The sequence below is a fragment of the Sphingomonas sanguinis genome (genome assembly GCF_001476905.1).
Classification (GTDB): domain Bacteria; phylum Pseudomonadota; class Alphaproteobacteria; order Sphingomonadales; family Sphingomonadaceae; genus Sphingomonas; species Sphingomonas sanguinis_B.
This window is the reverse complement of the sequence record NZ_LDTE01000033.1, coordinates 1-57,671: the sequence shown is the minus strand read 5'-3', so window position 1 is coordinate 57,671 and position 57,671 is coordinate 1. Positions and strand designations below refer to the sequence as shown.

At 66.9% G+C, this 57,671-nt stretch carries 45 protein-coding genes (1 of these 45 running past the window's edge); 18 read left to right on the top strand and 27 right to left on the bottom strand.

The genetic code is table 11. The features are described from left to right. The 8 genes from SB4_RS06635 to SB4_RS06600 form a co-directional block, all read right to left on the bottom strand. Positions 1–2,780: the 5' portion of an FAD-binding and (Fe-S)-binding domain-containing protein gene (locus SB4_RS06635; protein WP_058751931.1), read on the bottom strand. 103 nt of this gene lie to the left of the window's left edge; only the first 2,780 of its 2,883 coding nucleotides appear in the window; the start codon lies at positions 2,778–2,780; its stop codon lies beyond the left edge, outside the window. Further along, positions 2,780–4,156 carry a 2-oxoadipate dioxygenase/decarboxylase HglS gene (hglS, locus tag SB4_RS06630; RefSeq protein WP_058751930.1) on the bottom strand — a complete coding sequence of 459 codons (1,377 nt, stop codon included), beginning with the start codon at positions 4,154–4,156 and terminating at the stop codon, positions 2,780–2,782. Before hglS ends, SB4_RS06635 begins: the two co-directional genes overlap by 1 nt. 21 nt (positions 4,157–4,177) lie before the next feature. Further along, positions 4,178–5,194, bottom strand: coding sequence for an arginine N-succinyltransferase (locus SB4_RS06625; protein WP_058751929.1), 1,017 nt, complete (start codon positions 5,192–5,194; stop codon positions 4,178–4,180). After that, on the bottom strand, positions 5,191–6,612 hold the full coding sequence (astD, locus tag SB4_RS06620; RefSeq protein ID WP_058751947.1) for a succinylglutamate-semialdehyde dehydrogenase: 1,422 nt from the start codon (positions 6,610–6,612) through the stop codon (positions 5,191–5,193). Before astD ends, SB4_RS06625 begins: the two co-directional genes overlap by 4 nt. Further along, entirely contained in the window at positions 6,609–7,805 is a 1,197-nt protein-coding gene (locus SB4_RS06615) for an aspartate aminotransferase family protein (RefSeq protein WP_058751928.1), read from the bottom strand. Before SB4_RS06615 ends, astD begins: the two co-directional genes overlap by 4 nt. Before the next feature lie 130 nt (positions 7,806–7,935). Continuing rightward, a complete protein-coding gene (locus SB4_RS06610; protein WP_058751927.1) occupies positions 7,936–9,078 on the bottom strand; it encodes a succinylglutamate desuccinylase/aspartoacylase family protein in 1,143 nt (380 codons plus the stop codon). 369 nt (positions 9,079–9,447) lie between these two features. Further along, positions 9,448–9,768 (bottom strand): hypothetical protein, encoded by a 321-nt coding sequence (locus SB4_RS06605; protein ID WP_058751926.1) that lies wholly within the window; start codon positions 9,766–9,768, stop codon positions 9,448–9,450. A 201-nt stretch (positions 9,769–9,969) separates the two neighbouring features. Next, positions 9,970–12,426, bottom strand: coding sequence for a S9 family peptidase (locus SB4_RS06600; protein WP_058751925.1), 2,457 nt, complete (start codon positions 12,424–12,426; stop codon positions 9,970–9,972). A gap of 332 nt (positions 12,427–12,758) precedes the next feature. Here SB4_RS06600 and SB4_RS06595 point away from each other — a divergent pair, with 332 nt between their 5' ends. Beyond that, a complete protein-coding gene (locus SB4_RS06595) occupies positions 12,759–15,860 on the top strand; it encodes an autotransporter outer membrane beta-barrel domain-containing protein (protein ID WP_193753750.1) in 3,102 nt (1,033 codons plus the stop codon). 45 nt (positions 15,861–15,905) lie between these two features. On the opposite strand, the gene SB4_RS06590 is transcribed toward SB4_RS06595, so the two are convergent. The 3 genes from SB4_RS06590 to SB4_RS06580 all read right to left on the bottom strand — a co-directional run bounded on the left by SB4_RS06590 (position 15,906) and on the right by SB4_RS06580 (position 21,707). Further along, positions 15,906–17,951, bottom strand: a complete 2,046-nt coding sequence (locus tag SB4_RS06590) for a M13 family metallopeptidase (RefSeq protein WP_058751923.1) — start codon at positions 17,949–17,951, stop codon at positions 15,906–15,908. A gap of 78 nt (positions 17,952–18,029) precedes the next feature. Further along, a complete protein-coding gene (locus SB4_RS06585; protein ID WP_058751922.1) occupies positions 18,030–19,223 on the bottom strand; it encodes a multidrug effflux MFS transporter in 1,194 nt (397 codons plus the stop codon). 207 nt (positions 19,224–19,430) lie between these two features. Then, on the bottom strand, positions 19,431–21,707 hold the full coding sequence (locus SB4_RS06580; protein WP_058751921.1) for a glycoside hydrolase family 3 N-terminal domain-containing protein: 2,277 nt from the start codon (positions 21,705–21,707) through the stop codon (positions 19,431–19,433). A gap of 165 nt (positions 21,708–21,872) precedes the next feature. On the opposite strand from SB4_RS06580, the gene SB4_RS06575 reads away from it, so the two are divergent. The 7 genes from SB4_RS06575 to SB4_RS06545 all read left to right on the top strand — a co-directional run bounded on the left by SB4_RS06575 (position 21,873) and on the right by SB4_RS06545 (position 32,309). After that, positions 21,873–22,874, top strand: coding sequence for a LacI family DNA-binding transcriptional regulator (locus SB4_RS06575; protein ID WP_058751920.1), 1,002 nt, complete (start codon positions 21,873–21,875; stop codon positions 22,872–22,874). Continuing rightward, positions 22,871–24,406: a tryptophan halogenase family protein gene (locus SB4_RS06570; RefSeq protein ID WP_058751919.1), complete on the top strand. Its 1,536-nt coding sequence runs from the start codon at positions 22,871–22,873 to the stop codon at positions 24,404–24,406. Before SB4_RS06575 ends, SB4_RS06570 begins: the two co-directional genes overlap by 4 nt. 193 nt (positions 24,407–24,599) lie before the next feature. Further along, the gene (locus tag SB4_RS06565) at positions 24,600–27,596 is read left to right on the top strand and encodes a TonB-dependent receptor (protein ID WP_058751918.1); all 2,997 of its coding nucleotides are present in this window, start codon (positions 24,600–24,602) and stop codon (positions 27,594–27,596) included. 213 nt (positions 27,597–27,809) lie between these two features. Next, a complete protein-coding gene (locus SB4_RS06560; protein WP_058751946.1) occupies positions 27,810–28,490 on the top strand; it encodes a DUF6445 family protein in 681 nt (226 codons plus the stop codon). Continuing rightward, positions 28,487–30,280, top strand: a complete 1,794-nt coding sequence (locus SB4_RS06555; RefSeq protein WP_058751917.1) for a family 43 glycosylhydrolase — start codon at positions 28,487–28,489, stop codon at positions 30,278–30,280. Before SB4_RS06560 ends, SB4_RS06555 begins: the two co-directional genes overlap by 4 nt. Before the next feature lie 130 nt (positions 30,281–30,410). After that, positions 30,411–31,940 (top strand): L,D-transpeptidase family protein, encoded by a 1,530-nt coding sequence (locus SB4_RS06550; RefSeq protein WP_058751916.1) that lies wholly within the window; start codon positions 30,411–30,413, stop codon positions 31,938–31,940. Positions 31,941–31,949: 9 nt separating this feature from the next. Further along, positions 31,950–32,309 (top strand): hypothetical protein, encoded by a 360-nt coding sequence (locus tag SB4_RS06545; RefSeq protein ID WP_058751915.1) that lies wholly within the window; start codon positions 31,950–31,952, stop codon positions 32,307–32,309. Between the two features lie 128 nt (positions 32,310–32,437). Here SB4_RS06545 and SB4_RS06540 read toward each other — a convergent pair whose 3' ends face one another. Genes SB4_RS06540 through uxuA form a run of 3 tightly spaced genes read right to left on the bottom strand, consistent with a single transcriptional unit; the run spans position 32,438 to position 36,410 of the window. Next, positions 32,438–33,814, bottom strand: coding sequence for a mannitol dehydrogenase family protein (locus SB4_RS06540; RefSeq protein ID WP_058751914.1), 1,377 nt, complete (start codon positions 33,812–33,814; stop codon positions 32,438–32,440). Next, the gene (uxaC, locus tag SB4_RS06535) at positions 33,811–35,223 is read right to left on the bottom strand and encodes a glucuronate isomerase (RefSeq protein ID WP_058751913.1); all 1,413 of its coding nucleotides are present in this window, start codon (positions 35,221–35,223) and stop codon (positions 33,811–33,813) included. The genes SB4_RS06540 and uxaC overlap by 4 nt, the downstream gene beginning before the upstream one ends. Then, complete coding sequence (gene uxuA, locus SB4_RS06530) at positions 35,220–36,410, bottom strand: mannonate dehydratase (RefSeq protein WP_082670021.1); 1,191 nt, start codon at positions 36,408–36,410, stop codon at positions 35,220–35,222. Before uxuA ends, uxaC begins: the two co-directional genes overlap by 4 nt. A gap of 153 nt (positions 36,411–36,563) precedes the next feature. Here uxuA and SB4_RS06525 point away from each other — a divergent pair, with 153 nt between their 5' ends. Further along, entirely contained in the window at positions 36,564–37,466 is a 903-nt protein-coding gene (locus tag SB4_RS06525; protein WP_058751911.1) for a sugar kinase, read from the top strand. Positions 37,467–37,649: 183 nt separating this feature from the next. Then, positions 37,650–39,323, top strand: coding sequence for an alpha-L-fucosidase (locus SB4_RS06520; RefSeq protein ID WP_058751910.1), 1,674 nt, complete (start codon positions 37,650–37,652; stop codon positions 39,321–39,323). Positions 39,324–39,378: 55 nt separating this feature from the next. On the opposite strand, the gene SB4_RS06515 is transcribed toward SB4_RS06520, so the two are convergent. The 4 genes from SB4_RS06515 to rplK form a co-directional block, all read right to left on the bottom strand. Continuing rightward, positions 39,379–39,906 (bottom strand): GNAT family N-acetyltransferase, encoded by a 528-nt coding sequence (locus SB4_RS06515; RefSeq protein WP_058751909.1) that lies wholly within the window; start codon positions 39,904–39,906, stop codon positions 39,379–39,381. An 11-nt stretch (positions 39,907–39,917) separates the two neighbouring features. After that, complete coding sequence (locus SB4_RS06510) at positions 39,918–40,475, bottom strand: helix-turn-helix domain-containing protein (RefSeq protein WP_058732476.1); 558 nt, start codon at positions 40,473–40,475, stop codon at positions 39,918–39,920. A 129-nt stretch (positions 40,476–40,604) separates the two neighbouring features. Beyond that, on the bottom strand, positions 40,605–41,297 hold the full coding sequence (rplA, locus tag SB4_RS06505; protein WP_058715478.1) for a 50S ribosomal protein L1: 693 nt from the start codon (positions 41,295–41,297) through the stop codon (positions 40,605–40,607). 4 nt (positions 41,298–41,301) lie between these two features. Then, complete coding sequence (rplK, locus tag SB4_RS06500) at positions 41,302–41,733, bottom strand: 50S ribosomal protein L11 (RefSeq protein ID WP_007407063.1); 432 nt, start codon at positions 41,731–41,733, stop codon at positions 41,302–41,304. A gap of 243 nt (positions 41,734–41,976) precedes the next feature. On the opposite strand from rplK, the gene SB4_RS06495 reads away from it, so the two are divergent. The 3 genes from SB4_RS06495 to SB4_RS06485 are packed head-to-tail and all read left to right on the top strand — an operon-like array spanning position 41,977 to position 44,474. Then, the gene (locus SB4_RS06495) at positions 41,977–42,714 is read left to right on the top strand and encodes a hypothetical protein (protein ID WP_241488510.1); all 738 of its coding nucleotides are present in this window, start codon (positions 41,977–41,979) and stop codon (positions 42,712–42,714) included. 12 nt (positions 42,715–42,726) lie between these two features. Then, the gene (locus tag SB4_RS06490) at positions 42,727–43,890 is read left to right on the top strand and encodes a M48 family metallopeptidase (protein WP_058751908.1); all 1,164 of its coding nucleotides are present in this window, start codon (positions 42,727–42,729) and stop codon (positions 43,888–43,890) included. Further along, the gene (locus SB4_RS06485; RefSeq protein ID WP_058751907.1) at positions 43,887–44,474 is read left to right on the top strand and encodes a hypothetical protein; all 588 of its coding nucleotides are present in this window, start codon (positions 43,887–43,889) and stop codon (positions 44,472–44,474) included. The genes SB4_RS06490 and SB4_RS06485 overlap by 4 nt, the downstream gene beginning before the upstream one ends. Positions 44,475–44,541: 67 nt before the next feature. Here SB4_RS06485 and nusG read toward each other — a convergent pair whose 3' ends face one another. The 4 genes from nusG to SB4_RS06465 form a co-directional block, all read right to left on the bottom strand. After that, the gene (gene nusG / locus SB4_RS06480) at positions 44,542–45,078 is read right to left on the bottom strand and encodes a transcription termination/antitermination protein NusG (RefSeq protein ID WP_058715475.1); all 537 of its coding nucleotides are present in this window, start codon (positions 45,076–45,078) and stop codon (positions 44,542–44,544) included. Between the two features lie 10 nt (positions 45,079–45,088). Continuing rightward, positions 45,089–45,286: a preprotein translocase subunit SecE gene (secE, locus tag SB4_RS06475; RefSeq protein WP_058715474.1), complete on the bottom strand. Its 198-nt coding sequence runs from the start codon at positions 45,284–45,286 to the stop codon at positions 45,089–45,091. 382 nt (positions 45,287–45,668) lie between these two features. Next, on the bottom strand, positions 45,669–45,851 hold the full coding sequence (locus SB4_RS06470) for a YbdD/YjiX family protein (protein WP_058751906.1): 183 nt from the start codon (positions 45,849–45,851) through the stop codon (positions 45,669–45,671). Continuing rightward, positions 45,848–47,893 carry a carbon starvation CstA family protein gene (locus SB4_RS06465; RefSeq protein ID WP_058751905.1) on the bottom strand — a complete coding sequence of 682 codons (2,046 nt, stop codon included), beginning with the start codon at positions 47,891–47,893 and terminating at the stop codon, positions 45,848–45,850. Before SB4_RS06465 ends, SB4_RS06470 begins: the two co-directional genes overlap by 4 nt. A 161-nt stretch (positions 47,894–48,054) precedes the next feature. On the opposite strand from SB4_RS06465, the gene SB4_RS06460 reads away from it, so the two are divergent. Next, a complete protein-coding gene (locus SB4_RS06460) occupies positions 48,055–49,008 on the top strand; it encodes a hypothetical protein (protein ID WP_058751904.1) in 954 nt (317 codons plus the stop codon). Here SB4_RS06460 and SB4_RS06455 read toward each other — a convergent pair. Beyond that, positions 48,984–49,823: a MipA/OmpV family protein gene (locus SB4_RS06455; RefSeq protein ID WP_058751903.1), complete on the bottom strand. Its 840-nt coding sequence runs from the start codon at positions 49,821–49,823 to the stop codon at positions 48,984–48,986. The two genes, SB4_RS06460 and SB4_RS06455, sit on opposite strands and share 25 nt — an antisense overlap. Positions 49,824–49,936: 113 nt before the next feature. Here SB4_RS06455 and SB4_RS06450 point away from each other — a divergent pair, with 113 nt between their 5' ends. After that, positions 49,937–50,527 (top strand): NADPH-dependent FMN reductase, encoded by a 591-nt coding sequence (locus SB4_RS06450; protein WP_058751902.1) that lies wholly within the window; start codon positions 49,937–49,939, stop codon positions 50,525–50,527. A gap of 400 nt (positions 50,528–50,927) precedes the next feature. Here the strand turns inward: SB4_RS06450 and SB4_RS06445 are convergent, their stop codons facing one another. Both SB4_RS06445 and SB4_RS06440 read right to left on the bottom strand, forming a co-directional pair. Then, complete coding sequence (locus SB4_RS06445; RefSeq protein ID WP_058751901.1) at positions 50,928–51,599, bottom strand: nucleoside/nucleotide kinase family protein; 672 nt, start codon at positions 51,597–51,599, stop codon at positions 50,928–50,930. Continuing rightward, entirely contained in the window at positions 51,599–51,877 is a 279-nt protein-coding gene (locus SB4_RS06440) for a chorismate mutase (protein WP_058751900.1), read from the bottom strand. Before SB4_RS06440 ends, SB4_RS06445 begins: the two co-directional genes overlap by 1 nt. Before the next feature lie 121 nt (positions 51,878–51,998). Here SB4_RS06440 and SB4_RS06435 point away from each other — a divergent pair, with 121 nt between their 5' ends. The 3 genes from SB4_RS06435 to SB4_RS06425 all read left to right on the top strand — a co-directional run bounded on the left by SB4_RS06435 (position 51,999) and on the right by SB4_RS06425 (position 55,998). Next, complete coding sequence (locus SB4_RS06435) at positions 51,999–53,009, top strand: polyprenyl synthetase family protein (RefSeq protein ID WP_058751899.1); 1,011 nt, start codon at positions 51,999–52,001, stop codon at positions 53,007–53,009. Positions 53,010–53,253: 244 nt separating this feature from the next. Next, complete coding sequence (hrpB, locus tag SB4_RS06430) at positions 53,254–55,704, top strand: ATP-dependent helicase HrpB (protein ID WP_058751898.1); 2,451 nt, start codon at positions 53,254–53,256, stop codon at positions 55,702–55,704. 12 nt (positions 55,705–55,716) lie between these two features. Further along, a complete protein-coding gene (locus SB4_RS06425; protein WP_042491340.1) occupies positions 55,717–55,998 on the top strand; it encodes an ETC complex I subunit in 282 nt (93 codons plus the stop codon). 441 nt (positions 55,999–56,439) lie between these two features. On the opposite strand, the gene SB4_RS06420 is transcribed toward SB4_RS06425, so the two are convergent. Together SB4_RS06420 and SB4_RS06415 are read right to left on the bottom strand one after the other, a co-directional pair. After that, positions 56,440–56,973: an NUDIX hydrolase gene (locus tag SB4_RS06420; protein ID WP_082670020.1), complete on the bottom strand. Its 534-nt coding sequence runs from the start codon at positions 56,971–56,973 to the stop codon at positions 56,440–56,442. Next, a partial coding sequence (locus tag SB4_RS06415; protein WP_420893879.1) for a TPM domain-containing protein occupies positions 56,970–57,671 on the bottom strand: 702 nt, incomplete at its 5' end. The genes SB4_RS06420 and SB4_RS06415, both read right to left, overlap by 4 nt.

The window sequence follows — 57,671 nt, the reverse complement described above, 5'->3', positions numbered from 1 at the left end:
GCATCGTCGCGGGTCACGGCTGCCCAGCTAAGCGCGAAGATATCGCGCGATAGCGTCTGGTTTTGCGCCTCATGCCCGAACAGTCCGGCCATGCCGCAGCAACCGGTCTTGGTCGGCTGGGCGACGATGCCGAACCCGGCCAGCGCCTCCGCCCAGAGCGCCAGCGCCTGCGGGCGAAGCGCCTGTTCGGTGCAATGGCCCAGCAGGCGTTGCGGCGGAGCGGCGCGGGCGGCGGCGGGCATGCGGCCCTGTCGAACCGCCTCGGCTAGCAGGGTCTCCAGCCCGGCGACCTCGACGCCGTTGCCGGTCATCTCGGCAAATTCCTGGGTGAACATCAGCGCGGTGGCGGCATCCAGCCCGACCAGCCGCACGCCCAGATCGGCGAGTGCCTTCGCCTCCGCCATGCGCTTGGCGGCGATGCGGGCGAAGCGGTCGCGCAGTCCCAACAGGTGCAGCACCTTGCCATTGCTGCGCGGCGGCAGGCGCAGCACGGTATATCCGCACACCGCCAGCACCCGCCCGGCGGCAGCGACCAGCGGGCCGTCGAAGCTGGCGGTGAAGCTGTCCTCGACCAGGATGACGATGTTCGCCCGCGCGTCTGCTGGCAGTGCGTCGATCTTCGCCTTCGACACAACAGGCGGAAGGGTGTGCGGGGCCGCCACCGCGAAGGCGGGCAAGTCGACATAACCAAGCGTGCGTTCCAGCGCGGCTTTCGCGCGGTGACTGCTGGCGACGCCATTGGCGATCCTGGGCATTTTCCGCGCGGCGGCGAGCATGGCTTCCATCTGCGCGACGACGCGGTGGCGCAGCGGGCGGGCGCGCTTGGCCCAATAGCGCTCGGCGAAGCGCGACTTCATCGTCGGCACGTCGACCTTCACCGGGCACAAAGTCGTACACGCCTTGCACGACAGACAGGTGGCGAGCGACGCCTGCGTATCGGCGGCCAGCGCATCGCGTTCGGCGACTTCCGCCGGGGTCGGCTCGGCGATCGAATCCAACCGGGCCCAGGCGCGCAACAACGACGCACGGCCCTTGGGCGACTGCGCGCGGTCGCGTGTTGCCTTGTAGGACGGGCACATCACGTCGAGCGAGTCCCACGCAAAGCACGCGCCATTGCCGTTGCACGCCACCGCGCGGTCGAAGTCCTTGGAGCGCGTCGCGTCGATCCGGCGGTCGGCCTCGCCGCGCAAGGATACGCCATCGATCCGGTCGATCGGCTGCCCGGCCGGTGCGGCGAGCTTGCCGGGGTTGAGCCGGTTGTGCGGATCGAACGCCGCTTTCAGCGCCTGGAGTTCGGGGTAGAGGCTACCGAAGAACAGCGGCGAGAACTCACCGCGATAGCCGCGACCATGTTCGCCCCACAGCAACCCGCCATAGGATTTGGTCAGCCGCGCCACTTCGTCCGAAATCGGGCGGATCAGCGCGGCCTGAGCCGGGTCACGCAGGTCGAGGAAGGGGCGGACGTGCAAACAACCGACATCGGCATGGCCGAACATGCCGTAGTTGAGGCCGTGGCCGTCGAGCAGCGCGCGAAACTCGGCGACAAAATCGGCCAGCTTTTCCGGCGGGACGGCGGTGTCCTCGACAAAGGGAATGCCCTGCCGCGCGCCACCCAGTCGGGCGAGCAGGCCCACTGATTTTTCCCGCAAGGTCCAAAGCTGCCCGATGGCGGTATCGTCGCGCACGATGCGCATGTCACCCTGCGGCCCGATATCGGCGAGCGCGGCTAGCCCTGTATCGATGGTCGCATCGTCGTCGGCGGTGAATTCAATGAAGTTCATCGCCGCCACCGGCGCGTCGCTCGCCCCGCCCAGCAGCCCCTCGACGCTGGACCAGATGATATCGCTGCGCGCGACGCCCAGCACCTTGTCGTCGAGGATCTCGATAGCGACCGGATCGGCGGCGATCAGCCGCTGTACGTCGCGCATCGCGGTATCGAAGGCGGCATAGCGGATGACCGCCAGCGCGCGCTTCTTTGGGCGATGCGCGACCCGCAAGCTGATCGAGCGGGTGATCGCCAGCGTCCCCTCCGACCCGGCGAGCAGATAGCCGAGAAAGAACCGGTCGGCCGCGGCATCCCAGGTCTTTTGCAAATTATAGCCGGTCAGGCCGCGGTTCATCTCCGGGAAGATCGACGCGATATCGTCGGCGCGCTCCGTCACGATGCGCAGCGCCTCGCGGTGGATATCGGCGACGATGCCGCTGCCCGCCGCGATCGCCTCCGCCTCGGCGCGGGTCATCGGTTCGGCGCGCCACGGCGTGCCGTCCGACAGGGTCAGGTCGATCGCGGCGATATAGTCCGACGTCTTGCCCCAGCGTCGCGACCCCTTGCCCGACGCATCGGTCGCGACCATCCCGCCGATCGTCGCGCGGCTGGCGGTCGACACCATCGGCGGGAAGAAGCGGCCATGCGGTTTCAGGAAGGCGTTGAGCTGGTCCAGCACGACGCCCGGTTCGACCGTGACGATGTTCGTCTCGGGATCGAACGCGCCGATCCCGCGCATATGACGGGCGAAATCGATGATGATCCCGTCGTTCAGCGACTGGCCGTTGGTGCCGGTATTGCCGCCGCGTGGCGTGAGCGACAGGCCGGTATCGGCAAGGGTGCGGACCAGCAGGGTCACGTCTTCGCCGGTGCGCGGATAGACGATCGCCGCCGGGCGGACCTGATAGATGCTGTTGTCGGTCGATGCGACCTGCCGCGCGCCGATGCCGTCCTCGGCATCACCGGCAAAGCCCGCCTGGTCGAGGCGGCGCAGCAGGTTCGCGACCGCCGCCATCAGGCCGCCGCTGCCCCGCGCAAGGCGTCGCGCACCTGCTGCATCGACCGTGCCTCCGCATCGGCATAGAGCGCCAGTTCGTCCTGCACCTTGTCGCCCAACGCCTCCTCGAACACGGCCTGCGCCGCCGATGCCGCATAGCTGCGCTGTTCGGTGCCGCCCAGATTGGACTGGAAAATGCCCGCCGCGCTGACCGGCAGGAAATCCTCGTACACGATCGGCTGGGCGCGGACATAACCCGCCGCCAGCCATGCATCGATATCGCCCGCCGGCTGCACGCCGGTCGCGACCAGCCGCTGCCCGGCCTCGGTCAGGTCGTAGCGGAACCAGGCCAGCCCCTGTTCGCGCAGAGCCTCCGCCGTGTCGGGAAAGGCGGCGAAGGCGAGGGCCAGCCGCTCGGCATAGCTGTCGCCCTGCGACCCCTGTTCGCCACGGGCGGCCGCCAGCAGTTGGTCATACAGCGCGCGCCCCTTGGCGGTCAGCGCCGCGCCACGCTGTTCGATTTCGCCGAAACGGGCGGTGTGATGGCCCGGTCGGTCGCCGGGGAAAGTCACGCCCTCCTCGATCGCCTTGAAGCTGGTCTGGCGCAGCAGGATCGGGACGACGCGCGGCGGCGGCCCTTCGATCACCGCCTTGGCCGCGATCCCCTTCGCCTGCATCGCCGCCTGCGCCGCGTCGATGTCGAGCGTGCGCGGGGTCAGGTGGTTGATATGCGGCCCGCGGAACGACACGACATCGGCGATCAGCCGGTGCGCATCGTGGAGCCGGTCATAGGTCGCGGCATCGACCCGCGCATCGCCGTGCCAGCGAAAGGTTTCGAGCAGCGCGGCGACGAAGCGGTCGGCCTCGTCCTCGTTCAGTCCACCCTGCGCCTCGGCCCGTTCGATCAGGCGGCTGGCCTCGTCGGTAAATATCTGCCGCGTCGACAGGATCGTCTCCGCCTCGGCGCGCAACGCTTCATCCTCGATCAGTTCGAGGCGCAGCAGCGAGGTGAAGACGCGGAACGGATTGGCGTTGAGCGCGGCATCGTCGACCGGGCGAAAGGCGGTCGAATGGACCGGTACGCCCGCCACCGACAGGTCGTAATAGCCGACCGGATACATCCCCATCACCGCAAAGGCGCGGCGCATCCTGTGCAATTCCGCCGCGCTGCCCAGCCGGATCGCGCCATGGCGTTCGACGTCCAGCCGGTCGAGTTCGCCCGCTGCCGCCATCTCTGCCGCCAATTCGGGGCGGTCGGCCAGCACCTGCGCGTTCACCTCGGCCACGATCGACAGCAGATCGCCGTAGAGCGGCACCTCGGCGCGGTACATGGCCGACATGGCTTCGGAAAAGCGGGTGCGGATCGCGTCGGGGGTTGTGAAGCTGTGGGTCATGGTCACCTCGGACAGATAGGGTCAGCGCGGGGCATGGGTAAGGGTATCGCCGATGCCGACATGCAACGCGCGGGCGGCGTCGGGGTCAAGCAGGATGCCGTCGCCCTGGGGCGCGATGCGCGCGAAACAGGCGCGAAATCCCGCCAGCCGACCGGCGGCGGCGATGGCGGGCGTGGTGCTGTCGCTATGCCCCACCGCGCGGACGATGGCGGTGCGCGCCGATCGGATGGTGGCGATGTCGTCGGTCGCGGCGGTCACGGTCGGGCCGCCATCGAACAAGTCGACATAATGGTCGTGGCGAAATCCCTCCTTCTCCAGCAGCCGTAGCGCGGGGCGGCCGGAGGGGTGGGGGACACCCAGCACGGCACGCGCGCTGTCGGGCAGCATCGCCAGCAGCACCGGCGTGGTCGGCATCAGCCCGGCCAGGACATGGGTGCCATGCTCCGCGTTGAACGCATCGGCCGCGGCAAAGCCCATGCCGAAGAAGCGCGCGGCGATCCCGTCCCAGAAGGGCGCCTCGCCCGCCTCGTCGACCACGCCGCGCAATTCGGCGATGGTCCGGTCGGCAAAACGCGGGCGGTGCATCGCAATGAACAGATAGCGGCTGCGCGCCAGCAAGGTGCCTGCCCCGCCCGCGCGGGCATCGGCGCGCAGGAACAGTCCGCCCACCTCGCTGCACCCGGCATGGTCGGTGCAGATGGTCAGCGTCGTGTGATCGACCGACCGACCCAGCACGGCATGGTCCGCGCCGTGCCGGTCGATGCGATAGCTGTAGAAGGGCGCGTCGGTTCCGATATGCGAGAAAATCTGGCAGGTGCCGTGGATCGCGTGGGTGCCCAAATCCTCCAGCACGAACAGGAACCGGTCGACGCCGAAGCGGTCGGTGTCGCGCGCAAAGGCGGCATCGGCGGCGGCCAGCCGCTCGGCCAGCTTGGCCTTGTCCGGCGGCAGGTTGACGAACCCGCCACCGGTGGTCTGCGCCATGGCATAGAGCGCCGACAGGTCGTGCCCGCCCGCGGCCCGCAGGACGATCGTCACGCCGCGCCGGCTCCCAATACCGGCTTCAGCGCGTCCCAATTGCCCGTCGCGCTACCGGCCTCGAAGCTCGCCATCGGATAGGCGCAGTAATCGGCGGCATAATAGGCGCTGGGGCGGTGATTGCCCGAATCGCCGATCCCGCCAAAGGGCTGCGCCCCCGCCGCACCCGTGGTCGGGCGGTTGCGGTTGACCACGCCCGCGCGCGCATCGAGCACGAAACGCTCCCACAACGCATCGTCGTCGGTCAGCAGTCCGGCGGACAGGCCGAAACGGGTGTCGTTCGCGGCGGCGATGGCGGCATCGAAGTCCGCGACGCGGACGACCTGTAGCACCGGCGCGAAAATCTCCTCGTCGGGCACGACCACGCCGGTTACGTCGAGCAGCGCGGGCATGACGAAGGCGGCGCTGCGCCCTTCGATCCCGCCGAACGGCACGATGGCGCGCGCCCCGGCCGCCTCCAGTGCAGCGACTTGGCGGCGGGCGGTCGCGGCGGCGGCGTCGGAGATCAGCGGGCCGATATAGGGGTTCTCGTCCCAGCGCCCGATGGTCAGGCGCGGGATCAGCGCGGCGATCGCCTCCACCACCGCATCCCCGAACGCGCCGGTCGGCAGGATCAGGCGGCGCGCGCAGGAGCAACGCTGTCCGGTGGTGATATAGGCCGACTGGACGATCAGCGCGGCCACCTCGGTCACGTCGCCGTCCCACGCGATCAGCGGGTTGTTGCCGCCCAGTTCCAGCGCAAGGATCACATCCGGCCGCTCGGCAAAAGCGCGGCGGAAATGCGCGCCGGTGGTCGCCGACCCGGTGAACAGCAGCCCGTCGATATCCGCCGCGACCAGCGCCGCGCCGGTCTCGCGCGCGCCCTGTACGACCTGCAACACGTTTTCGGGCAGACCGGCTTCACTCCAGGCGTCCGCCATCGCCGCGCCGGTCGCCGGGGTCAGTTCTGACGGCTTGAACACCACCGTGTTCCCGGCGAGCAGCGCGGGCACGATATGGCCGTTCGGCAAGTGGCCGGGGAAGTTGTACGGCCCCAGCACCGCCATCACCCCGTGCGGGCGGTGGCGCAGCACCGATTCCCCGAACGGCATCGCGCTGCGCTTTTCGCCCGCGCGTTCGGCCTGGGCGGCGATCGACAGTTCGACCTTGCCGACCATCGTACCGACCTCCTGCGTGGCTTCCCACAGCGGCTTGCCGGTTTCGCGCGCGATCAGCTCGGCGAGTTCGGCGGTGCGCGCCTTCAGCACGGCGGCATAGGCGCGCGCGATGGCGACCCGTTCCGCGACCGGGGTGCGCCGCCAGTCGCGAAACGCCACACGGGCGCGCTCGACCGCTGCATCGACATCCGCGCCGCTGGCGACCGGACCGGTCCAGACGGTGTCGCCCGTCGCCGGGCAGGTCGAGGTCAACACGCTCATGCCGCCTTCGCCATCAGCCCGCGCGCCGCGACGCACGCCGCTTCCAGCCGGGTGACCGCCTCGGCAATCTCCTCGCCCGAGATCAGCAGCGACGGCAGCAGGCGGACGCAATTCTCACCGCCGCCCGCGACCAATATGCCATGGTCGCGCGCGATTCCCATGAACTCGCGATTGTTCGGGATCATCTTGAGGCCGATCAGCAGCCCCTTGCCACGCACTTCGGCGATCACATCGGGGAAGCGGCCACGCAGCGCCTCCAGCCGCTCGAAGAAATCGGCGCTCGCGGCACGGGCATGGGCGAGGGTTTCCTCGTTCGCGATGGTGTCGAACGCGGCGATGCCGACCGCCATGGCCAGCGGATTGCCGCCGAAGGTCGTGCCATGGACGCCGGGTGTCATGCCCTTCGCCGCCTCGGTGGTGGCGAGGCAGGCACCGACCGGGAAACCCGATCCCAGCGCCTTGGCCAGCGCCATGATGTCGGGCGCCGCGCCGTCGAACCACTGGTGCGCGAAGAGCTTGCCGGTGCGGCCCATGCCGCTCTGCACCTCGTCATGGATCAGCAGCACGCCGTGTTGGCGCGTCAGTTCGCGCAGGCGCAGCAGCCATTCGCCGGACAGTGCGCGCGCACCGCCTTCGCCCTGCACCGGCTCGACGATCACCGCCGCCGTGGTCGGGCTGGCGATGGCGGCCTCGATCGCCGCCGCGTCATCGATCGACAACTGGACGAAGCCCGGCAGGCGCGGGCCACAGCCCTCCATATATCCCGCATTGCCCGAGGCGTTGATCGCGGCATAGGTGCGGCCGTGGAACGACCCGGCAAAGCCGACGATGTCGATCCGCTCCGGCTGGCCGTTGACGTGATGATAGCGGCGCGCGGTCTTGATCGCGCATTCGACCGCTTCGGTGCCAGTATTGGCGAAGAACACGCAATCGGCGAAGGACGCATCGACCAGCCGCTGCGCCAGCGCTTCCTGCCCCGGAATGCGGAAGATGTTGGAGACATGCCACAGCTTGCCCGCCTGTTCGGTCAGCGCGGCGACCAAAGCAGGATGGGCATGACCCAGCGCGTCGGTCGCGATGCCCGCCACGCAGTCGAGATAGCGCCGCCCCTCGGTATCGATCAGCCACACGCCCTCGCCACGATCCACCGCGATCGGTGCGCGGTTGTACAGGTTCATCAGCGGATCGGTCATGACGGCTCCTATTACGGATTCGGGAATGCTCTGGCGGGTCAGGCTGCCGCCCTATTTGGCCCCTGGAAGGACCGTGAACAAACGCATTGGCGTCATCTGTTGATGAGCGATGGGAATGAAGACAGCGGCCTCAGCGTGCCTTGATCGGGGTGACGGTCGACGGGCATCCGTCGCGCTTGCACGGCAGGCTGTCGTCCCAGGACAGCAGTCGGACGACCATGTCGCCCGGCTGGGTCCGTGGATCGGTGCCCAAGCCCGCAACCCGCGCGTCGAGCGGCGCGGTCAGGGTGGCGATGGTCCGCCCGAACGGGTCGGTGACGATCGCCAACACATCGCCCTTCTTCACATATTGGTTCAACTTCACGCGCAGCTGCGCCCATCCCCCGCGCGGGCTGTCGACATTGGTCACGACATTGCCGAGAAAGGGTTCCGGATCGCGGATATCGGGCTTGCCCGGCAGCATCCCCCGGTCGATCATCACATTGCGTACGCCGCGCAGGCCCCGCGCGATCATCGCATTGTCGAACACCTCCGCACCGCCCAGCTCATAGGTGACGGCCGGGATGGCATTGGCATTCAGCATGTCCTCCACCGCGCCGTCGATGCCCGCATTCACATAGACACTGTCCGGTCGCAGCATCATCGCGATCCGCTTGGCGACCGGGGTCGCGACAAAGACATAGGCCGGATAGGCACCCCCGCGCGACTGGGTATGCAGGTCGATCGCGAAATCGGTATTGCCGGTAAAGACACGCGACCATAGCCGCCGGGCATAACGCTGCGCCGCATTGCCTTCATCGCCCTGCACATGCGGATCGCGCGGAATCAGGCGGTTGAGATTCTCGCCCGAACCATTGTGGCCGCCGGTAAAAGCGCGCGTCGAATTGCGCAGGCCCGGCGCATTGAGGCCGGGCATGGCGATCAGCGTCCCCTTCATAGTCGCTGGGTCGAGCCCTTCGACCAACTGGTGGATCACGCCAATGCCGTTCAGTTCGTCGCCATGGATGCCGGCGGTCAGCAGGAATCGGGGACCGGGCTGCGCCCCCTTCACCACGATGATCGGCACATAATAGCCCTGACCGATCTCATTATCGTCGACCCGAAGCCACAAGCGCGTCTTGCCGCCAGGCATGGTGGCGACGTCCAGCTTTTCGATGACCGGCGATCCGTCGATCCGGTCCCCCGGCTCGCCCGCCATCACGGCGGTGGGGACGGCGGCGAACAGCGCGACCGCCAGCAGGGGCCGAGCAAGAACGGGAAGCAGACGAGACATGGCGGCTCTCCAGGACGACAAGAGCAAAGCGTGCCATGTCGTTACGGGTGCGGCCAAGCGATAATCCGTCATGTCTTGATGCGTCCCGCTCATCACGGAAGGCGACATGAAGGATTTCGCAATTCTGTCAGGGAGGTAGCAGCTTCAGCCACGGTCCGCGTATCCATTGCTTCCATCCTGGGTGCGCCATTTCTCTATCCGTCCTGTTGACGGATGGGCATTGGGTTCGATTTTCTCGACCGCGACGCGATATCCTTCACGGTCTTTCGCCATCGTCCCGTGCCTGCTTTGCCACGTGCTGGCGCGTCAGGTGTCTGACCCCCGATTGGACGGTGTGATCCCGAACGCCGCAGGGTGGTGGACCTGGGGTCAGTTGCCTTCGGCGTCGACCGTGAATACCACCGGCTTGCCGCGCGACATGGGTTCCCAACCCGCTGCCAGAGCGGCCCGCACGCAACGCGAAATCGTTGCATCATCAAGCTGCAGACGACCGGGCGGCAAACCCCTCAACAGCCGCTTGGGTGCCGGAAACTCGACCCACGCCTCGCGCTTGGTGTTTTGCTGAACCAGGGAAATGGTCATCCCCTTCCAGCCTTCGTCATCGGAAAGATGCGGCTCACGCTGGAGGCGCCAATCATATTGGTCGCCATCGACGTTGACCGTACCGGTGTTGCTTTGGGATTTTGCCATGCGGCGGCCTCTAGCATGCCAGCTCGATCCACGCACAATTTCGCGTTCGCCGCAGCCCGGCGAGCCCGACCATGTGCGGCGATCGTCTCATATCCAGCATCGAAAAAGGCGGCATTGCGTATCGGGGCGGACTGCAAACCAGCGCCACGACCAGCATTTCAGGACTTCTCTTCCATCACGCGTCGCGCGCCGTTGCGGCAATTACCGCGCGGCGGGCGGCGCAGCGGGGACCGGTGGCTTGACGTAGCGGTCGAGCCAGTCGGTCATCTGCCACAGCGTCTCTTCGGTCGACTCCAGCGCGCGATAGCCATGCGGCTCGTTGGGGAGGACGACATAGCGCACCGTCGCGCCATTACCCTTCAGCGCGGCGTACATCCGCTCCGACTGGATGGGGAAGGTGCCGCTATTGTCGTCGGCGCCGCCATGGATCAGCAGGATCGGCGCCTTGATCCGGTCGGCATAGGTGAAGGGGCTCATTTTCGTATAGGTGTCGGTCGCCTGCCAATAGGTGCGCTGTTCGGCCTGGAAGCCGAAGGGGGTGAGGGTGCGGTTGTATGCGCCCGACCGCGCGATGCCAGCGCGGAACAACTTGGTGTGGGCGAGCAGATTGGCGGTCATGAACGCGCCGTAGCTGTGGCCGCCCACCGCCATGCGGGTCCGGTCGGCGACGCCCAGCTTGACGACCGCGTCGACCGCTGCCTGGGCATCGGCCTGAAGCTGCTGGACATAGGTGTCGTTGGCCTCCGCGCCGCCCTCGCCGATGATCGGCATGGCGGGGTTGTCGAGGATGGCATAGCCCTGGGTCAGCAGGAACAGATGGCTGATCCCGCGCGGCCGCACGAAGCGATTGCCCTGATCGACCGTCTGACCGGCGACCTTCGCATCGGTATATTCGGCCGGATAGGCCCAGAGCAGGGTCGGCAGGGGCCCGTCGCGCTTCGCATCATAACCGGCGGGCAGGTAAAGCGAGCCCGACAACGGCAGCCCGTCGGCGCGGGTGTAGGTGATCGTCCGCTGGGTCACGCCCGCAAAGACCGGTGCGGGATCGGTGAAGCGGGTGACCGGCTTCACGCCGCCGCCCTTTACGGAGCGGATCATGTAATTGGGGACCAGCGTCGCACTTTCACGCCGGGTCAGGATGCGCTGTCCCTGATCGTCGAGCATCGCGACGACGCTTTCGTAATAAGGAGCCTTGGCCGTCCACAGCCGGGTCTGCTCACTGCCGCTGAGGGGCATCGTCGCCAGGAAGGGGAAGGCCCCCGCCTTGGTCGCGCCTTCGCCGGTGACATAGACGGCGTCGTGCTTGGGCGTGAAGCGCATCACCGGCTTGCCCGCCGCATTTTCCTCCAGGACCGGGCGGCCGGGGTCGCCATATTGGTCCTGGTAATTGCGGGTCAGCAGCATGCGGGGCTCTCCGGGACGGGCAGGGGACACCGCCAGCCGATGTTCGGTGCGCGTGCGCCATTCGCGGTCGACGACCATCGCAAAGTCGTCATCGCCCCACATCGTCGTGGCATAGCGGGCAGGGGTCTTTGCCAGCTCGACCGGCTCGGCAGTGAAGGGGGCGGCCTGCATCATCACCTTGTCGTGAAAGGCGATCTTGGCCTTGGGGTTGCCGCCATCGAGTGCCTCGGCCCAGACCAGCGTGGCGGGCGCGTCCGAGCGCCATACCGCGTCCCGCGGGCCCTTGACGGTCGCATCGAAATCGACCGGCAGATCGTCTGCGAGCGGCCGGTCGACCAGCGTCTTCACCGGTTGCCCCTCGATCGTGGCGACCGCGATTTCCGTTGGGAAGAAGCGTGCAGGAAGAAGATAGGAATAGGGGCGCTTCAGCCGCTCGGTCAGCAGGTAGCGGCCATCGGGCGAAATGCTGAAGTCCGCGATCAGCCCCGGCGCGCCGATGGCTTGAGCGGCACCGGACAGGTCGACCCGGACGAGTTGGCCTGTGAAATAATAGTCGAACAGCGCCTCGTCATGCGCATCGCCGAGCAGGTCCTCATAGGTTCGCGCCGCCGATGTGCGGCCATGGCTTTCCTGTACGATCGGGCCTGCCGGGGTCGGGTCGGCGGCGGGCGGAGCGCTACGGTTGGGCGCGACCATATAGGCGATCAGTGCGCGGCTGTCGGGCGTCCAGGCGAAGGGCGTGCCGAACGTGCCGTTCAGCCCCTTGGCGATCGCCCGGGCCAATCCGTCGCGATCGGCGACCCAGAGCGAGAGGCCGTTCGGCTCCTGCACGTAAAAGGCCAGGTGGGCGCCGTCGGGCGACCAGTCCGGCGCGGCGAAGCGGGTGCCTTGGGGCAGCTTGACCGCGACCGTCCGGCCGCTCGCCACATCCTGGAAACTGAGCGCATTCAGCCACGCGACGCGCACCTCGGCCTGGCCGTTGGTGGCGGGGTCGATGCGGTATCCGCCCAGCCGTAGGATCGGCTTCGACAGATTGGCGATGGAGGGCAGGTTCTCGCGGCCCAGGATCGCCAGAGTGCGATGATCGGGGCTGAGTGCGACCGCCGGGGTCGGCGGCGTTTCCAGTGCCTTCGCGATGGCGTCGGGCGCGCGGTGATAGGGGGTGCCTGGTGTTTGCGCCTGTGCCAGGCCGGGGGCGGTGACGGCCGCGCTGGTTGCCAGAAAGACCGAGGCCAAACGAGTTCCGACGCGCATTCCCAACCCCTTGTTATGACGTGCAAAGGGGGTGTGGCACGCCCGCGCCGCCCACGCCAGACCCCGGCCGGGGAAATATCGGCTCGACCAAATCCTGCGTCGGAAGTTTTGCGACAGTTCGAGACATTTTGATACAAATATAGCATGGTAATATAGGAAAGAAATTTTACGAAAACTGACATGATGAAGATGTAATCTGTAGATGTTGAATATATAATCCTTTTAATTTGACGCTCGATCGCTGCGATAATTAGGGGCGGGAATTGGTCTGGCTGTGTGGCGGACCTGTATCCTTTCCAGGCGGATCATCCGCCATAATGTTGGGGTTCCGCGTGGCGCAAAGGACGATCCGTTATCTCTCGACCGTGGCCTTTGGTCTGATCGCCACCCCGGCGCTGGCCGATACGACCGTGGGCGGCGCGACCACCACGCCGCTCGCGACCTCGACCGCGGGGAATGTGACGATCGCCAGCGGCGGGTCGGTCACGCCGGGCGGGGCGGGAGCGGCCGTCACCATCGATAGCAACGCCACCGTGTCCAATGCCGGTTCAATCACGTCGAAAGACATCAGCAACAGTATCGGCATCCTGGCCAATCCCGGCGTCGCCAGCGGGATCACCAACAGCGGCTCGATCGCGCTGACCGAAAGCTATACGCGCACCGACACCAATGGCGACAGCGTGCTCGATGGGCCGTATGCGCAAGGGGCGGCCCGGTTCGGCATCCAGACGCTGGGCGCGTTCAACGGCACGATCACGAATAGCGGCACGATCACGGTCAACGGCAACACCAGCGCGGGCATCGCGCTCGGCGGACCATTGAACGGCAGCTTGGTCCATAGCGGCACGACCACGGTATACGGCGATGCCAGCTATGGCATTGTCACCGGCGCGGTGAACGGTGACGTGACGCTGGGCGGTTCGATCTCCACCTATGGCACGGGCAGCAGTGCGACGGTGTTGAACGGGGCGGTGTCCGGCGCGGTGAACGTGACCGCGACGATGGCGACCAGCGGCTATAGCTCGGTGACACTGCCGACCAGCGTGGCCAGCCTGACCGCGCAGAATCTGGCGCTGGGCGGCCCGACACTGTGGGTTGCGGGCAATGTCGGCGGCGGCGTCACCATCGCGGCGGCGACCAGCACGACGACCAACGGAACGACCACGACGACGGCGGGCACGCTGACCAATTATGGCAGTGCGCCCGCGCTTCAGATCGGGTCGGCCGGCAGCGCGACGACGATCGGCGCGATTGCGGGTGACACCGGCGGTTATAGCGTCGCGATCAATGGCACCGCGACCGGCTCGGGCGTCTATGCGGGCAATGCGACCAATGCGGTGCGTATCGGCGGCCTGGGCGGCGCCACCGCCCTGACCGGCGGCATGGTCGTGCGCGGCAGCGTTAGCGCGTTGTCCAATGCCGCCAGCGCGACGGGTATCTGGATCGGCAGCGGCACGACCGCGCCCGCGCTCGACAATAGCGGTATTGTAAATGCCAGCGGGGCGGGCGGCGCGGGCCAGGCATCGACGGCGGTGCTGATCGACACCGGCGCCTCGGTCGGGTCCATGACCAACAGCGGCTCGATCACCGCGCTGTCCGCCACTGGCGCGACCAGCTATGCGGTGCGCGACCTGTCGGGCACGCTGGCGTCGATCACGAACACCGGCACCATCCTTGCCAATGGCCAAGGCACCCCGATCGCGATGGACTTGTCGGCCAATGCGACCGGGACCAGCGTTATCCAGAATTTCCCGACGACCGGCAGCATCGCCCCTTCGATCACCGGCGCGATCCTGTTCGGCAGCGGCCCCGACAGCCTGACGATCAATGCGGGCAAGGTGGTGGGCAATGTCACCTTCGGCGCGGGCAGCAATGCGATGACGCTGGCCGGGGCGGGGACCTATAGCGGCATGGCCGATTTTGGCGGCGGCGCCTCGACGCTGGGCCTGTCGGGCACCTCCTCCTTTACCGGCGGGCTCGCCCATGCGGGCAACACCGCCGTCACGATCAATGGCGGCACGTTGAACCTGAGCGCCACGGGAACGACGACGATCGGCGCGTTGACGCTGAACGGCGGTACGCTGGGCGTGACGGTGAACGGAACGAGCGGCACCGCCAGCCTGCTCGACGTCACCGGCACCGCGACGATCGGCACGGGGGCGCAGGTCGCGGTGCTGGCGACCGCGCTGAACAATGCGGTCGGCAGCTATACCGTGCTGCAGGCGGGCACGCTGAACGGTGCGGCCAATCTGGGGCTGGCCGATCTCAGCCTGCCTTATTTGTTCACCGGCACGCTCGGCGCGGATGCCACCGGCCATGCCGTCATCGTCACCGTCGCGCGCAAGAGCGCCGCGCAACTCGGCCTGACCGGAGCGTTGGCGAGCCTTTATGACCCTGCCTATGCCGCCGCGCTGGGCGACGCGGCGGTGGGCGATACCTTCCTGTCCTGGGGCAATGGCACGCAGGTCGCGGCGGGGCTTCGCCAGATGCTGCCCGACGATGGCGGTGGCCATTTCGATTCGGTCAGCCTGTCGTCGCGCGCGCTCAACCGCATCCTGGCCGATCCCGAAATGCCGCCGCTGCGCCACAATGGTTATGCGGGCTGGTTGCAGCAGGTCGCCTGGGCCGACCGCAAGGGTACGGGCGGCAGCGCGGGGTATGACGTCAGCGGCTGGGGCCTGACCGGCGGCGTGGAACATGGCCTGGGCGACTTTGGCCGGGTGGGCGTGTCGGTGGCCTATCTGATCGGCATCAACGACGCGGTCGAAAATGCCGACACAATGACCAGCCAGGAATATAAAGGCGGTTTGTACTGGCGCGGCCAGTGGGGCGGGCTGCACGCCTTTGCGACCGGCATGATCGGCGCGATCAGCTTCGACGGTAACCGGACCTTCAACGGGACCAGCGGGGGCAACGCCTTCAGCCGCACCGCCAATGGCCGTTCGCGTGGGCGGACCTATGACGCGGCGGGCGGCCTGTCCTATCAGCTCGATATCGGCCGCCTGTACCTGCGCCCCCAGGCGACGATCGACTATGTCCGGCTGAACCAGAATGGCTATGCCGAGACCGGCGGCGGCGCGGGCTTCGACCTGATCCTGGCGGGGCGCAGCGCCTATGAGACGGGCGTCAACACGACGCTGGCGCTGGGCTACAACTTCCGCAAGCCCGATCCCGAGGACGGCGGCTTCCTGCGCGTCGAGGTCGAGGGCGGCGACCGCGCGCTGCTCAACAGCCATATGGACGCGACGGTGGCGAGCTTCGCCGGCGGCAGCGACTTCGCGCTGACGCCCGAGGCGCGCAAGGCGGGCTGGCTGGGCAATGTCCGGCTGAAGGGGGGCAGCCGCTATTTCGCCGTCAATGTCGATGTCGGCGAAGAGCGCCAGCAGGACCATACCGGCGTGGCGGGCAAGATGGGGCTGACACTCGCCTTTTGATGCGGCTCGTCCCGGCCCGCCCTGATGGCGGGCCGGGGGCCCTTCTTACCAGACGTGGACGCGCTTTTCGGGCGGCAGGTACAGCGCTTGGCCCGGCTGGACGTGGAACGGCGCGTACCAGGCGTCGAGGTTGCGCACGGTCAGCACGCGCCAAGGTGCTGGCGCGTGGACATCGGTGGCGATCCGCGCGCGCAGCGCCCGGTCGCGCATCTTGGTCCGCCAGCCTTGCGCAAAGGCCAGGAAGAAGCGCTGGTCGCCGGTCAGCCCGTCGATGACCGGCGCGGGCTTGCCGCCCAGCGAGGCCTTGTACGCTTCATAGGCGGCGGTCAGTCCGGCGACGTCGGCGATATTCTCGCCCAGTTCCTGTTCGCCGTTCAAGTGAAGACCGGGCAGCGCCTCATAGGCGCTGTACTGCGCGACCAGCGCCTGACCCGCGGCCTCGAACCGCTTCAGGTCGGCGGGCGTCCACCAATTGTGCAGGCGGCCCGTCGAGTCGAAATCGGCGCCCAGATTGTCGAAGCTGTGGCTGATCTCATGCCCGATCACCGATCCGATCGCGCCGTAATTGGCGGCCGCGTCGAACTTCGGGTCGAAATAGGGGCTCTCGAGGATGGCGGCCGGGAAGTTCAGCGCGTTCTGCAGCGGCAGGTTGACCGCGTTCACCGTCTGCGGCGTCATCCACCATTCGCTGCGGTCGACCGGCTTGCCCAGCTTCGACAGGTGATAGCGGTACAGGGCGAGCCGGGCGCGCTGGGCATTGCCGACGGGATCGTCGGCGCGCACCTCGAACTTCGGGTAATTCCACCAATGGTCGGGATAGCCGACCCCGACCTTCAGCACGGCCAGCTTGCGCCGCGCCTCCTTCTTGGTCGCGGGCGCCATCCAGTCGAGCGCGGCGATGCGCCGGTCGAAGGCACCGACGATGTTCTTCACCATCGCCTGGATTTCGGTCTTGGACGAGGCGGGGAAATAACGCTGGGCATAGATCTTGCCCACCGCCTCGCCCAGCGCGCCGTTGACCGCCGCGATCCCGCGCTTCTCGCGCGGTTGCTGCGCAGGCGTGCCGGTCAGGGTGCGGCCGTAAAAGCCGAACGAGGCGTCGTCGATCGCCTTGGGCAGCACGCTTGTGACCTGGTTGATCGTGTGGAAGGCCAGCCAGTCCTGCCAGCTTTGCAGCGGCTCGCTGGCGACCAGCGCCGACAGCTTGGTGATCGCCTCCGGCTGCCACGCGATGAAGTCGCGCTGCCCGGCGGGAAGGCCCGCCGCCGTCCAGAAGGCCGTCCAGTCCAGCCCCGGCGCGCGTTTGTCGAAATCGGCGCGGGTCCAGGGATTGTCGCCCTTATGCGCGTCCTGGCTGGCGATGATGTCGGTCTGGGCGGCGGCGATCTTCGTCTCGAGCGCGAAGACGCGGGCGGCGCGCGCTTGCGGATCGGAAAGCCCCGCCAGCTGCATCAGCTGGGTCAGATAGGCCTGATAAGCGTTGCGGATCTCCGCCATTTCGGGCTTGTCGGACAGGTAATAGTCGCGGTCGGGCAGGCCCAGGCCGCCCTGCATCAGATAGGGGACGTTGCGCGTCGGCTGGTTCAGGTCCTGGCTGACGAACAGGCCGAACAGGTCGTTGGTGCTGGCGTAGTTGTTGTTGTTGAACGGGTCGGTATCCGACCGCATCGCCGCGCCGATCGCGCGCGACAGGTCGCTCTTGTCCTTGATCGCGGCGATGGCGGAAAGGCTCGCCTGGATCGGTGTCAGCCCGCGCGCCTCGATACCGTTCGTGTCGGTATAGGCGGCATAATAATCGGCGATCCGCTGCTGGTCGCTGCCCGGTGCGCCCCTGGTCGCGGCGGCGCCCTTGATGATCGCGGCCGTGCGGGCCTCGGCGCGCAGCGACACGTCCAGCCCTACGCCGATCGACGAGCGGTCGGCGGGGATTTCGGCGGTCTTGCGCCAGCCGCCATTGGCATAGGTGTCGAAATTGTCGCCCGGCTTCACGCTGGGGTCCATATAGGCCTTGTCCACGCCCGGCAGATGGCCCGTTTGCGCGATGGCGGCGGTGGTGACGAGAAGGGCGGTGGCAAAGGCGAAGCGCTTCATGAGTGTCCTGCGATCCGGTGATGTTGGCGCGGATGGAGAACCCGTCGCCGGTCGGTGTCAAGTGAACGGCCTGTCATCTTAACCATGGCGGGCGCGGAACAATTGGCGGTCCTCGATGAGATAGACGAGCGCGAGCACACCCAGCCCGATGGCCAGATAGCCGATCGCCAGCGGATAGGTGGTGCCGTTATAGGCCTGGCCGATCGCCGAGCCGACGATGACCGCGCCGACGCTGGTAATGAAGCCTTGGATCGACGAGGCGGTGCCCGCGATATGGCCGACCGGCTCCATCGCCATCGCCCCGAAATTCGATCCGCACAGGCCGATGCACGTCATGCTGAGCGCCTGGAAGACCATATAGGTGATCAGCGTCTCGTGTCCCGCCGCGATGACGCCCAGATGCAGCACCGACAGCGCGATCAGCCCCAGCACCGCCGACTGCGAGATCAGCCGCGTGCCCAGCCGCTCGACCAACCGACTGTTGGCGAAGGAGGCGCAGCCCATGGAAAAGGCGCACAGCGCGAACAGGATGGTGAAGCGGTCGCCTGCGCCGAACTCGTCGACGAAAATTTGCTGGGCCGAGGAGACGAAGGCGATGACCCCGCCAAAGGTCATCGACGCACACACCGCATAGCCCGCCGAGAAACGGTTGGTCAGGGTCAGGCGATAGGCGTTCTTGAGCGACGCCAGCGACAAAGGCGAGCGTCGCGCGACGGGCAGCGATTCCGTCAGCCGCAGCGCCGACCAGGCCAGCACGAAGGCAGCGAAACCGGCCAGCGCGTAGAAGATGAACCGCCACGGCCCGAACCCCAGCAGCAACTGGCCCAGGCTGGGTGCCATGATCGGCACCAGGAAGAAGATCATCTGTGCGATCGACAGGGTGCGCGCCATCTGGCGGCCGGAAAACCGGTCGCGCACGATCGCCACCGCCAGCACGCGGGTGGAGGCCGACATCAGCCCCTGCAACACCCGCGCGCCGAGCAGCGCCGGAAAGGTCTGCGACCCCGCCGCAAAGATGCTGGCGCCCACGAACCCGGTCAGCGTCACCAGCAGGATCGGCCGTCGCCCATAACGATCGGCGAGCGGGCCATAGACCAGCTGACCCGCGCCGAAGCCCAGCATATAGACGGTGATGATCCATTGCCGGTGGTTGGCGGTGGCGATCCCCAGCTGGCGACCCATATCGGCAAGCGCTGGCAGCATCAGGTCGACGCCCAGGGCGTTGACCGCCATCAGGGCCGCGATGAAGGCGACATATTCGCCCGCGCGCATGGGGGCGCGCTCAGTCTGATCCGTCATGATGGTCCGTCTAGGGATGCCAGGTGGCGGTGACCATGGCTAAATCCCGAAAGGCGAACGACATTGATGCCCCTCTCTCCCCTTGATAGGGGAGAGGGTTAGCTGGGTTTCCTAAACGGCATTCGGCCCTTCGCTGGAAGGGGGGGATGCGTTCTGCGGCGCCCCCTTCCGACGGCGGATTTACTTCACCAGCTCGAACGTCCCGTGCGCGCCGTCGGCCTGCGCCGAGGGCGCGATCCACACGTCGAAGGTGCCGGGCTCGACCGTCGGGCGCAGGTCGGTGCCCAGGAACTCGAGCTGGGCACGGGTCAGGGTGAAGCTGACCCGCTCGCTCTTGCCCGGTGCTAGCGCGACCTTGCGGAACGCCTTTATCTCGCGCACCGGCCGGGTGATGCTGGCCACTCGGTCGCGGATGTAGAGCTGGACCAGTTCCTCGCAGGCCCGCGTGCCGGTGTTGGTCACGGTTGCCGATACGGTGATCCGCCCGTCCCAGGCCAGGCTGGTGGGCACGTCAGCGGCGTCATAGCTGACCTTGCCATAGGTCAGCCCATGGCCGAACGAATAGAGCGCGGCATTGGGCGCGGTCCGCCACTGGGTCTTGTAGGGCACGCGCGCACCGGCAGGGGCGGGGCGGCCGGTCTCCTTGTGCGCGTAATAATAGGGTTCCTGCCCGCTTTCATAGGGGAAGCTCAGCGGCAGACGGCCCGAGGGGCCGACCTTGCCGAACAGCACGTCGGCAATGGCATGACCGGTTTCCGATCCCAGGAACCAGGTGACCAGGATCGCGGGCGCGTCCTTGACCGCGCCCTCCAGCGCCAGGCCGCGACCGTTCTTCAGCAGCACGACGATCGGCTTGCCCGTCTTCGCCACCGCCTCGGCCAGCGCCATCTGGGGGGCGGGCACGGTGATCGAAGTGCGCGACTGCGCCTCGCCCGACATGCTCTCGCTCTCGCCGATCGCCAGCACCACCACATCGGCCGCTTGCGCCGCCGCGACCGCCGCCTCGATCCCGCCGGGCAGCGCGTCCTCGACGCCCGAGCCCTGCGTGACCGTCACGTTCTTCGCGCCCGCCGCGCGCAGGCCGGTCACCAGATCGATCGCCTGATTGTTGTCGCCATACACCACCCACGGCCCGTTCAGGTCATGCTGGCCGTTGGCGAAGGGGCCGATCAGCGCGATTTTGCGGGCGGGGTCGAGTGGCAACAGGTCGCCGTCATTCTTCAGCAGCACCATCGATTTCTGCGCCGCCTCGCGCGACAGGGCGATGGCGGCCTTGGTCCGCGAACGCGCCGTTTCGCGCTTGCGGTCGATGCGGCGGAAGGGGTCGTCGAACAGGCCGAGCATCTGCTTGACCGCCAGCACGCGGCGGACCGAGCGGTCGAGCACCTCTTGCGGCACCGCGCCCTCACGCACCAGGCTGGGCAGGTGGAGCGCATACAGGTTCGACTGCATGCTCATGTCGACACCCGCCAGGAAGGCGATGCGCGCCGCATCCTTGCCGTCCTTGGCGAAGCCCGCCGCGATCATCTCCTCGTCGCCGGTATAGTCGGAGACGATGATGCCGGGGAATTTCCACTCGTCGCGCAGGACCTGCTTCATCAGCCAGGGATTGCCGGTCGAGGGGATGCCATTGATCTCGTTGAACGAAGCCATGCCGCTCATCGCGCCCGCGTCGAACCCGGCCTTATAGGGCGGCAGATAGACTTCGCGCAGCGTCCGCTCGGACATGTCGACGATGTTGTAGTCGAGGCCGCTCTCCGCCGCGCCGTACGCCGCGAAATGCTTGATGCAGGCCATCACCGCATCGTCGGCGGCCAGGTTCTTGCCTTGGAAGCCCTTCACCCGGGCGATGGCGAAGAGCTGGCCCAGCATCGGGTCTTCCCCTGCGCCCTCCATGGTCCGGCCCCAGCGCTGGTCGCGCGCGATGTCGACCATCGGGAAGAAGGTCCAGTCGATGCCCGCACCCGCCGCCTCATAAGCCGCCATGCGCGCGGTGCGCATCGCCAGATCGGGGTCGAAGCTGGCGGCCTCGGCGACCGGCACCGGGAAGATGGTGCGATGGCCATGGATGACGTCGGCGGCGAAGATCAGCGGGATCTTCAGGCGCGAATCGCGCATCACCGCGCCCTGCATCCGTCGCGCCATCTCCGCGCCGTTGCCGTTGAACACGCCGGTCAGCTTGCCCGCGATGGCATCGGCCAGCTGTCCCTCGAAGCTGGGGCCATTGGACGGCGGGTTGAGCGCGGTGGCGACGCCGCCGCCCCAGGCGGCCGCGTTCAGTTGCAACTGCCCGGCCTTTTCCTCCAGCGTCATCTTGGCCAGGATCGCCTCGACCGCAGGCGACAGGGTGGCGCCATCGGCCTGCGCCAGCAGCGCGCGGGCGGGGCTGGCCGCCCAGGCGGCGACGGTGCCCATGCCCAGCAGCGCGGCGCGGCGCGAAATGGTGTTGTCGGACATCGGCCTTCTACTCCCCTAAACCACGGCGAACGTTCGGACGTTTCGCATTACAGCATGGATGTTGACGCTATTGTGTAACCGGTTACACAGGCGATCGGCATCGCACAAGATGCGACACATGCTATAGCGGGTTTCCTCGCGCATTTTGCGGGGAAGGGGAGGAATGTGAGGCAGTCATCGGCCACGATCCGTGACGTGGCGCGCGAGGCGGCGGTATCGGTCGCCTCGGTGTCGCGGGCGATGAACGGACATAGCAGCGTGCATCCGGACACGCGCGAGCGGGTGATGGCCGCCGCGCGCTCGCTGGGCTATGTCCCCCATGCGGGCGCGCGCAGCCTGTCGCTGTCGCGCAGCCATGCGATCGGTGTCGTCCTACCCGACCTGCACGGCGAGTTCTTTTCCGAGATCGTGCGCGGCATGGACCGCGAGGTGACGGCGCGCGGCTATCACCTGCTGCTGTCCAACATGCATGCCGATGCCGAACGCGCGGCGCAGGCGGTGCGATCGATGCGCGGCCGCGTGGACGGGCTGATCGTCATGGCGCCGCAACTGGTCGCGGGCGGACTGGACGAGGCGCTGCCGCTGGGCGTGCCCGCCGTCTTGATCAACTCCCAGCACGGCCCGGGCCGCGCGTCGTTCCACATCGACAATGCGGCGGGAATCGCGGCGAGCGTCGAACATCTGGTGGCGCAGGGGCGGCGACGGCTGGTCCATGTCTCGGGCCCGTTCGGCAATATCGATGCGGACGAGCGGCGGCAGGGCTATCTGTCCGCCATGGCGCGACTGGTGCCCGAGGTGGAGCCGATCGTGATCGAGGGCGATTTCCACGAGGATTCGGGCGTGACGGCGATGGCCGAGATGGCCAAACGGGGCATGGTCTATGACGGCATCGTGGCGGCCAACGACATGATGGCGCTGGGCGTCCTCAGCGTGCTGCGCGAGCGGCGGGTCGATGTGCCGGGTGCGGTCGCGGTCACCGGCTTCGACGACATCCCGCTGGCCCGTTATCTGGGCCTGACCACGATCCGCGCGCCGCTGGCCGAGATGGGCGAGCGCGCCGTCGCCCGGTTGGTCGATGCGCTGGAGGGCGGGACGCTGGCGCTGGAGACACAGACCATCGCGACCGAATTGGTGATCCGCGCGACCAGCCCGGCGGGGGCGGCATGACGGGGGCGGCGCATCCCAATTCGCCGATCAAGACCGTCACCATCGTCGGCGGCGGCACCGCCGGGTGGATGGCGGCGGCCTTGCTGTCGCGGCTGCTGCTCGGCGCCTACACGATCCGGCTGATCGAGTCGGAGGAGATCGGCACGATCGGGGTGGGCGAGGCGACCATTCCCGCCATCCGCACCTTCAACGGGCTGGCCGGGATCGACGAGTTCGAGATGGTCCGCGCGACCCAGGCGACCTTCAAGCTGGGCATCGAGTTCCGCAACTGGCGCGCGCCGGGACACAGCTATATTCACGGTTTCGGCAAGATCGGGCAGGACCTCTACTGGCTGCACTGCCATCAATTCTGGCTGAAGGAAGCGGCGCGGGGTCGCGCGAAGCATTTCGACCATTATGCGCTGAACACGCTGGCGGCGCGGATGAACCGCTTCACCATGCCCGATCCGGCGCATCCGAACTCGCCCATCGCCGATATCGACTATGCCTATCATTTCGACGCCTCGCTCTATGCGCGCTATCTGCGGATGCGGGCGGAGAAGGCGGGGGTCGAGCGGATTGAGGGGCGGATCGTCGCCGCCAATCGGCGGGCAAGTGATGGCCATCTCGATCATGTCGTGCTGGCCGATGGGCGCACCGTCGACGGCGACCTGTTCATCGACTGCTCGGGCATGCGCGGCCTGCTGATCGGCGAGGCGATGGGCGTCGGCTATGAGGATTGGAGCCAGTGGCTGCTCTGCGACCGGGCACTGGCGGTGCCGAGCGCGCGGGGCAGTGGGCCGCTGACGCCCTATACCCGCTCGACCGCGCATGGAGCTGGCTGGCAATGGCGCATTCCGTTGCAGCATCGGACCGGCAACGGCCATGTCTATAGCAGCCGGTTCGTGTCGGACGACGAGGCGACGGCGACGCTTCTGGCGAATCTCGATACGCCGGCGCTGGGGGACCCGCGCCCCGTGCGGTTCCGGCCAGGCAAGCGGACCCGCGCCTGGGAAAAGAACGTCGTCGCGCTGGGGCTGGCGGGGGGATTGCTGGAGCCGCTGGAATCGACCAGCATCCATCTGATCCAGACCGGGCTGCTGCGGCTGCTGGCGCTGTTTCCGGGGCGCGGGTTCCACGCGGCGGACATGGCCGAATATAATCGCCAGACCGATTTCGAGTATCGCGACGTGCGCGACTTCATCATCGCGCATTACAAGGTGACGCTGCGCGAGGACACGCCCTTCTGGCAGTATATGCGCCATATGGACGTGCCCGACAGCCTGGCTGAACGCATCGAGCTGTTCCGCTCCTCGGCACGCTTCTTCATGCACGGCAAGGCCGAGCTGTTCCGCGAGGAAAGCTGGGTGCAGGTGCTGCTGGGGCAGGGGCTCGACGCGCAATACGACCCGATGGTCGACATGATCCCCGACGCACAGACCACCGCCTTTCTGAGCGACGTCGAAGAGGTGATCGCCGAGGTGGCGAGCAGCCTGCCCACCCATGAGACGTTCATCGCCCGCCATTGCCAGGCCCCGCCGCTCCAAGGCTGACCGATGCGTCACCTGTGACGTTTGCGCAACAGCCGTCACGATAGTGAAATGGAATTCACAACGACGGTTGTAACCGGTTACGCGCGCAAGTAACCGGTTTCATAAGCCTCTCCCAACTGGTCGGTCGGCGCGTGCGCGCCAGGTCGGCCGGGGGCAGGAAGGGGCGGCAAGGGATGACAAGGAGGGGACTGAAATGGCATCCACTATCGATCGCGCGCGCATGAGCCGTGGAATCTCGGCGCTGGCGATGGCCGCTGCACTGGTCGTCAGTGCACCGGCCTATGCCCAGGCGACGGGCACGTTGCGCGGCCATGTCGAGGGCGCCTCGGCCGGCACCTCCGTCAAGATCACCGATCTGACCACTGGCCAGGTCATCACCGTGCGCACCAACGCGTCGGGTGACTATACCATCCCCGGCATCCGCCCCAGCACTTATCGCGTCGAGGTTCAGGGCCAGCAACCCGAACAGGTCGTGGTGCCGATCGGCCAGATCATCACCGCCGATATCGGTGAACCCGCAGGGAGCGAGGTCGCCGCCGGTGGCGCGGCTTCGGGCGATGTCGTCGTGACCGGCCGCCGCACCCAGGAAGTGCGCACCGCCGAGGTCTCGACCAACGTCTCGCAGCAGCAGATCGAAAGCCTGCCACAGAGCGACCGCAACTTCCTGAACTTTGCCGCGCTGGCACCGGGCGTCGCGGTGACGCCGGGTCGTGGCAACCGCCAGGTCCAGGCAGGCGGCGTCAGCGCCGACAACGTCAACGTCTTCATCGATGGCCTGTCCTTGAAGAACCAGGTCAATCACGGCGGCGTCGCGGGCCAGAATTTCAGCCAGGGCAATCCCTTCCCGCAGCTGGCGGTGCAGGAATTCAAGGTCGATACCCAGAACTACAAGGCCGAGTATGAGCAGGCCGGGTCGGCGATCATCACCGCGGTGACCAAGACCGGCGGCGACAGCTATCACGGCACGCTGTTCGGCGAGTGGCAGCCGAGCTCGTTCTACGGCACGAAATATTTCGATCGTCCGGGTCAGAAGAACAACCAGGACGGCACACGCGATCTCGGCAAGTTCGATCGCAAGCAATATGGCGCCGATCTGGGCGGCCCGATCATCAAGGACGTGCTGCACATCTACGGCGCGTTCGAGGCGACCGACCAGAAGGCTCCCTCGGCGGCGGTGCTGCTCGGCCAGACGGTGTCCGCTGATCCGACCCAGAATGTCCCGCAGGCGATCGCCAATCAGTATAATGGCAGCTATCCGCAGGATTTCAGTCAGCGTCTCTATTTCGGCAAGCTGACCGGCTATGTGTCGGCGGCCGATACGGTCAATCTCAGCGGCTTCTTCCGCCGCGAAAGCAATCTGGCTGATTTCGGCGGCACCTCGGTCCCGTCGCACGGCCATCTGCTCCAGTCGAAGATCGACCTCTATCAGCTCGAATGGAACCATCGTGGCGACCATTGGCTGAACGAGCTGACCATCGCCTATAACAGCGTGTTCAACGGCACGCCGCGCACCAGCTCCGGCCCCGAAATCAATCTCGGCAAGCCCGGCGCGGTCGTCGCACAGCTCGGCACCAATGGGTTCGAGCAGTTCGACAACCAGAAGACCTGGACGTTCAAGAACAACGTCACCTTCTTCGGCGACCGCCATGTCGTGAAGGCGGGCGTGAAGGTCTCGCTGAACGACCTGTCGCGCGCCGAGGACAATCTGGGCAATGGCGGCTATTATTTCCAGCCATCGACCTTCACGAGCTTCGACGCCTCGACCCCGCAACAGGCGGCGATTTCGGTGGTGCCGGTGCGCCCCGCGACCGCGAAGGATACGCAGATCGGTCTGTTCGTGCAGGACGACTGGACGGTCGACGACCACCTGACCATCAACGCCGGTCTTCGCTGGGATTACGAAACCAACGCGAAGAACGAGAAGTTCGTCACGCCGACCGGCATCGCCAATGCTTTGCGCAACTATCAGCCTTGGCAGGCGGCGGGGATCAACCCGAACGACTATATCTCCACCGGCAGCAACCGGAAGCCTTATTGGAAGGCGTTCCAGCCGCGTCTCGGCATTTCCTATGACCTGAACGGCGACCGCGACACGATCTTCTTTGCGGGTGCCGGGCGCTATTATGACCGGCCGCTCTTCATCGCGTCGGGCATCGAGACGGTGAAGCAGCTTTATCAGCAGACCGTCACGCTCAGCTTCTGCGACGGCCCCGGCCAGCCGAGCTGCGCCAGCATCCGCGCGACCAACAACGGCGCGCTGCCCGCCGCGACGCTGGCGTGGAACAACAACTACAAGAATGTCGACGCGTTGCGCGCCGCGGCGACCGCCACGGGCGTTGGTGGCGAGGTCTGGCTGCTCAACAACGATACCAAGCTGCCCTATTCGGACCAGTTCAACATCGGCTTCCGCAAGCGGCTGGGCGTGGTCCAGACCTCGGTGACGTTCAGCCATGTCCGCTATCACAACATCTTCAAATATGTGCGCGGCAACCGCCTGCCCAGCGGGCAATATACCAGCCAGGGCGATCAGTGGATCGAGGACAACTTCCCCGCCCAGGGCATCCTGCCCGGTTATAGCGGCAAGCTGAACATCGGCTCGAACGCAGGGAAGGCGGAGTATAACGCGCTCTACTTCACCGCCGAAAAGCCGTTCGTGACCGGCTCGAAATGGGGCTTCACCGCAACGCTGACCGTGCAGCAGGCCAAGAGCAACGTCGCCCAGGAATTGCAGGGCGACGAATTCTACAACGGACCGCGCATGGATGCCTATGGCTGGAATTATGTCGCGGGCGTCGAAAAGTGGCGTTTCGTCGGCACCGGCATCGCCAAGGGGCCCTGGGATACCAAGATTTCGGTCACCGGCACGTTCAGCTCGGGTCCGTCCTTCGGCCAGGTCATCTTCCCGGCCGTGAAGCCGGAGAATGCCTGCTGCTACGGCAATTTCGGCGGCGTGTTCTGGCCCGATCAGATCGTCGGCTATGCCTCGGTCGACCTGCGTATCGCCAAGAACTTCCAAATGCCTTGGGGCCACGATCTGGAAGTCAACTTTGCCGCGTTCAACTTGTTCGACTCGGTCAACCGGACCTATTCGGCCTGGGGTGCGGGCTCGGGCCTGAACCCGACCAAGCGCGAATTCGACACGACCGGCGTGCCGCGCTCGTTCCAGGTCGGGGCGCGTTACAAGTTCTGAGGCGCGAGGGCGGCTTTCGTCGTCGCCCTTCTTTCAAGGGGCACAGCAAAATCCGCTGCTCCGCCCCGGCGACGGCCGGGGCCCAGTTGGGGAAGCATTGGTGATCTACGCCGATCGCATGGCAACTGGACCCCGGCCTGCGCCGGGGTGGTCCCGAATGAGCAAAAAACCGGTGGGGTTATATCTCCGTTGGGATGCGGGGAGGGCGGCGTCGTGACGCCGCGCCTCCTGCGTGTCGGGCCATCACAAAGCCCGGTGGTGGTCGTCGACGATGTGCTGGGCGATGTGGCGGGCGTCGTCGCTCTGGCGGCGGCGCTCGCGCCCTTTCCCAACGTGCCGAACAGCTATTATCCGGGCGTCCGGCGTGTCCTGACGCCCGCCGACGGTCCCGCGCACGACTATGCGGCCACATTGCTCCAGACGGTCGCGCCGTTCATCGGCGGCGCGTTCGAGGTGGACGGCTTCGACTGGATCGAGGGTAGCTTCTCGATGGTCACCGCCGCCCCCGCCACCCTGTCCCCGGTGCAGCGCGCGCCGCATTTCGATTCGGCCGACCCCGGCTATCTGGCCGTCCTCCACTATCTGTCGGATACGCCGGGCAGCGGCACCGCCTTCTACCGCCAGCGCGCCACCGGCATCGAGCGGGTGACTCCCGCCAATCGTGATGCCTTCATCGCCGCCGCCAGACAGGATAGCGCGGGGCTGACGGGATACACCAACGCCAGCAACGCCGCCTTCGCGCAGATCGGCCTGGTCGAGGCGAAGGCCGACCGCGTCGTCATCTATCAGGGCAGTCTGCTCCATTCGGGCATCATCCCGCCCGACATGCCGCTCAGCGACGATCCGCGAGCCGGCCGCCTCACCACCAACCTGTTCGTCCAGGCGCAACGATGATCCTGTCCCTTGCCCTCGCGGCGGCCACCGTGCCCGCCCAGACCTATGCCAATCCCGTCGACATCGATTACCGCTATAATTTCGAGCAGGTGAACGAAGGCGTGTCCTATCGCACCGGCGCGGACCCGGTGGTCGTGCGGTTCAAGGGGGCTTATTATCTCTTCCTGACGCTGGCCGATGGTTATTGGCGCTCGACCGATCTGGTCCATTGGCGCTTCGTCACGCCCAGCCGCTGGCCCGCGCAAGGCATTGTCGCGCCCGCCGTCAGCTCGGACGGGGAGCGGCTGCTGATCATGCCGTCGATGACCGATCAGGGTACCATCTATTCCACCAGCGATCCGGCAAGCGGCAAGCTCGACTATTTCGTCCGCCGGATGCCGCCCCTGCCCGGCGCGGTACGTTCGGGGTTCGAGGACAGCATCAAGCCCGGCCAGGTGCCACCCGGCCCCTGGGACCCCGACCTGTTCCAGGACGATGACAAGCGTTGGTATCTCTATTGGAACTCGTCCAACGTCTTTCCGATCTACGGCGCACCCATCAGCTTTGCGGACGGCAAGATGACGTACGGCACGCCGCGCCGCTCCTTCATCCTGCTCGATCCCGCGCATCATGGCTGGGAGCGGTTCGGCCAGGATCATAGCGGTACGCTGCCGAACGGCACGCCGATCACCCCGTTTATGGAGGGGGCGTGGATGACCAAGGTCGCCGGGCGATACTATCTGCAATATGGCGCGCCGGGCACCGAGTATAATGCCTATGCGACCGGCACCTATGTCGGCACGTCGCCGATGGGGCCGTTCACCTATGCCCCGTACAACCCGGTCGGCTACAAGCCCGGCGGCTTCGTGCAGGGGGCGGGGCATGGCAACACCTTTCAGGATGCGCATGGCAATTGGTGGAATACCGGTACGCCCTGGATCGGCTATAACTGGACCTTCGAGCGGCGCGTCGGCCTATGGCCCGCCGCGTTCGAGGCGGACGGGCAGATGCGTGTGTCGACCCGTTTCGGCGATTTCCCGCACCGGATGCCGACCACGCGCGTTACCGACCCGGACTCGCTGTTCACCGGCTGGATGCTGCTATCCTATCGCAAGCGGGCGGTGGCGAGCGGCGAGGTGGCGGGGCATCCGGCATCGGACGCGACGGACGAGAATCCGCGCAGCTTCTGGTTGTCGCCGACCAAGGACGCGGGCGCGACGCTGACCCTGGATCTGGGCGCGGTGAAGACGGTGCGCGCGGTGCAGGTCAACTTCGCCGACTATAAGGCAGGCCGCTTCGGCGATGCGCCCGACATCTATACCGAGTTCCGGCTGGAGCAGTCGGTGGACGGTCGCACCTGGCGGCCGCTAGCCCGGACCGAAGCGCCACGTCGCGATCGGCCCAACGCCTATTTCGCGCTGCCAGCGCCGGTTCGGGCACGCTATGTCCGCTATGTCCACGGCCATATCGGGGGCGCGCATCTGGCGATCAGCGACCTGCGGGTGTTCGGCAACGCCGATGGCATCGATCCCGCCGCGCCGGAGTTGACCGCCGCGACGCGCGAGCAGGACACGCGCAACGCCATGATCCGGTGGAAGCGCGTGCCGGGTGCGGTCGGCTATAATGTCCGCTGGGGCATCCGGCCCGATCGGCTGGCGCTGACCTATCAGGTCTTTGCCGACCGGGTGGCGGCGGGCGAGCAGGCCGCGTTGCCGCTGCGCGCGCTGACCGTGGGACAGCGCTATTATGTCGCGGTCGAGGCGTTCGACGAACATGGCGTCTCGCGGCTCAGCCGCATCCAGGAGATGTAATCGGCCCTTTTCGGTTCTTTGGGAGCCAATTTGTCGGCGGATCGTCGTTCGGTTCAGCTTGGCGTAGGATTGCGCGGCGTAAGCGCGCTGCTGCGACGACAATAGGACGAATAGGGGCTATCATACCGACATGACCGCATCGCTTTTTTCCGTGAATCGCCCTTTTTTCGCCCGCTGTCTGGCCACCGTAGCGGTCGGGTCGCTGGTGACTACGCCGGTAATCGCGCAAGTCGCGCCGCCGCCGGTCATCGTGCCCCCCGCGCCGGGCGGGCAGGCGCTGCCGCCCGTCATCACCACGACGCCCGTTGCTCCCTCCGTCGCTGCGCCGACAGCGATGCCGACACTGAGCGAGGCGCAAATGCGCCAGCTCGCCACGCTGATCGCGCAAGGAGAGGTGGCGCAAGGGTTGCGCCAGGGGCCGCCGCGCGACCTGTCCACCCTGTCGCCCGCCGCGCTGACCCGTGTCGCGCTCGACTATGCCCATGCGGTCCATGTCGGACGGCTCGATCCGGCGGACTTCACCAAGGATTGGGGCATCCGGCCGCAGCCCTTCGATGCCGCGCCGGGCTTTGCCGATGCGGTGCGACGTGATCGGCTGGCGGATTGGGTCGCCTCGCTGCCGCCGCCCTATGCCGGCTATGACGCGCTGGTGAAGGGGCTGGCCCGCTACCGTGCCATGGCGGCGGCGGGCGGCTGGTCGTCGCTGCCCGCGACCACGATCAATTTCGGCGCGAGCGGGCCGCAGGTCTTGGCCCTGCGCAAGCGCCTCGCGATGGAGGACCCGGCGGTCAGCACGACCGGCGAGCGCTTCGACGACGAACTGCTCGCCGCCGTCCGCCGGGCGCAGCGCCGCTATGGCCTGAACCCGGTCGGCACCGTCGGCAGCCAGACCATCGCCGTGCTGAACGTGCCAGTGGCGCAGCGCATCCGCCAGATTATGGCGAACATGGAACGCTGGCGCTGGCTGCCGCAACAGTTGGAGGCCAAGCGCGTGCAGGTGAACATCGCCGCCGCCGTGCTGACCGTGTTCGACGGCGACAACCCGGTCATGTCGATGAAGGCGGTCACGGGCCGTCCGGGCAACGAGACGCCGATGCTGGTGTCGACGATCCGCAGCATCGTGCTGAACCCGCCCTGGAACGTGCCCAGCTCGATCGCCAACAAGGAGCTGTGGCCAAAGGAGAGGGCCAATCCCGGCTATCTGAAGCGTGCCGGTTTTCGCGTGATCGACAATGGCGACGGATCGAAGCGGTTGCAGCAATCGTCGGAAAAGAGCGCGCTGGGGCGGTACAAGTTCGATTTCCCCAACGACTTCGCGGTCTATCTGCACGACACGCCCGCCCAGGCCGGATTCTCGAAGTTCGACCGGTTGGCCAGCCATGGCTGCGTCCGGTTGGAGAAGCCCGCCGAGCTGGCCTCGCTGATGCTGAAGACGACGCCCGAATGGCAGCAGCCGCAGATCGATGAGACGATCGCCTCGGGCAAGACGGTGCGCGCGACCATGGCGGAGCCGGTGGCGGTCTATCTGCTCTATTGGACCGCCTTCGCCAATGCCGATGGCCAGGTGGGATTCCGTGAGGACCCCTATGGCTGGGACGCGCTGCTGGCGAGCAAGATCGAGGCCCGCTCGGCCGAGCGGGCCCAGTCGACCAAGGATTAAAGGGGAAGCATGATGAAGATGATGAACAAGCGGGCGATGGCCCTGGTCGCGGCGGGGCTGTTGCTCCCGGCGCTGGCGGGTTGCTCGCGCTCGTCCGAGGACCCGCCCGTACCGGTCGAGAACGACACGTCGGTCGTCGAGGACAACATGTCGGTGCCCGAAGAGGCCCCGGTCATGACCAACGATGCGGCGCCGGTCGCGCCGGTCAACATGGCCGCCGACACCGTACCGCCCCCGCCGCCCGAGCGGACTGTCGACCAGCAGATGCTGGACGATGCGTCCGCCACCGGCATGACCTCGCGCGTCCAGCGTAGCCCGAGCAGCGATGCGCCCCCGGCGGAGGGTGTCGAGCCGAAGGACGGGCAGTAAGACGTTCTATTCCTCCCCTGTAAGGGGAGGTGGCAGTCCGTAGGACTGACGGAGGGGTGTCCACGCTGGCGGTGACACCCCTCCACCACCGCTTCGCGGCGGTTCCCCTCCCCTTGCAGGGGAGGAATTTACTGCTCGATCTCTCGGACCAGCGCCTGACGCTGCGCCTCGGTCGGCTGCCACTGACCCGCCATCGAACCGCCCGCCCCGAACAGCGCATTCACGACCTGGGCCGCATCGCCCTGCGCCCACAGCCCGGCCAGCTCCGCCCGGCGTGGATCAGGCGAGGCGTCATTCCCGGTGCGTATAAACCGCAGCCACGCGGCCAGCGCCGTCAGCGTGGCTGGCGCATCCCCGCCATGCGCGGCCAGCGACGACAGCCAGCGCGGGCCGACCTTTTGCGAGCCGTCGCTGGCGATCTGCGACAACCGGTGCTCCAGCGTCATATTGGCGAAGCGGGCGAGGAGCGCATCGGCATAAGGATCGAGCTGCTGCCCCTCGGCCGCCGGGAAGCTGGTCGCCGCTTCTTGGCGCATCAGCCTTTCCACCACCGGACGGATCGCCGGATCGGCCACCGCCTCGTGCACGAACTGGTGGCCGCGCTCCAGCCCCAGATAGGCGAGCGCGGAGTGCGCGCCGTTGAGCATACGGAGCTTGGCGGTTTCATAGGGCGCGACATCGGCGACGAATTGCGCGCCGCCGACTTCCCAGCGCGGACGGTTGCCCGCAAAGTCATCCTCGATCACCCATTGGCGATAGGGTTCGGTGATGACGGCGGCTTCGTCGCGCATTCCCAGACCTGCTTCGACCGCCGCACGGTCGGCATCGGTGACGGCGGGGACGATGCGGTCGACCATGGTGTTGGGGCAGCGCCAGTCACGCTCGAACCAGCCACGCGCCGCCGTTTCCCCCTGATAGTCGAGCAACGCCGCTACGCCTGCGCGCAGCACCCGGCCATTGTTGGGCAGGTTGTCGCAGCTCACCAGCGTCAGCGGAGCCAGACCCGCTACCTGCCGTGCCAATACGGCCTGGGCGAGATGATGATAGATGCTGTTCCCATCGGCAACGATGCCTGCCAGATCGGTCGCATCGTCCGGCCGCCGCCAATAGCCCTTTTCGGTGACGGTCAGCGTGACGATCCGCGTGTCCGCCGCCGCCAGCAATGCCGCCAGCCGCTCCGGGGCCTTGGCCGCCACGGTCACCTCGCGGATCGCACCGATCAGCCGGACCGACTCGCCCTCGCTCGACCGTTCGGTGACGGTGTAGAGCCCGTCCTGCGGTGCCATCTGGTCACGCACGCCCGCCGACCGCAGCGATGCGCCCGCGATCGCCCAGTCGCGATCCCCCGCCGCCATCGCATCGTCGGTATAGACCGCCTGATGCGCCCGGTGGAACGCGCCGAGGCCGAGATGGACGATGCCGATCCGCTGGCCTGCCCGGTCGTAACCGGGACGCGCCACGCTGTCGGGCAGTGCGGCGACGGTCGCCTCGCTCAGCCGGGTCACAGCCGGTACGCCGAACGGACCAGCCCGTTGGTCAGCGCATGGGCGAGGTCTACCGCCTCATCCTCCTCCAGCCGGTGCTCGGCGACGAGCCGCGCCAGGAAGCCGCAGTCGATCCGCCGCGCGACGTCATGCCGTGCCGGGATCGACAGGAAGGCGCGGGTGTCGTCGTTAAACCCGACCGTGTTGTAGAAGCCCGCCGTCTCGGTCGTCATCTCGCGGAAGCGGCGCATCCCCTCCGGACTGTCATGGAACCACCAGGCGGGGCCCAACTTCAGGCAGGGATAATGCCCGGCCAGCGGCGCCAGCTCGCGCGCATAGACGCTCTCGTCCAGCGTGAAGAGGATGATGGTCAGGTCGCGCTCATTGCCGACGACGTCGAGCATGGGTTTCAGCGCATGGACGTAATCGGTGCGCATCGGCATGTCGGCGCCCTTGTCGCGCCCATGGCTGGCGAACAGGCCCGCATTATGGTTGCGGAACGAGCCCGGATGGATCTGCATCGTCATGCCGTCGGCGACGCTCATCTTCGCCATCTCGGTCAGCATCTGGGCGCGGAAGAGTTCGGCATCGGCGGGCGTCCAGCTGCCGCCGACGATGCGCGCGAACAGCGCCTCGCACTCGGCCGTCGACAGGTTGGCGGTCGCCGCCGTCGGATGGCCGTGATCGGTCGCGGTCGCGCCCAGCGCGCGGAAGGCGGCGCGGCGCTTGGCATGGGCGGCGAGATAGCCGGACCAGCTATACACATCCTCGCCGGTCAGCTCGGCGAAGCGCTGCATCGCGCCTGCGAACTGCTCATGCTCGACATCGATCACGCTGTCGGGGCGATAGGTGGTGATGACGCGACCCTGCCAGCCGGACGCCTGGATCGCCTGGTGATGGACCAGCGGATCGTCGGCACCCTCGGTCGTCGCCAGGCATTCGATGCGGAACCGCTCGAACAGCGCGCGGGGGCGGAAGGCGGGGGTGGCGAGCGCCTCGCCGATCGCGTCGAAATAACGGTCGGCGGTCGCTTCCTCTAGCGCCTCGTCGAAGCCGAACACCTCGGCGAACACATGGTCGAGCCACATGCGCGACGGCGTGCCGCGGAACAGGTGATAGTGGGACGCGAACAGCTTCCACGCCGCGCGCGGATCGGTCGCGGGGCGGCCGCCGCGATGCGGGATGCCCAGGTCGTCGAGCGCGATGCCCTGGCTATAGAGCATGCGGAAGACATAATGGTCGGGCGCGAGCAGCAGGTCGCTGGCGTCGGCCCAGGGCTCGTCGGTGGCGAACCAGCGCGGATCGGTATGGCCGTGCGGGCTGATGATCGGCAGGTCCGCGACTTCGGCGTAAAGCGTCCGCGCAATGCCCCGCGTCGTCGGATCGGCGGGCAGCAGCCGGTCGGGGTGGAGTTCCAGCTTGCGGGTCATGCGGTCAGCTCCAGTTCGACCGAAGCCGCGTTCGCGTTCAGGCCCAGCATGTGCACGATTCCCCGCTCCAGACCGCGCAGTTCGGCCAGCCCGCGCATCCGGCCCAGCAGCGAATAGCCGGGATTGGAGCTGCGATGAAGGTCGTCCATCATCCGGTGGCCATGGTCGGGGCGCATCACGATCGCGCGGTTCTGCGCGTGCGAAATCTCGACCACCGCCTGCATCACCTGGGTCATGCGGGCGTTGCCGCCCAGATGTTCGGCCTCGTGGAAGTTGCGCTCGCCCGCTTCCCAGCCGACCGAGCGGAGGTGGAGGAAGTCGATCCGGTCGGCAAAGCGGCGGACCATCGCGGGCAGGTCATTGTCCGGCCGCGCGCCGAACGATCCGGTGCAGAAGCAGAGGCCATTCGCCAGCGACGGCACGGCCGCGTAGAGATGCTCCAGATCCTCCGCCGTGCTGACCACGCGCGGCAGGCCGAAAATGGGGAAGGGGGGATCGTCGGGATGGACGACCAGTGTGATGCCCACCTCCTCGGCGATCGGGCAGACCGCACGCAGGAAGGCGATATGGTTGGCCCGCAGCGCCTCGGCGTCGATCCCGGCATAGCTTTCGATCGCGCGCATGAAGGCCGGCGAGTCGAAGCTCTCCTCGCTGCCCGGCAGCCCGGCGATGATCGTGCGTTCGAGCTTGTGGCGCTCTTCGGGCGTCATCGCGGCGAAGCGGTCGGCGGCGGCGGCGCGGACGCCTTGCGAATAATCCGCCTCGGCGCCCGGGCGGCGCAGGATATGGATGTCATAGGCCGCCACCGCCGCCCATTCGAAGCGCAGCGCGGTCGCGCCGTCGGGAAGCTCCCAGTCCAGATCGGTCCGGGTCCAGTCGAGCAGCGGCATGAAGTTATAGGTGACGGTCCGCACACCTTCGGCCGCCAGATGGCGTAGGCTGTCGCCATAGGCCTGGACCAGGTCGTCGGTCAGCTCGCCCCGCTTGATCGCGTCGTGCACCGGCAGGCTCTCGACCGTCGACCAGCCGAGCCCGGCCGCTTCGATCATCGCGCGCCGCTCGGCAATCGCCTCGCGCGGCCAGACCACGCCATTGGGAATTTCGTGCAGCGCGGTGACGACCTCGGTGGCACCGGCTTGGCGGATATGGGACAAGGCGATCGGGTCGGCGGGTCCAAACCACCGCATAGACTGGATCATCAACACGTCGGCTATCCTCGTCCCATATCGCATTTTCAGGTCGGTAGCGGTAGCATCGGTGTTTCGGATTGACCAGTTACAAATTTTGGCCTTGCCACTATCGAAAGGGCATAGGCTGATACAATAAAGGAGAGAAAGCCGATGCGGATCGTGGTTGTCGGGGAGGGCATGATCGAGTTGACGCGGGCCGAGGGCGGCCTGTGGCGGCTGGGCCATGGCGGTGACACGCTGAATACCGCGATCCATCTGGCGCGCCTGGGCGGCAATGTCCGCTACGTCACCGCACTGGGCGACGATCCGTTCAGCGAGACGCTGATCGCGAACTGGTCGGCGGAGGGAATCGATACCAGCCTGATCCAGCGTGACCCCAGCCATATGCCCGGCCTCTATGCGATCACCAACGATGCAGCCGGTGAGCGCAGCTTCGCCTATTGGCGTGGACAGAGCGCGGCGCGGCAGACGCTATCCCTGCCGGGCACCGAGGCGGTGATGGCGCAGGCGGAGCAGGCCGACCTTCTGTTGTTTTCGCTGATCACGCTGGCGGTCTTGGAAGACGAAGGGCGCGATCGCCTTTTCGCGCTGGCCGGGCGGGTTCGCGCGCGCGGGGGGCGCGTGGCGTTCGACGGCAATTACCGTCCGCGCCTGTTCGCCGATCAACAGGTGGCGCGCGACCTGTGCGCCCGCGCGATTGCGGTGTGCGATATCGGCCTGCCGACGCTGGAAGACGAGACGATGCTGAACGGCGCGACCTCGGCCGAGCAGGTGCAGGCGCACTGGCAGGCGGGCGGTGCCAGCGAGGTGGTCGTCAAGCTGGGCGCGGAGGGCTGTCTGTTGGCGGGTGACGAGATCGTGCCCCCACCCGAGCGCCTGAGTCCGCGCGATACGAGTGGTGCGGGTGATGCGTTCAACGCAGGCTATCTGGCGGCGCGGCTGGAGGGCGCTTCTCCCGCTGAGGCGGCGGTACGCGGCCATCGGCTGGCGGGGTGGACCGTGATGCGGGCTGGCGCGATCCCGCGGCGCGATGACGCCATGCCGAACGGATAAAGGCGCTTTTGGACTGACCAATATGGAAGGAATGTCAGGCTGGTCCTGGTCATTCTGTCATATATAAATATCATAGGCGATTGTTCGATCTCATTTGTAAAACTTCTTGCCACTCTCATAACCGAATGACACATTATGTCCGACATGAATGGTCGACAAAACGACCGGAGCGGGAGTGTGGAGATGAAGGTGAATCGGCGTGATCTATTGGGGGCGGTCGGTGTGGCAGGAGCCTCCACCGCACTCGGCCCAGTGGCAGCGTCCCAAGCTGCGGCACCGGGGCAGGCCCGAACTTTCACCCCCGATTGGGCCTCGCTGACGAACGGCTACCGCGCGCCCGACTGGTTCCGGGACGCCAAGTTCGGCATGTGGGCGCATTGGGGCCCGCAATGCGTGCCCGAGGAAGGCGACTGGTACGCGCGCGGCATGTATGAGCAGGGCTCGCGCGCCTATAACGCCCATGTTCGCAAATACGGCCACCCCAGCAAGGTCGGTTTCCTGGACGTCATCGGAAAGTGGAAGGCCGAGAACTGGAATCCGGAGCGGCAGCTCGATCTCTACCAACGCGCCGGGGCCAAATATTTCGTCGCGATGGCGAACCATCACGACAATCTCGACTGCTTCAACTCGCCCCACCCCTGGAACACCACCCGGGTGGGCCCCAAGCGCGACATCATCGGCACCTGGGCCAAGCTGGCGAAGGCGCGGGGGCTGCGCTTTGGCGTATCGAACCACAGCGCGCATAGCTGGCACTGGTATCAGCCCGCTTATGCCTATGATTCTGAAGGGTCGATGCAGGGCAAGCGCTATGACGCGGCCTGGCGGACCAAGGCGGATGGGCGCGGCACCTGGTGGGACGGGCTGGACCCGCAGGAATTGTACAACGGCCCGATCATGAAGCTTCCCGACGGATACCGGGATCGGACCGAGGTCGATGGCTGGCATGAGCGCAACGACAGGCTCTGGAACGAGGGCAAGCCGCTGGGCCGTCCCGATCTGGCTGCGAAATGGGCGCGCCGTTGCCGGGCGCTGATCGACAATTACCAGCCCGACCTGGTCTATTTCGACAATTTCGACCTGCCGATGGAAGAGATCGGACTGGAAATGGCGGCCTATTATTACAACGCCAGCCAGCGCTGGCATAACGGGCGGCTGGAGGCGGTGCTCAACATCAAGACCACGCCGCCGCAGCGGCGCATGGCGGTCGTCGATGATGTCGAGCGGGGCGGCAAGACCTATATCGAAACCTATCCGTGGCAGACCGATACCTGCCTCGGCGCCTGGCATTACGACCGCAGCATCTATGACAATGACGGCTACAAGAGCGCGGCGACGGTGATCCACACGCTGTGCGACGTAGTGTCGAAGAACGGCAATCTGCTGCTCAACGTGCCGATGCGCGGCGACGGCACGATCGACGAGAAGGAAGAGCGGATCGTCGAGGGGATCGCCGCCTGGATGGGGCGCTATGGCGATGCGATCTATGGCACGCGGCCCTGGCGTGTCCATGGCGAGGGACCCGGCTCGGCCGGCGGCGGCATGTTCAGCGAGACGCAGCACTCGAAGAACAGCGCGGCCGATATCCGTTATGTCCGCAAGGGCGAGAACCTGCATGCGTTCGTCCTGGGCTGGCCGGACGATGGCGTCGCGCGGCTGACCCTGCTGGCGGACGACAACCCGATCGGGCGCGGCCGCGTGGAGCGCGTGACCCTGTTCGGCGACTCGGTACCGCTGGCCTTCCGCCGCACCGACAAGGCGCTGGAAGTCACGCTGCCGGCGGGCGCGCGCGAAACGATCGGCGTGGCGCTGGTCCTGCAGGGCCCGGGGCTGGTCGAGGGCAGCGTCCCGGTGGCGTGATGCCGACCCTTTTCCCCTCCGGGCATGGCGTGGAGGGGAGGGGGCTGGTTAAGGCTCAACCAAGGTGGCGGAACATATAGGTCGTCGCGTGGCGGGCCTGGCCATCCGGGTCCCAGGCGTAACCGAGAATGATACCGGCGACTTGAAAACCCAGTGAAGCGTAAAGCGGCTCCGCCCTATCGCCGCTTCTCGTATCCAGCGTGATCAGGGACTTTTCCGACTCTGCGGCTCCTTCCATGGCCTTGGTTATGAGGCGACGTGCGATCCCCCGGCGGCGCGCCATGGGGTGGACGATCATCTTGGCGATCTCGCACCGATGGCGCTGGTTGGGCGGCATCGACAGGATCAACTGCACGGTCCCCACGATCCTCCGCTCGCAAAGCGCGCCGAGCATCACGCGACGGCGCTGGTCCACTTCCGGCAGCACCGTCGCCAGCCAGAACGCCTCAGCCTCGTCGTCACGCAGGGGCGCCATGAAGCCAACGGCCGCACCGTCATGGACGCTGTCCACCAGAATACGCCGGAGATCGCTCAGGTGAGCCCGAATGGCGTCGGCATCCAGTTCGATCAGTTGCAGGTCCATCCTATGCCGCCTTACGCCATGGCTATGATGTAACGGGCCGGATCGTCCTCCGTCGTGAACACGGACGGGCCCCGTAGCCGGTAGCGGAGGCAATCGCCGGGCCTTAGTCCGTGAGCCACCTCATCCACCTCGATCGACAGCGCGCCGGTCAGCAGGACGAGGTGATGCTCATGGCCGGGAAAGGCGGGGTGCTCATATCGGATGCACTGGTGCGGCTCCAAGCTGCACTCGATCAGATCGATCTTGAGCGGGGTGCCGGGCGGGGAGAGGATTCGGCGGGAAAAGCCGCCTTCGGGGTCGGTCCAGATGCTCTGCTCGTCGCGGCGGATCAAGGCCTTGAAGCTCGGATCGAGCGGGGCGAAAAGCTGGGAAAGGGGGAGTCCGAAGGACGAGGCCAATCGGCCCAAGCTTTCGGCGGTGGGGCTTACATCGGCATTCTCGATGCGCGAAAGCGTGGCGCGGCTGATGCCGCTGGCCTCGGCGAGGTCTTGCAGGCTCCAATTCCGATCGGTCCTGAGCGCTTTCAAATGCGCCGCCAACGCCTGATGCTGATTGCCGTCATTGACCATAAAAGGGATTATATCCCGAATATGAGATGCTGCAATATTTTCGAGGTTTCGACATCCGTGCGCACGAAAAAGGGGCCGGAACCGAAGTCCCGACCCCCTGATCCTGTCAGCTTGCGCTGGCGGCGTGGCTTACGCGCCCGGGATTTCCGAGACGTTCACCTTGATGCCGCGGCCCATCGTCGACGAGACGGCGACCTTGCGGACATACTTGCCCTTGGCGCCCGACGGCTTGGCCTTGATGAGCGCATCGACCAGCGCGTCGAAGTTCGCGCGCAGGTCTTCCGCCGGGAACGACGCCTTGCCGATGCCCGAGTGGATGATGCCGGCCTTTTCGACGCGATACTCGACCTGACCGCCCTTGGCCGCCTTGACGGCTTCGGCGACGTTCATGGTCACGGTGCCTAGCTTCGGGTTCGGCATCAGGCCCTTGGGGCCCAGCACCTTACCGAGGCGACCGACGACGCCCATCATGTCCGGGGTCGCGATGCAGCGATCGAAATCGATGGTGCCGCCCTGGATGGTTTCCATCAGGTCTTCGGCGCCCACGACGTCCGCACCAGCGGCGCGTGCTTCGTCGGCCTTCGCGCCCTTGGCGAACACGCCGACGCGAACGGTCTTGCCGGTGCCCTTGGGCAGGGTGACGACGCCGCGGACCATCTGGTCGGCGTGGCGCGGGTCAACGCCCAGGTTGACGGCGACTTCGATCGTCTCGTCGAACTTCGAGGTCGCATGGGTGCGCGCCAGCGAGATCGCTTCGTCGATGCCGTGCAGCTTCTCGGAGTCGATCTGGACCGACTTCTGCTTCTTGGTCAGCTTGGCCATGATCTTAGCCCTCCACCACTTCGAGGCCCATCGCGCGGGCGGAGCCTTCGATGATCTTGGTCGCAGCCTCGATGTCGTTGGCGTTCAGATCCTTCATCTTGACCTGGGCGATTTCCGCGAGCTTCGAGCGCGCGATCTTGCCCGCCGACACCTTGCCCGGCTCCTTCGAGCCCGACTTCAGGTTGGCGGCCTTCTTGATGAGGTACGTCGCAGGCGCGGTCTTCGTCTCGAACGAGAACGAACGGTCGGCATAGACGGTGATGACGGTGGGCAGGGGCGTGCCCTTCTCGACTTCGCCGGTCTGCGCGTTGAACGCCTTGCAGAATTCCATGATGTTCACACCGCGCTGACCCAGCGCCGGGCCGATCGGCGGCGAGGGGTTGGCGGCGCCTGCAGGGACCTGCAGCTTGATATAGCCGGTAATCTTCTTTGCCATGTCACTCTCTTTTCGAGTCTAGCGGTCGTGACGGGCGCGAGGCATAAGCCAGCGCACCCTCCCGCAAGGGTTCCGTCGCATGATGCTAGGGAAGCGCGGGCCGATAGCGGAATATGGGTCGGAAAGCAAGGCAAGCATTGCGCTTGTCAGGGGCGATCCGGCCATGTCACTCTGGATTCCATGATGGACGATCCGGTCGAGGGAGCGACCGGTTCCGCCATCGCTCGAACGGGGGTTCGACACATGGGACGGGGATGGGGCGCGCTGGCCTTTGCGGTGGCGCTGACGATGGCGGCCACACCGCTGGCGGCGCAGGAAAAGACCGGCAACAAGCCCGGTTTCACCCTTACGCCCGGCACCGTCACCATCGTCCTGATGCGGCCCGAAATCACGGTCGGCGCGCAGTCGACCGGTGGCGCTTTCGAGCCCAATGCCGACTGGACCGACCAGGCGCGCGAAAATCTGGGCCTGGCGCTGGCCCAGGCCCAGGGTCAACTCGGCAACGAGGTCGTGAACTTCGTCGAGCCGGTGGGGCAGGGGGCGGCGACCGCGCATGAATATCGCGCGCTGTTCACCGCGCTGGCCGACTCGGTCATCACCTATCAGTTCTTTCCGGGCAACCGCCTGCCCACCAAGAAGCGTGACGGCAGCTTCCTGTGGTCGATCGGGCCGGAGGTCGCCAAGCTGCCGGGCCTGCAGGGGGCCGACTATGCGCTGTTCGTCACGACGGTCGATCATTATGGCTCGACCGGGCGCAAGCTGCTTCAGGTGGTGGCCGCCGGGGTGGCTGGCGTCGGCGTGACGGCGGGCGTGCACAAGGGCTATGCCGGGCTGATCGACCTGAAGACCGGCGATCTGGTCTGGCTGAACGCCGATCTGGCGATGGGCGGCGATGTCCGCACACCGGCGGGCGCGGTCAAGCGAGTCTCGCAATTGCTGGAGGGTTTCCCCGGCACCACCGCCCAGACCGCGACCCGTTAAGGGCAGGCGAGCATGGCTGGATGGATGATCGCCGCCGCGCTGGCGGGCGCGGCCTTGGGCCATGGCGCGTCCGACAAGCTCGCGCCCCTGCCGCCCTATGGCGCGGCCTATACGCCGACCACGGTCGACGAACGTGGGCTGTGGCAGCAGGCGGACGAGGCGGAACGCGACCTGCGCGACTCGCCGGCCGTGATCCGTGACGCGGCGCTGAACGCTTATATGGCCAAGGTCCTTTGCCGCTCGGTCGGTAAGGATCGGTGCAAAGGTGTGCGAATCTATGTGGTGCGCGCGCCCGTCTTCAATGCTTCTATGACGCCGAACGGCATGATGATCGTTTATACCGGGGCGCTGCTCCGGTTGCGCGACGAGGCCGAGTTGGCGGCGCTGCTCGGCCACGAGTTCGGGCATTTCGAGATGCGCCACACCCTTTCCAGTTTCCGCCGGGCGCGGACGATCACCGACATCATCGCCTGGACCAGTGTGCTCTCGCCCTACAGCACCTTGCCGGTCAGCCTGATCCAGCTGCATTTCTCCTATAACCGTGCACAGGAAACCGAGGCCGACCTGATGGGCCTGCGCTATCTGACGGCGGCGGGCTATCGGCCGCTTGCCGCCTCGCGCATCTGGGAGCGGCTGATGGCCGAGCAGGATGCGACCGCTTTGGGGCGCAAGCGGCATGTCACGCATCGCTATGCGGCGGGGTTCTTTGCCGATCATCCGACCGAGCTTACCCGCGCGACCTATCTGCGCGAGGCGGCGGGGGTGGATGGCGAACGCGGCGAGGAGGCACGAGATGCGTTTTCGACAGCGATGCGCCCGTGGCGCGCGACCTTTCTGGCCGACCAGATCAAGCTCAACGATTTCGGCGGATCGGAATATCTGCTCGGCGAGCTGGCGGGCGAGCAATGGACGCCCGACCTGCTGCTGACGCGCGGCGAACTCTATCGCGAGCGGGGCAATCCCCGCGATCTGGTCAGCGCGGCGCAATTCTATCAGCAGGCGATCGACGCGGGTTGCACCGATCCGGTCGCCTGGCGCGGGCTGGGCCTGTCCCTCCTGCGCGGGCAGCAGGAAGCGGCGGGACGGGCGGCGCTCAAAACCTATCTGGAGCGCGCACCGCAGGCGAGTGACCGGGCGGCCATGGCGATGTTGATCGGGGAAGGGGGCGTGCAATGAGGGGTTTCAAGATCGCGGTGATCGGACTGGCGCTGGTCGCGGCGCCGGTGCTGGCGGGCAACAAGTTGATCCCGGCGGGGCAACCGGTGGCGGTCGCCAAATCGGTGCTGACGGTTACGCCCTCGGTCGAATGGAACAAGCTGGGTGCGCGGCCGGGGCGCAATTCGGAGACATGGACCTTCGATGGCGACGCGCTGAACGACCTGACCTTCTATGGCGGGATCGAGCCCGAACAGACGCTGTTCCGCGAGGTCAGCAAGCGCACCAAGCCGTTGCCGCGCGTCAAGGCGACGATGTTGGTGACCGACATACCCACGCTGGTCGAGAACAGCTATCGCATCGCACTCGACACGCCGCTGTTCACCGTGGACGGGATGGAGCCGATGGCCTTTGCGGGCCAGCCGGGCATCCGCTTCACCTATAGCTTCACCCGGCCCAACGAGGACCTGCCGCGCAAGGGCGAAGGGCGCGGGGCGATGATCGGCGGCAAGCTGTACCTGATCACCTTCGAGGCACCCCGGCTGCACTATTTCGACGCCGGGGTGGCGGCGTTCCGGCAGGTGGCGGACAGCGCCAAGCTGTAAGGTCCCAAATGCGAAAAGGGCCGGTGGCGTCGCCGCCCCGGCCCCTGTTTCGTCGGATGGTCCGAACTTACTTCGAGCGTTCGACCTGCTCGAAATCCAGTTCCACCGGGGTGGCGCGACCGAAGATCGACACCGACACCTTGACCTTGGACTTGTCGAAATCCAGTTCCTCGACCACGCCGTTGAAGCTGGCGAAGGGGCCTTCCAGCACCTTGACCGCGTCGCCGATCTCGTAGTCGACCTTGACCTTGTGCTTCGGGGCGGCGGCGGCCTCTTCCTTGGAATTCAGCATCCGCGTCGCTTCGGTTTCGCTGATCGCCTGGGGCTTGCCCATCGCGCCCAGGAAGCCGGTGACCTTCGGGGTGTTCTTGACGAGGTGGTATACCTGGTCGGTCATGTCGAGCTTGGCCAGCACGTAACCGGGCATGAACTTGCGCTCGACCGCGATCTTCTTGCCGCGGCGGGCCTCGGTCACGGTTTCGGTCGGGACCTCGATCTGGTCGACCAGATGGTCGAGGCCCAGACGGGTCGCTTCGGCCATGATCGAGTCGCGGACCTTGCCCTCGAAACCGGAATAAGCGTGGATGATGTACCAGCGCGCCATGGAAAACCTTTTACTTCGCGAGCGACAGCAGGGTGCGGACCAGCGTCTCGAAGAACGAGTCGACCGCCAGGAAGAAGATGGCGAGGATCGTGGTCATCACGACCACCATCACGCCGGTCATCACCGTCTCGCGTCGCGTCGGCCAGACGACCTTCTTGGTCTCGGTCTTGACCTGGTTGATGAATTCGATGGGGGTCGTCTTCGCCACTCGTGCCGTTCCCGCACCTGCGTTGAAATAGTGTCAGCGGGGCATAGGTCCGCCGTCGCCTGCCCCAGGGGGCCTGCGACGAAAGGTCCGTCCGCGCTGTTCGGATGGGAACGCGATGTAGCTGTGGCTCGGGTAAAAGGCAAGGGTAGGGGCGGGATGGGGTTTTGGGTTCACGCGAAGCCGCGATGGCGCGAAGGTTTTTTGTTCGCGCAGAGGCGCGGAGGACGCAGAGGGGCTTTGCCTGCACTCAGAAGCGGGAGCCTATAAGGCAGGCGCTGGGATGGTTTGGCCTGTCGGCCGGGTCCAACACCTCCGCGTCTCCGCGCCTCCGCGCGAACCAACCTTCTTCCTCCTTCGCGTCATCGCGGCTTCGCGTGAACAATCAGCAGCAGCGTCCACCATTCTTGCCACCATACCGCGCCTGTTGCCGCTCGCGGAAGAAAGTCACCTCGTCCATCGGCTCGCGGTCGGGATGCTTGGCGATCATATGCGCCACATAGGCGTCATAGCTGGGCATCCCGACCATGGCGTTGCCGATCTGGCGCAGGCGGGAGAGCCAGTTCATTCGGCGGCCACCAGTTCGGGCGGGACCTCGGTCACGCTCGGCCGGTCGATCCTACGCGCGATCAGGCAGGTCCGCACCGCATAGACCAGGATCGCGAGCACCACGCCTAGGAAGATCACGCAAAGCCCCGCGTCGATCCGGTCGTTGAAGACGATCCGGGCCATGTCGCCCATGGTCTTGGCGGGGGGCAGGACCTTGCCTGACGCGGCGGCGCTGGCGAACTTGTCTGCATGGGCGAGGAAGCCGACGCGCGGATCGGCCGAGAAGATCTTCATCCACCCGGCGGTCAGCGTGCAGGCGAGCAGCCAGACGGTCGGGATCACCGTGATCCAGGCATAGCGGTCCTTCTTCATGCGGAAGAGGACCACGGTCGCCAGCATCAGCGCCACGGCGGCCAGCATCTGGTTGGAGATGCCGAACAGCGGCCACAGCGTGTTCACCCCGCCCAGCGGATCGGTGACCCCCTGATAGAGAAAGAACCCCCAGGCCGCGACGCACAGTGCCGTGGCGATCAGGCCCGGCGCGACTTTGCTCGATCCCCGGAAGCTGGGGACGACGAGCCCGATAAGATCCTGCAGCATGAACCGGCCTGCGCGCGTGCCCGCATCGACGGCGGTCAGGATGAACAGCGCCTCGAACAGGATGGCAAAGTGATACCAGAAGGCCTTCATCGCCTGTCCGCCGAAGACATGGCTGAAGATTTCCGCCATCGCCACGGCCAGTGTCGGCGCGCCGCCTGCGCGGCTGATGATCGTATGCTCGCCCACGTCCCGCGCGACCTGCGCCAGCGTGTCGGCGGAGATGGGGAAGCCCATCGCGGTCACGGCGGCGGCGGCGCTGGCCGGATCGGTGCCCAGCACGGCGGCAGGCGCGTTCATCGCGAAATAGACGCCCGGATCGAGGATCGAGGCGGCGACCAGCGCCATGATCGCGACGGCGCTTTCCATCAGCATCGCGCCGTATCCGATAAACGGCGCGTCCTTCTCGCTGGCGATCAGCTTGGGCGTGGTGCCGCTGGCGATCAGCGCGTGGAAGCCCGACACCGCGCCGCATGCGATGGTGATGAACAGGAAGGGGAAGAGCGGCCCGGCCCAGACCGGCCCGCTGCCGTCGATGAACTTGGTCAGCGCGGGCATCTTGAGCGGCGGCGCCATGATGACGATGCCGATAGCCAGCGCCACGATCGCGCCGATCTTGAGGAAGGTCGACAGATAGTCGCGCGGCGCGAGCAGCAGCCACACCGGAAGGACCGAGGCGACCGCGCCATATCCGATCAGCAGGAAGCAGAGCTGCACCGGCGTGAAGGTGAACAGCGGCGCCAGCACCGCCGACTGCGCAATCGACTGACCATAGACGATCGCCAGGATCAGGCCGATAAAGCCGATGATCGACACCTCGCCGATCTTCCCCGGCCGCACCCAGCGGGTATAGCCACCCATCAGCATCGCCAGCGGCACGGTGGCGGCCACGGTGAACAGGCCCCAGGGGCTTTCAGCCAGCGCTCGCACCACGATCAGAGCGAGGACAGCCAGGATGATGACCATGATCATGAAGGCGCCGAACAGCGCGATGGTGCCCGCCACCGGGCCCATCTCCATGCGGATCAGCTCGCCCAGCGACCGCCCGTCGCGCCGCATCGACAGGAACAGCACCAGGAAATCCTGCACGGCCCCCGCCAGCACGACGCCCGCCAAAATCCACAGCGTTCCAGGCAGATACCCCATCTGCGCCGCCAGCACCGGACCGACCAGCGGCCCCGCGCCCGCGATCGCGGCGAAGTGGTGGCCGAACAGCACTGTCCGGTCGGTCGCCACATAGTCGAGGCCATCGGCGCGGCGTATGGCCGGGGTGGGACGGCTGGGGTCGATGCCGATCACCTTGGCGATGAACAGCGCATAATAACGATAGGCGATCAGATAGACCGACACGGCGGCGGCCACGATCCACAGCGCGTTGACGGGTTCGCCGCGCACCGTGGCAATGACACCCAGTGCGCCCGCGCCGACGATCGCCAGCGCGATCCAGGGAAGGTGTTTGGTCATGCCCCGTGCAGTCCTCCGATTATGCTCTTTCCGTCTCTTCTAGCTTGGCGGGCGGGGTGTACCAGCCCTGAAAACCAGAGACGTCGGCAAAGGTGGATTGTGACTTGTGCCGCATCGCCGTGGTGGCACACTCGTCCCGGATCGACCGGGAGAGCGGATTGATGCGTAAGGCTGCCGTGATGCTGGGGCTGGGGCTGGGGGGCGCATTGGCGGCATGGAGTCCGGGACAGGCCGCGCATGCACCGATGACGCCCGAGACTATTCCATGCCAGGTGCCGCCGGGCTGGGATCAGGTCGCTGCCCAAGGTGCGAAGGTCGTGGTGTTCGGTGAGATGCACGGGACGCGCGAGGCGCCGGCTTTCGTCGGCAATCTGGCCTGCGCGCTGGCCGCCAAGGGCGAGCGGGTTCTGGTCGCGGTCGAGCATGACGCCATCAATGACGACGACTTTCAAAAGGCCTGGGCGATGCCGGACGCCTTGTTCGTGCCTGCGCTGACCAAAGCTGGCTGGGCGGAGCGTGATGACGGCGTCGGCAGCGAGTCGATGCTGGCGATGCTGGTTGCGCTGCATCACGAGGCGCGGACGGGACGCAGGATCGACATCGTCGCCTTCAGCGGCGTCAAGGACGAGGGGCAAGCGCGACAATTTGCGCAACTGCCCGGGCAGGGGCCGCACGACGCGGCGCAGGCCGAGAATATTCGCATCGCAGCGGCGCGCCAGCCTTACGATCATGTGCTGGTGCTGGCGGGCAATACCCATGCCCGCAAGCGGCCGGTCACCTATGCCCCCATACCCTTCGATCCGATGGCCATGCGACTGGCACGATCGGTTCCGGTGATCGCGTTGAACATGACGTCGGCAGGCGGCTCGTCATGGACCTGTGAGCTGAAGCCGGGGGTGGTGGCCAAGCCCCATGCGCCGAACACCGATGCGGACGTGGAATGCGCGGCGCATCCGTTGGGCAAGGATGCCGATCTGGATCGCGCGCCGTTCATCGCCTTGGGCAGCCTGCCGGGACAGCAACCCGATCCGGATTATGACGGCGTCTTCTGGCTCGGCCCGGTCAGCGCCTCGCCGCCCGCCGTCCCGGCTCAGAGCCCGAAGCGGACCCCGTAGCCCAGGCCCAGCGTCGCCTGCATCCGCTGCCCGCGTTCGCGGATCAGCGGCGAGTCGGCGGCGTGGCTGCCCAGCCGCTCCAGGCTGGTGAACAGGGTCAGTGCGCTGCGCCGGTTCAGCGGGCGGACGATATTGGCCCCCAGACCATAGGACAGGATGCCGCCCTCGGCCTGATACAGGGCCAGGCCGGTGCGCGCCGACTGGACGGGCGAGATGCCGAAATAGGTCTGGGTGAAATTCCGGCTTGCCAGCGTCATGCGGGGTCCGGCAGTAACGATCGCGCGGCCGATCCGGGTGCGGTAGGCCGCCGACAAATCCGCGACCAAACCGTCATGCCCGCCGAATCCCTGCCGTACCTCGGCGCGGGCGCGCCACGCCCGGCGGGGACCGAAAGACTTTTCGACAAAACCGCCGACCTCGCCCGCCGCCTTGATATTGCCCATGCCCTCCAGCGCGTCGCTGCCCCCGGCGATCAGGAAGAGGGAGCCGCCATTGCGCTCGTTCCGGCCGAAGCGGATTTTCGCCAGCGGCCCGGCGCGCCAGCCGTCGCGGTTGGCCGCGTTCCACCCGATCCCATCGGGCACCGAGGCGAAGAGCGTCTCGCCATAATTCACGCGCAGGTCGGGAAAGATCGACAGCGCCATCTCCCGCGACCCCTGCCAGGCGGGGCCGAGTACCGGCGCGGCGCCCAGGGTGATGCTCCAGCCTGTCGGGGAGCCGGGCGCGATACCGGGCGGCGGGGCGCTCTGTCGCACCTCCTGCGCCGCGACCGGACAGGCCAGCAGCATGGCAACCCCCAGAACCAGTTCACGCATCCGTCATCTCCCTGTCATGTTGGATAGGGCGAGAGGTCGAGCGCCGCAATGGGAAGCCCTGTCCCGGAACTTAGCGCTTGCCCCGCCGTGCCGTCCGGGGTGAAAGGCGGGACATGGCCCATAACTCCTCCCCGCTCGTCGTCGGTATCGGCGGCACGATCGGCAGCGTCTCCTCGACCGAGCGTGCGCTTCGGACCGCGATGACGGCGGCGGCGGACGAGGGGTTCCGCACCCATGTCTTCGGCGGCGAGGATCTGGCGCGCCTGCCGCTCTACAATCCCCGCACGGCGACACGGACCGAGGCGGAGCAGGTGTTCGTCGACACGGTGCGACAGGCCTCGGCGATCATCATCGCCAGTCCGGGTTATCATGGCAGTATCTCGGGCCTGGTGAAGAACGCGCTCGACCTGCTGGAGGAAACGGCGAAGGACGAGCGTCCCTATCTCGCCGACCTGCCGGTCGGGCTGATCGCGACGGCCTATGGCTGGCAGGCGACCGGCTCGACCATCGCGGCGCTGCGCTCGATCGTCCATGCACTGCGCGGCTGGCCGACGCCGTTCGCGGCGGCGGTGAACACGCAGCAGACGCGATTCGATGACGAAGGGCGGATCAGCGACCCGGCGGTCGAGGGGCAATTGCGCCTGGTCGGCCAACAGGTCGCTCGCTTCGCACCGCTGGCGGGGACGATCCGCGCGTCGAATTGAGGGGGGCTTCCCTCGGCAAACATGTTCACGCGAGGCCGCGAAGGCGCGAAGAGCTTTATTTCGCGCGGAGGCGCGGGGAACGCAGAGAGGTATCGCGCGCGACGGCGCGCAGTCTTCTTTTCCTGATCGCTTGAGGGGGACGGCCTGCAAGAGCCGCAAGTCCGTCACCTCCGCGTCCTCCGCGCCTCCGCGCGAACCAAATTCTTTCTCTTCGCGGCATCGCGGCTTCGCGTGAGATCAAAGATCACATCCCGTTCCCCGGCGAAGGCCGGGGCCCAGTTGCTTCCAAGCCGATGGCGTGCCGAAACTTTGCGTGGGAGGCCAATCCCTCGCGCCTTCGATAGCGCCGAGAAACTGGACCCCGGCCTTCGCCGGGGAACAGTGGGTCGCCGAAAAGCCGTTAGCGCAGGCGCTCCATCGCCAGCGCGGTGATCTCGTCCGCAATCTCAGCCGGATCGCGCAATGCGCCGTCCGCCACGGTCGACACCGTGGCCCATTCGCCCAGCATCGCCCCGTCCGCCATCGCGGCGTAGTTCGCGCGCACCCGGGCTTGAAGCCCCAGGTCCGCCTCATAGGCGTCATAGGTGTCGTCGGTGTAACTGCGCTTGCGCTTGCGGGCGATCAGGTCGCGCGCGACGTCGAGCGGCGTGTCGAGATAGACCGACAGATGCGGGGCGGGCAGGCGGAACTGCACCGTCTCGAGCTGCTCGATCCATTGCAGCAGCGCGGGGGCCTGGTCAGCGGGAACCTGCGCCGCCTGATAGGCCATGTTCGACGCGATATAGCGGTCGAACACGATGATATCGTGTGTTTCCGCCAGCTCGATCAGATGCGGCCGCGATTCGAATCGGTCGAGCGCATAGAGCGTCGCCGCCGTCTCCGGCGCGGCGGCATGGGGCAGGCGGCCCGCCAGATACTCGCCCAACGCCCAGCCGCCGACCGTCTCGGCATAGCGCGGAAAGGACAAGGCCGCCGCCGACAGTCCGGCGGCGTTCAGCCGTTCGGTGACGGCCGCCGTCGCGGTCGCCTTGCCTGCGCCGTCCGCGCCCTCGATTGCCAGCAGGAAGGCCATCAGCCGCGCAACTGTTCGTGGTGGCGGATCACCTCGTCGATGATGAAGCGCAGGAATTTCTCGGAAAATTCAGGGTCCAGCTGCGCATCGCTCGCCAGCTGGCGTAGCCGCGCGATCTGCGCCTCTTCGCGGCCCGGATCGGCGGGGGGCAGGGCGTTCTCCGCCTTGTAGCGCCCGACCGCCTGGGTGATCTTGAACCGCTCGGCCAGCATAAACACCAGCGCGGCGTCGATATTGTCGATCGACTGGCGATAGCCGGTCAGGACGGTGTCGGACATGATCGCTACGTCTCCCTCTGGCGCCCCTGCCGGGGCCCGTGCCGCACATGAATTCGCGCGCGCCCTTTCGCGCTTAGGCTTGCGTTCGGCAAGCGTTGTCGCCAGAGGCTCTTACCTGCCCATGACCGTAACCGCCACCCGCCTCGCCAAGCCCGCGCCCTCGCTGGACCCGATGATCCGGCTGGTGGCCGACGACATGAACGCCGTGAACCAGGTCATCATCGACCGGATGCGGTCGGAGATTCCGCTGATCCCGCAACTGGCGGGGCACCTGATCTCCGGCGGCGGCAAGCGGATGCGCCCGATGCTGACGCTCGCGAGCGCCCAGTTGCTGGGATATCAGGGGACCAGCCACCATGTCCTGGCGGCGGCGGTCGAGTTCATCCATACCGCCACGTTGCTGCACGATGATGTCGTGGACGGGTCGGATTTGCGGCGCGGGCGGCGGACCGCCAACATCATCTGGGGCAACCCCGCCAGCGTGCTGGTCGGCGACTTCCTGTTCAGCCGGTCCTTCCAGCTGATGGTCGACGCGGGTAGCCTGAAGGTGCTGAACATCCTGTCGGGCGCCTCGGCCGTGATCGCCGAGGGCGAGGTGAACCAGCTGACCGCCGTGCGGCAGGTGGGGTTGGCCGAGGAACGCTATCTGTCGATCATCGACGCCAAGACCGCCGCGCTGTTCGCGGCCGCCTGTCGCATCGCCGCCGTCGTCGCCGAGCGGCCCGAGGCGGAGGAGCTGGCGCTGGAGGCCTATGGCCGGAACCTGGGCATCGCGTTCCAGCTGATCGACGATGCGATCGACTATGTGTCGGACGCAGGCACCATGGGCAAGGATGCGGGCGACGATTTCCGCGAGGGCAAGATGACCCTGCCGGTGATCCTGGCCTATGCACGCGCGAACGACGAAGAGCGCACCTTCTGGAAGGATGCGGTCGAAGGGCGGCGGACGTCGGACGAGGACTTTGCCCATGCCATCGCGTTGGTCCGCAAGAGCCGCGCGGTCGACGACACGATGGCGCGCGCGCGGCATTATGGCGGGCTGGCGATCGAGGCGCTGCGGGGCTTTGCCGATGGCCCGGCGAAGAGTGCGATGATCGAAGCCGTCGAGTTTGCGGTCGCGCGGGCTTACTAAAGCCACACGGTCGTTCCCCGGCGAAGGCCGGGGCCCAGTTGCCGTGCAGTGTCGTAGGCGCGAGGCGGTTTGCCTCCCCCGCATCGTGTTGCGCGCCACGACCTTGGTAGAAACTGGACCCCGGCCTTCGCCGGGGAACGGTTTCGCTGAGAATATATCCCACACCCCCGCTCAGCCTGAGCGGAGGGCGGCGGGAAAGGGGGAAGTCCTTCACCCCGCCTGCCAAACCTCCTATCGCCAGCCCATGACCCTGCCCGTCACCGCCGTCCTCCCCGACCTGCTGACCGCGCTAGCCGACGCCTCCAATGCGATCCTCGTGGCCCCCCCAGGCGCGGGCAAGACTACCGCCGTCGCGCCAGCCCTACTTGACCAGCCCTGGTGCACCGGCGAAGTCCTGCTCCTCTCCCCCCGCCGCCTCGCCGCGCGCGCCGCCGCCGAGCGCATGGCAGCACTCGCAGAGGAGCCGGTCGGCCGCACCTTCGGCTATGCCACGCGTATGGACACCAAGGTCAGCGCCGCGACCCGCGTGACCGTCGTCACCGAAGGTATCTTTGTCGCGCGCATCCAGGCCGATCCCGAGCTGGCCGGCATATCGGCGGTGCTGTTCGACGAAGTGCACGAACGCAGCCTCGACGGCGATTTCGGCCTCGCGCTGGCGCTCGACGCGCAAGCGGGTTTGCGGCCCGACCTGCGGTTGGTCGCGATGTCCGCGACGCTCGACGGCCGCCGCTTCTCCAGCCTGATGGGCGATGCGCCCGTCATCGAGAGTGAGGGGCGGAGCCATCCGCTGACCTTACGCCATCTCGGCCGCGCAGCGGAGGCGCGAATCGAGGATTCGGTCGCCGCCGCCATCCGCCGCGCACTTACCGACGAGGCGGAGGGCGACATCCTTGCCTTCCTGCCCGGCACTGCCGAGATCGCACGCACCGCCGAGCGGCTGGCGAACCTGCCCTCCGCCATCGCAATTCACGAACTCCACGGCTCGCTCGACCCGGCGGCGCAGCGTGCGGCGATCCGGCGTGATCCGGAGGGACGGCGCCGGATCGTGCTCGCCACCTCGATCGCGGAGACCAGCCTGACGCTCGACGGCGTGCGGATCGTGGTCGACTCCGGGCTGGCGCGTCGTCCGCGCTACGACCGCGCGGCGGGCATGACCCGGCTCGTCACCGAGCGCGCCAGCCAAGCCGCCGTCGTCCAGCGCGCAGGACGCGCCGCGCGTCAGTCGCCGGGGGTCGCCTATCGGCTGTGGGAGGAAGCCGCGACGGCGGGCCTGCCGCGCTTCGACCCGCCCGAAATCCTGGAGGCGGACCTGTCGGCGCTGCTGCTGGGCACCGCGCTGTGGGGCGTCAGCGATCCGCGCGCGCTCCCGTGGCTCGACCCGCCGCCCGAGGCCGCCGTCGCCGAAGCCCGTGCACGCCTCACCGTGCTGGAGGCACTGGACGACACCGGCCGACCTACCGCCCATGGCAAGGCGATCGCAAAACTGCCGATGCCGCCGCGCCTGGCGCATATGCTGATCCGCAGCGGCGAGCGCGGGCTGGCGTCGACCGCCGCCGAAGTCGCGGTGCTGCTCGGCGAGCGTGGCATTGGCGGGCAGGATGTCGATGTCGAACAGCGCCTCCGCCGCTGGCGGACCGAGCGCGGCCCCAAGGCGGAGGCGGCAAGGGCGATGGCGAAACGCTGGACCGGCCTCGCTCCCAAGCCGGTCGAGCAGGAGGTCTGGGATCACGCCGCGGGCGTGTGCCTGGCGCTCGCCTATCCCGACCGGGTGGCGCGGCGGCGTGACGGCACGGGTGAGAATTGGGCGAGTGTCGGCGGGCGTGGCTTCCGGCTCGACCCGGCCTCTGGGCTGGCGCGTTCGGAATGGCTGGCGGTGGGCGAGACGCAAGGCGCGGCCTCGGGCGCGCGCATATTGTCCGCCGCGCCGCTCGACCTCTCCACCGTCGAGGCGCTGTTCGCCGATCGGATCGAGACGCGGCGGACCGTCACCTTCAACCCGGCAACGGGCGGCGTCGAGGCGTTGCGCGAACGGCGGCTGGGCGGGCTTCGCCTGTCGAGCGGCCCCGATTCGGGCGCGTCCTCCGAAGCCATCACCGAAGCGCTGGTCGAGGGGGTGCGGGCGCATGGCCTGTCGCTGCTGCCCTGGAGCGACGGGGCGGGGGCGTATCGCGCGCGGGCGGCCTATGCCGGGGTGGCGCTGGACGACGAGACGTTGCTCGAACGGTTGGACGACTGGCTGCCGGCCTTGGTCGCGGGCAAGCGGCGGCTGGATGCGTTGGCGCCGGGCGCGTTGACCGAGGCGATTCGCAATCTGGTCGATTGGAACGACCAGCGACGGATCGATTCGATGGCGCCGTCGCACTTTACCAGCCCGGCGGGCAGTAGCCATGCCATTGATTATGCAGCCGAAGGTGGCCCTCGTGTCGAGTTGCGCGTGCAGGCGTTGTTCGGGCTTGCCGAGCATCCGGTGATCGGAACGGAGCGCGTGCCTTTGGTCCTCAGCCTTACCTCGCCCGCCGGGCGGCCGATCCAGACAACGCGTGACCTGCCCGGTTTCTGGGCGGGAAGCTGGAGCGCGGTGGCCAAGGAAATGCGCGGCCGCTATCCCCGCCATCCCTGGCCCGACGACCCTGCGGCGGCGTCGGCGACACTGCGCACGAAAAAGGCGGATGCAAGAGCAGCCGGTTCGCGATAAGGGACAGGAATTATGGCCACTGCTCGCATCTTCCAGCGCCCCAAGAACGCGATGCAATCCGGCAAGTACCGGACCGATCGCTGGCAACTCGAATTCGAACCGACCGAGGCGAAAAAGCCCGATCCCCTGACCGGCTGGGCCGGCAGCGGCGACACGCAGGAGCAGGTCCGCCTGACCTTCGCGACGCTGGAAGAGGCGATCGCCTATTGCCAGCGCGAAGGGCTCGACCATCATGTCGTGCCGACGCCGCAAAAGACGCTGAAGCTGCAAAGCTACGCCGACAATTTCCGCTGAGGTTTGAGCGCTCTGGTCGAAACCGGGGCGCTTTTTCTTTCGCGCGCAGCGCTTGAGAAGGTTGGTTCGCGCGAAGCCGCGATGACGCGAAGATCCTTAGGCAGGATCGATATTCAGACCGCCTCCTCGTCTTTCCTCCCCTGCAAGGGGAGGGGGACCATCCGAAGGATGGTGGAGGGGTGTCCCCGGTCGTGGATGAGGTCCAATCCCGCCGACCGGAACACCCCTCCGTCAGGGCTTCGCCCTGCCACCTCCCCTTCCAGGGGAGGAATAGGATGAATGTCGATCCGGCTAGATCATATTCGCCCAGAGGTGACATTCCGGGGGCATCGGACATGCTTCCGAAACGGCTTTTGAAGAGAAATTTCGCTACCGCGAGTGCGACTTCTCTGCGTCTCCGCGCGATAAATCGTCTTCGCGTCTTCGCGTCCTCGCGTGAACTCAAAAGCCCAGGATGTCGCCACCCAAAAGCAAGAGAAGCTTGGCATCGACCGCCACCCCCGCCGCCCGGCGTTCGGCGATAAAGGCGACGACCTCCGACAGCTTCACCCGGTGCACGACGATCTGCTCGTCCGAATCGCCCCCACCATCGCCGACCTTCTCCAGCCCGGTCGCGCGAACCAAAGTAAAACGCTCCGACGTCATGCCCGGCGACGAACAGAATTCCCCCAGCGTCTCGATCCGGGCGGGGCGGTAGCCGGTTTCCTCCTCCAGTTCGCGCGCGGCACCGTCTAGCACCGCCTCACCCTCGGTTTCGTCACCGATCAGCCCGGCAGGCATTTCCAGGCACGGCGCGCCCAGCGGAACGCGGAACTGCTCGACCAGCAGGATATGGCCGTCCTCGATCGCGAGGATGACGGCGGCGCGAATGTCGCGCGGTCGGTCGGCATATTCCCAGGTGCCGCGCTTGCGTAGCGCGAGGAACCGCCCCTCGGCCAGGGTTTCGAGGGGGGCGTCCATACGGGGATCGGTCATAGCGAAATGGGTCTGTCCGGCAGTTCGTTGGTGTCGGCCGCCGTCTTGGGGAAATGTGTCGCCAGCACAAGCCCGATGCGCTCGACCGCCGCGCTCAGCCCCTCGCCGACATGGCCCTTCGCGACATGGGGCAGCATGACCGCCATCGCCTTGCCCCAGGTTTCCGGCCCAACCTTGCCGGTCAGCCCGGAGTCGGCGACGATCTCGGCCATATGCTCGTCCTCCGAGAGGTAGAGCAGCACACCGTAGCGACTGTCGGTGCGCCGTTCGGCTGCGACGCGGAACAGCAGCACCGCGCGTTTCCGGACGCGGGCATGGCGGATGCTCTTGGGGACGAGCGCGATCCGGCGTCGGGTGGTGCCCAGCACCGTCACCACGATCGCGCACACGACAACCTGCGCGATCATCAGCACGCCGAGGATCAGGTCCTCGCCGGGCGCGCTCCAGCCGTCATGGACCAGCGCCAGCAGTTTCAACCCCAGGTGGGGAAAGAGCGCCGCGAACAGCGGCACCAGCAGCATCGCTCCCGCCGCATAGCATAGCGCGACATCGCGATAGTCGTCCGAGCGGGGCGCGACGATGGTGACGATCTCGGCATCGGTCGTGGCTTCGGCCCGCGCGACGGCGGCGGTAACCAGATCGCTATCGGTGTCGCTCAACATCTCACCAATCCCCCGAGGCGCCGCCGCCCCCGAAAT

Bases quoted from the DNA above. Each gene is read 5' to 3' on its own strand.
- SB4_RS06440 (WP_058751900.1), bottom strand. From the start codon at position 51,877: ATGTCCGACACCGTCCTGACCGGCTATCGCCAGTCGATCGACAATATC.
- SB4_RS06425 (WP_042491340.1), top strand. From the start codon at position 55,717: ATGGCCACTGCTCGCATCTTCCAGCGCCCCAAGAACGCGATGCAATCC.
- SB4_RS06520 (WP_058751910.1), top strand. From the start codon at position 37,650: ATGAAGGTGAATCGGCGTGATCTATTGGGGGCGGTCGGTGTGGCAGGA.
- SB4_RS06615 (WP_058751928.1), bottom strand. From the start codon at position 7,805: ATGACCGATCCGCTGATGAACCTGTACAACCGCGCACCGATCGCGGTG.
- SB4_RS06600 (WP_058751925.1), bottom strand. From the start codon at position 12,426: ATGCGCGTCGGAACTCGTTTGGCCTCGGTCTTTCTGGCAACCAGCGCG.
- SB4_RS06555 (WP_058751917.1), top strand. From the start codon at position 28,487: ATGATCCTGTCCCTTGCCCTCGCGGCGGCCACCGTGCCCGCCCAGACC.
- hrpB (WP_058751898.1), top strand. From the start codon at position 53,254: ATGACCCTGCCCGTCACCGCCGTCCTCCCCGACCTGCTGACCGCGCTA.
- SB4_RS06445 (WP_058751901.1), bottom strand. From the start codon at position 51,599: ATGGCCTTCCTGCTGGCAATCGAGGGCGCGGACGGCGCAGGCAAGGCG.
- rplA (WP_058715478.1), bottom strand. From the start codon at position 41,297: ATGGCCAAGCTGACCAAGAAGCAGAAGTCGGTCCAGATCGACTCCGAG.
- SB4_RS06470 (WP_058751906.1), bottom strand. From the start codon at position 45,851: ATGAACTGGCTCTCCCGCCTGCGCCAGATCGGCAACGCCATGGTCGGG.
- SB4_RS06585 (WP_058751922.1), bottom strand. From the start codon at position 19,223: ATGCGCGCGGGCGAATATGTCGCCTTCATCGCGGCCCTGATGGCGGTC.
- SB4_RS06525 (WP_058751911.1), top strand. From the start codon at position 36,564: ATGCGGATCGTGGTTGTCGGGGAGGGCATGATCGAGTTGACGCGGGCC.
- SB4_RS06515 (WP_058751909.1), bottom strand. From the start codon at position 39,906: ATGGACCTGCAACTGATCGAACTGGATGCCGACGCCATTCGGGCTCAC.
- SB4_RS06550 (WP_058751916.1), top strand. From the start codon at position 30,411: ATGACCGCATCGCTTTTTTCCGTGAATCGCCCTTTTTTCGCCCGCTGT.
- SB4_RS06465 (WP_058751905.1), bottom strand. From the start codon at position 47,893: ATGACCAAACACCTTCCCTGGATCGCGCTGGCGATCGTCGGCGCGGGC.
- rplK (WP_007407063.1), bottom strand. From the start codon at position 41,733: ATGGCAAAGAAGATTACCGGCTATATCAAGCTGCAGGTCCCTGCAGGC.
- uxuA (WP_082670021.1), bottom strand. From the start codon at position 36,410: ATGCGGTGGTTTGGACCCGCCGACCCGATCGCCTTGTCCCATATCCGC.
- nusG (WP_058715475.1), bottom strand. From the start codon at position 45,078: ATGGCGCGCTGGTACATCATCCACGCTTATTCCGGTTTCGAGGGCAAG.
- SB4_RS06590 (WP_058751923.1), bottom strand. From the start codon at position 17,951: ATGAAGCGCTTCGCCTTTGCCACCGCCCTTCTCGTCACCACCGCCGCC.
- SB4_RS06570 (WP_058751919.1), top strand. From the start codon at position 22,871: ATGACGGGGGCGGCGCATCCCAATTCGCCGATCAAGACCGTCACCATC.
- SB4_RS06435 (WP_058751899.1), top strand. From the start codon at position 51,999: ATGACCGTAACCGCCACCCGCCTCGCCAAGCCCGCGCCCTCGCTGGAC.
- SB4_RS06605 (WP_058751926.1), bottom strand. From the start codon at position 9,768: ATGGCAAAATCCCAAAGCAACACCGGTACGGTCAACGTCGATGGCGAC.
- SB4_RS06545 (WP_058751915.1), top strand. From the start codon at position 31,950: ATGATGAAGATGATGAACAAGCGGGCGATGGCCCTGGTCGCGGCGGGG.
- SB4_RS06610 (WP_058751927.1), bottom strand. From the start codon at position 9,078: ATGTCTCGTCTGCTTCCCGTTCTTGCTCGGCCCCTGCTGGCGGTCGCG.
- SB4_RS06495 (WP_241488510.1), top strand. From the start codon at position 41,977: ATGGGACGGGGATGGGGCGCGCTGGCCTTTGCGGTGGCGCTGACGATG.
- uxaC (WP_058751913.1), bottom strand. From the start codon at position 35,223: ATGACCCGCAAGCTGGAACTCCACCCCGACCGGCTGCTGCCCGCCGAT.
- SB4_RS06510 (WP_058732476.1), bottom strand. From the start codon at position 40,475: ATGGTCAATGACGGCAATCAGCATCAGGCGTTGGCGGCGCATTTGAAA.
- SB4_RS06565 (WP_058751918.1), top strand. From the start codon at position 24,600: ATGGCATCCACTATCGATCGCGCGCGCATGAGCCGTGGAATCTCGGCG.
- SB4_RS06490 (WP_058751908.1), top strand. From the start codon at position 42,727: ATGGCTGGATGGATGATCGCCGCCGCGCTGGCGGGCGCGGCCTTGGGC.
- SB4_RS06420 (WP_082670020.1), bottom strand. From the start codon at position 56,973: ATGACCGATCCCCGTATGGACGCCCCCCTCGAAACCCTGGCCGAGGGG.
- SB4_RS06455 (WP_058751903.1), bottom strand. From the start codon at position 49,823: ATGCGTGAACTGGTTCTGGGGGTTGCCATGCTGCTGGCCTGTCCGGTC.
- hglS (WP_058751930.1), bottom strand. From the start codon at position 4,156: ATGACCCACAGCTTCACAACCCCCGACGCGATCCGCACCCGCTTTTCC.
- SB4_RS06485 (WP_058751907.1), top strand. From the start codon at position 43,887: ATGAGGGGTTTCAAGATCGCGGTGATCGGACTGGCGCTGGTCGCGGCG.
- SB4_RS06580 (WP_058751921.1), bottom strand. From the start codon at position 21,707: ATGTCCGACAACACCATTTCGCGCCGCGCCGCGCTGCTGGGCATGGGC.
- SB4_RS06450 (WP_058751902.1), top strand. From the start codon at position 49,937: ATGGCCCATAACTCCTCCCCGCTCGTCGTCGGTATCGGCGGCACGATC.
- astD (WP_058751947.1), bottom strand. From the start codon at position 6,612: ATGAGCGTGTTGACCTCGACCTGCCCGGCGACGGGCGACACCGTCTGG.
- SB4_RS06460 (WP_058751904.1), top strand. From the start codon at position 48,055: ATGCGTAAGGCTGCCGTGATGCTGGGGCTGGGGCTGGGGGGCGCATTG.